Here is a 56,754-nt window from a genome sequence, read left to right on the forward strand (position 1 = left end):
GCGCAAATGAGAGCTGCATCTGAAGAGTATAACTGGGATCTTAACTACGGTGAGATTGCGATGATTTTCCGTGGAGGCTGCATTATCCGTGCACAATTCCTACAAAAAATCAAAGATGCTTATGACCGTGACCCAGAATTGAAAAACCTATTGCTTGATCCTTACTTCAGCGATATCACAGAGCAATACCAATCTGCTCTTCGCGAAGTAATTTCAGGTGCTGTATTAAACGGTATTCCTGTACCAAGCTTTGCTGCTGCACTAGCTTACTTTGACAGCTATCGTACAGAAACACTTCCAGCAAATCTTCTTCAAGCACAACGTGACTATTTCGGTGCACACACATACCAACGCACTGATAAAGAAGGCGTATTCCACACTAACTGGATGAAATAATAAGCTAAACAAAAAAACACCTATATGGTGTTTTTTTGTTTGCTTGCTTTTATACAAAGTCAATATCAATACATACAATTTCCGAACGGCTTCCTAATCGAATCGGAGGTCCCCAAAAGCCAAACCCAGATGATACAATTGCATGAAGCTGCTCCTTTTGTTTATAGCCCCAATCGAGTTCAAATACCCTTCTAGTAATGAAATGATTTGGTGCCATTTGACCTCTATGTGTATGGCCAGATAAGGATAAATCGATGCCCTCCTCCATTGCTTGCACTAACTCTGCAGGCTGGTGATCCATCATAATAACAGGAAAATCGGCAGGTTTTTGTTTCACCAGTTCCTTGATAGGCAAGCGCTTTGTATCTGTCTTATCCTTTCTGCCAATCAGGATAAACCGGTCATCTATTACTTCTGTCTCATCCATTAATATCTTTACACCGACACGATCCATTTCCTCCAAAAATTCCGGTATTTTATTGCCATAATATTCATGGTTTCCTAGCACGCCATAAATTCCTAACGGAGCAGTTAATTCCATCATTTTATCGCCCATTTTTTTACGGAGGAAAGGAATAGGGTCATCGTCAATAATATCTCCTGGAAAAAGAATAATATCTGGTGTCAGCCCATTGATTCGCTCAACAAGACGGTTTAAATGAGCATTGCCTGAAAGTGTGCCGAAATGCATATCTGATGCCATTGCTATTCTCAGCTTGCTTGGTTTTGCTGCTGTTTTAGGTATCATAAGCTCATATTGTTTGATAACAGGGGAGTATGCATTATAACTCCCGGCAATCAGTAAATAGGCAAATATTATAAAGGTGGCAATCCCGATCATAGCAATTGTTTTATCAGCATCTGTATATCTTGAAATAATGTATGCTATCAAGTCAGCTAATGGCAGGATAAGGACAGCATATTGAAGAAAACCGAGCCAGTAGGAACCGACAATTCGGAATAGGGGAATGGACCGAATGAGATGGCCGGCAAAATACGAATAAGCGACAATTAGCAGAATAGCTGTCAAAACAGGAACATATACACTCGGCAGCAATACCTTGAGCCATGTGAAGATATTCCAGCCAATATATAAAATAATTAAATTATATAGAAGAAACATGAGTAAGAACTGCAAGACTATTTTAGTTTTTCCCATAAAGCTTCGAAACTCCCATCATTTTGATAAGTACATAAAAACGTGAAATCGAGGATTTCACGTTTTTGATATTGTTATAATTATAATCAGCAAACATCTACTTCAAACTGGCTAAGTGGCCACCAGAAGAAGCCGTCTTTTTCAAGCAGTTCGTCTGATTCCTTCGGTCCCATGCTGCCAGCAGCATAGTTAGGGAAGTTTTCAGCAGTTGTGCTTGACCATGCTTGTGAGATTTTATCAACATAGCTCCAAGAAAGAGCTACCTCGTCCCAGTGGGTAAAGTTAGTTGCATCGCCATGAATGCTGTCATCAATCAGCTTTTCATATGCTTCAGGTGTATTGATGCTTGCAATGCCTGTGTTTGCATAGCTTAATTTAATTGGTGTAGCTTCCATATTTTGACCAGCTTTTTTAGCATTTAAATGCAAGGTAATGCCTTCTTCTGGCTGAATATGAATAACAAGCAAGTTTGGAGTAAGTGCTTGATCTTTCTTGTCGTAAAGGTTCATTGGAATGTCCTTGAACTGAACAACTATTTTGGTAGATTTTGATTCAAGGCGTTTTCCTGTACGGATATAAAAAGGCACTCCAGCCCAACGGAAGTTATCAATCATGACTTTTCCGGCTACAAATGTTTCTGTTTGTGATGCTGGATTAACCATTTGTTCTTCCCTGTAACCTGGTACTTCTTGGTCTTCGACAAGTCCTTTTCCATACTGGCCTCTGACAAAGTAGTTCTTTACGTCTTCCCCTTCAACAGGGCGCATCGCACGGAATACTTTAACCTTCTCAGAACGGATTTCATCAGGTGTTAGACGAATAGGCGGCTCCATTGCAAGCAACGCAACCATTTGCAGGATATGGTTTTGCACCATATCACGAAGTGCTCCGCTAGTTTCATAGTATCTGCCTCGTTCTTCAACACCCAAAACTTCACTTGAAGTAACTTGAATATTGCTGATATAGCGGTTATTCCATAGGTTTTCGAAAATGGCATTAGAGAAACGGATCGTTTCAATATTTTGTACCATTGCTTTACCTAAATAATGGTCAATTCGGTATACTTCATTTTCAGCAAATGCTGTCCGGATTTGTTCATTCAGCTCTTTTGCTGATTCTAGGTCATGGCCAAATGGCTTTTCGATGATAAGGCGTTTAAAGCCTGAAACATCTGTAAGACCATCCTGTTTAAGATGGATAGCAATCGGGCCAAAGAATTCAGGTGCCATTGCCAGATAGAACACACGGTTTCCGCCTAAACTGTATTTGTTGTCCAGGTCGTCCGCGATGTTTTTCAAAGCAGCATATGAACTGGAATCAGTAACATCATGTGAATGGTAGCAGAAGTGAGAAGCAAATGCTTCTAAATCCTTGCTTCCATCAATCGCTTCAGCGACAGAGTTCTGTACATTTTGTTTGAACTGCTCATCCGTTAACGTTCTTCTTCCTACACCGACTACAGCAAAGCGGGAAAGCTTGCCTTTTTGATACAAACGGTAAAGGGAAGGAAACAGCTTTCTGTTTGCCAAATCTCCAGTTGCCCCAAAAATCATGATTAACGCAGTAGAATGTTGATTTTGATTCACGTACATGGACCTCTTTTCTATATATATGTATGGATCTCAATGCTTTTATCTCCAATGGTGTTGATCTTGCCATGTTTTTTCTATGGTAAGCATCTTACTGGTATAGAATTTTAGCTGACTAAAATCATTTTAGCAAATATTATGTTTGAATATTTGAAAATTTTAATAAGTAGGCAGCCGCCATATCGATACCTAAAAAATATGTTATCTTTTTAGATATTACATGATAATAGGGAAACTTACTAGGAAAAAGTTTTAATATATTTGGATTAGGTCATTTTTTGCATTATACTGCTAGTATCAACGGTTATTTTGTGCAAATTATACAATGTTAGCATACCTAACCTCTTATATAGGTAAACAAGAGAAAAAGAGAAAGAAGTGATTGGTTTTTATGCAATTAACATTTTTAGGCACTGGTGCTGGAATACCAGCAAAAGCGAGGAATGTGACAAGCATCGCGTTAAAGCTGCTTGAGGAAAAAGGGAGCATTTGGTTATTTGATTGTGGCGAAGCGACACAGCATCAAATTTTACATACAAATATTAAGCCGCGAAGAGTGGAAAAGGTGTTTATTACTCACCTCCATGGTGATCATATATACGGTTTGCCAGGCTTTTTGGCTAGCAGATCCTTTCAAGGCGGAGAATCTCCACTGACTGTTTATGGTCCAAAAGGCATTGCAGACTATATTGCTGTCAGCTTGAAGGTCAGTCAAACTTATTTGAAATATGAACTGAATATAGTCGAAGTTAACGAGGGCATTATTTTGGACGAAGATCAGTTTTATGTCGAAGCGAAAATGCTAGAGCATGGTGTGCAAAGCTTTGGTTATCGAATTGTCGAAAAGGATCGGCCAGGCGCTCTCTTGACAGAAAAATTGGCGGAAATGGGAGTTAAGCCAGGACCACTCTTCAGAGAAATTAAAGCAGGCAAGGAAGTAACCCTTGAAAATGGCACCATCATTAACGGGAAGGACTTTGTTGGTCCTAGTATAAAAGGTAGAATAGTTACTATTCTCGGTGACACTAGAAGCTGTAGTGCTGCTGTAGAGCTGGCAAAGGCTGCAGATGTTTTAGTGCATGAAGCTACATTTTCAGAAAAAGAAGCGGCAATAGCGGGCGAGTATTATCATTCAACAGCAGGACAAGCCGCGACAAACGCAAAGGAAGCAGGCGTGAAATTCTTGATTCTTACACATATCAGTGCGAGATACGATACAACAGAAACATTGCTAGAGGAGGCACAAGCAATCTTTCCAGCTTCATCTGTAGCGGAGGACTTTAAAGAGTATGAGATTCCAGCTTATAAAGAATAGCAAGTAAATGAAGAGGTGAAGCGATGAGAGACTTACAAGGCAAGAATATTATCATTACAGGTGCGTCCTCCGGAATCGGAGAAAGGCTGGCTGAGAATGCAGCAAGGCTCGGTGCTAGACCAATCCTTATTGCAAGATCAGAAGACAAGCTGAAGGAAATTGCGGCGAGAATACAGAAAGAGACAGCAGCAGAGCCCCTTTATTTTGTGTTGGATGTCAGTGATTTGACGATGGTTCATGAGGTTTTTACAGAAATATATATAAAGGTAGGATTTGTCGATATTCTCGTTAACAATGCTGGCTTTGGCATTTTTGAGTATTTGCATGAAACAAATATGCAGGATATGGAAAGAATGTTTGCAGTAAATGTGCTCGGTCTTATTTCGTGTACAAAAGAGGTTCTACCGTCTATGCTGCAGGAAAACAAGGGGCATATTATTAATATCGCTTCACAAGCCGGCAAGCTTGCCACAGCAAAATCGTCTGGTTATTCTGCCACAAAGCATGCTGTTTTAGGCTTTACAAATAGTCTCCGGATGGAGGTAGCGAAAACTGCTATAAATGTAAGTGCTGTTAATCCTGGGCCAATTGATACCAATTTCTTTGAAATAGCAGATAAGTCCGGCAACTATGTAAAGAACGTACAGAAATTTATGCTTACAACAGATTACGTAGCAGACCGTATTACCGCAATGCTTTTAAGGCCAAAAAGAGAGCTAAACCTGCCAGGGTGGATGAATGCAGGGAGTATTCTGTACAGTTTATTTCCGCGCATAGCAGATCGGGTAATGGGCGGTATGCTTGATAAAAAATAATCACTCTGGGGGACTCTGTTTATAAATCATAGGATGTATCTTATAATTTCATGCAGGTCTGTTTGAAGTAATATCCATTAGCACAGCCGTTCTTTTTAGTGTTAAATGGTAGTATCCTACTAGATTTTATTATATACTAGTTTCAATCTGTAAGGGAAAAGCTTCTATAATAGAAGCATTATGGGATAGAAAGAGGGAGACAACATGGAAAAAGCGACATTTGCAGGCGGATGCTTTTGGTGTATGGTAACACCTTTTGACGAGCTTCCTGGAATTGGCGGTATTGTGTCAGGCTATACGGGAGGACATATCGAAAATCCTACATATGAGCAAGTAAAAACAGGAACTACTGGACATGCGGAAGTGGTAGAAATCACCTTTGATCCAGAGTTATTTCCATACGAAAGACTGCTAGAACTATATTGGCAGCAAATTGATCCAACAGACAGCGGCGGGCAATTTCATGATAGAGGCTCTCAATATCGTACGGCGATTTATTATCATAATGAAAAGCAAAAGCAGCTGGCAAAGGAGTCAAAAAAGGCAATTGAGGAAAGTGGCCGTTTCAAAAAGCCGATTGTTACCGAAATTGAGCCTGCTGTAACTTTTTATCCTGCTGAGGAATATCACCAGGACTATCATAAGAAAAACAAGCAGCATTATAAAGAGGACAGAGAAAAGTCTGGCAGAGATGAATATATAAACGAACATTGGCAGTAAGAAAAAAGGCTGTGCAAGGAACCTTGCACAGCCTTTTTCGTTCCAATATGATAATTCTGTTTGCAAAAGTTTCAGAGTTTTAAACAATTTCACTCTCTAATAAAGCATCTGCCCATTATTTCATAACGTACTCCTGCAAAAAGTCATCAATTACTTGCTCGTATTCTTGCTTATTTTCATTATAGCTTTGAGCATGGAACCCGTTTAATGCAAGAAATAGCTTCTTCGGTCCCTTTTTCTTTTCGAACAGCTTTTGTGTCATTTCAGGCAATATAAAGGTGTCCTTTTCACTATGGATAAATAGCATCGGCTTCTCAATTTTATCAATTACAGCAATGGGGGAAACTTGGCGGATGGAATATCGCTGTCTTGCCCGCAGGACCAAATCAGCAATTGGCAAGAAAAGATTACCCGGCACCTTCATTTCTGCTTTGACTAAATGGTTCAATTGTTCACCAAAGTCAGAGAAGGGACAATCAGCAATATAGAAATCAGCTCCATCCTCGACCATGCCAGCATACAAAATCATCGTAGCAGCACCCATTGATTCTCCGTGAATTCCTAATAGTATATCTTCGCCTTTATCCGCCTTTAACCAATCAACAACGGCCTTTAAGTCAAATTTCTCGAAATGACCAAAGCTTGTTGTTTTACCGCCAGACTCGCCATGTCTGCGATGATCATAGATAATGACATTAAATCCTCTTTCTAAAAACATGTTCATATATTTGATGGAATTTAGTTTATTTTCAGTTACTCCATGAGCAATAATAATATAGCGCTTATTAGGATATGGCTCTGTAGCAATTGCTTTTAACATATAGCCATATGGAGACGGAATATTTATTTCCCTTTTTTTTAGTGTCTCCAATGTCACAGGATCAAGCCTTCCAGCGGCCTTTTCTCTGTTAAAGATAAATTCGTCCTCTTTTTTCTTCATATACATCAACCTATTTGTGCAGTAAACACCGATGGATGTAAAAAATATCAAGAATGAAAAGAAATAGCGAAAAAATTTTTTCACATTCATTCCCCCGAACAAAATAATTTCATTTCAAAAAACTACTATGAGTTTACCATTATTTTCTAAAGAAACAAAGCAGGCAATAGTAGAAAATACAACCTTTTTAGGCTACCGATACATATATACAAAAATAAGGATACCCGTAATTTGGCAGATTTAATCAGAAGAGCATATACATATGGAGCTGGGGAAAGGTATCTCACTGAAAAATAGCAAGAATAGTAACAGTATACGGCTTGTTTCATTACGTGACACACCGTTTTTCCCGGAAATAGAGCCTGTTAGTGGACAGAAGCGCGGAAATGAACGGGAACCAAAAAATATGGTATGATACAAGCAAGTGCAAACAGAAAGGTTGATCATTAATGGCAGAGCATCATTTTCATTTAAAGGCAAACTGGCCAGGGCTTCGCAATGATATCGGTACAATTGAAAGCGGGAACTTAAAAACGCAAATTTCTATCCCGCAGGAAATGGATGGGCCAGGTGTCGGGACAAATCCGGATGAAATGCTTTTAGGTGCGGCAGCAACTTGTTTCATTATCACGTTGGCTGCTATGATGGAAAGAAGCAATTTGAACAAAAAAAGCTTAAACCTAGAATCGGAAGCGATTGTAGATGTGACAAACGGTGTCTTTACTTATAAAGAGATTATCCATCGTCCAACAATTATATTAAATGATGAAGCGACACAAAAGGACGTGGCGCTTGCAGCAAGGCTTGCTGAGAAAGCGGAGGCATCCTGCATGATTACAAGAGCAATTAAAGGCAATGTTAAAGTTAGTCTGGAAGAGACGATACGAATCGGTGAATAAATAGTAGGGGAGATTTACATGAAAAAGAAACAAAACAGACAGACAAAAAAAGAAACCAGCGATAAGCCAGTAACACTAGGAGATATGCTAAATGAGCAGCTTGCAAAGCAATTAAAGGATAAGAAGCAGGAACTTAAGGCGGAAGAGGAAGAAAGACTAAAAGCAGAAGAAGCAAGAAAAAAAGAAGAACGCCGCCAAAAAGAAAAAAACAAAAGCTTTGAAGAGCTTCTGAACGATACTCCGATGAACTGGAAAGAATTCAAATAAAAGCAGCAGGATGACCCTGCTGCTTTTATTATTATCTATGATCTTTATAAATGGATGCCTTTGAAGCCTCCTGAATGATTTTTAGTTCATCTGGAGTAAGTGCAGCACTGTTAACAGCTTTAGCATTTTCTTGCAGCTGCAAAACACTGCTTGCACCAGCAATAACAGAGGCAACTGCAGGATTAGCAAGATTATATTGTACTGCCGCTTCCAGCAAGGAATGCTTGCCAGCGAATTTTTCCTTTAATGACTCTAATGTTGAGCGAAGTTCTTCTTCCGTGTATTCCATATAGCCCTTTGAAGAAAGCTTTCTCGCAAAATTGTCACTAAGCAACCCTTTTGCGACAGGTCCCCGTGCAACAACACTGATGCCATTTTCATGAAGCAGCGGCAATGCTTCTTCCTCTGGACGCCTGTCCAATACACTGTATTGCATCATAACAGATACAATATTAGAACGCTTTACATATTCCCTGATGACATTTGGACGAATGGAGGAAATGCCGTAATAACGGATATAGCCTTCTTCCTTCAATTCCTCAAACGCTTCAATCGTTTCATCGATAGGGTCATCCAATGTTCCACCATGGAGCTGATATAAATCAATGTAATCAGTGCCAAGACGCTTGAGGCTGTTTTTGGCAGCTTCCTTTATGTAAGATTTGCTGGCATCCCAAGTCCAGCCTTCTTTACCTTCCTGCCATTTATTGCCCGCTTTACTGGCAATGATGATATCCTCACGATTTTGCTTAAAGAATTTGCCGAGTAATTGCTCATTTTGTCCGAGGTCATACAAATCAGCTGTGTCAAAATAATTAATACCAGCTTCCATTGCTGCCTCCAGCACAGGGAAAGCCGTTTTTTCGTCTGTTCCTAAGCTCATGCATCCAAGACCAAGTGCAGAAATATATAAATCAGATTGTCCTAAACGGTTCTTTTTCATCATAAACACCTCTCTCATGTTAAGCTTGCCTCTTTATTTTATCGAAAAGAAGACGCAGAAGACAAAGGATGTGCCCTATTTTTTGTCTTCTTTTTTTCTTTGCGGTGTATCTGCATCTATCCAGTCTTTTACAAACTTATAGTCTTTTTGATAATTTTTAAGCATATGCCGCACCTGCCAAGCCTTGCCTGTCAGGATAATTGCGTTTTGTTGTTTAGAAATCTTCAAGGATTGCCTCCGTTTCCTTCCCTTTTGGAAGGGGAAATAAGTATAATGAAATATATGAAAATGGGTTTAGAAAATAGAACAGGAGTGAAACACAGATGGAAAATTTAGAAGAAAAAACAATCAGCACAAAGGAAATCTTTAAAGGAAGAATTATTTCTCTGCAAGTCGATGAGGTGCTGCTTCCGAATGGGAACACATCGACACGGGAAATCATTAAGCATCCTGGTGCGGTAGCTGTTATTGCCATAACAGAGGATGATAAGCTTGTTGTAGTGGAACAATACAGAAAAGCCTTTGAAAAAGCGATTATTGAGATTCCGGCAGGTAAGCTGGAAAAGGACGAGGATCCTGCCGTTTGTGCAAGCAGGGAGCTTGAGGAAGAAACTGGCTATGGCTGTAAGGACTTGGAGCATATTACCTCCTTTTATACATCGCCAGGCTTTGCAGATGAACTAGTTCATATCTACTTAGCAAAAGGACTATATAAAAAGGAGGATGCAGCAGGACTTGATGAGGATGAGTTTGTGAATCTTATGGAAATCTCATTAGAAGAAGCGCTTGATTTAATGAAGGAGCAAAAAATTCTTGATGCAAAAACAATGTATGCTGTTCAATACTGGCAGCTTCTTGGAAAATAAGGTGATAGGGATGAAACAAATATTTACAGACCTGCATATTCATATTGGCAGAACAGCAAGCGGTAAAGCCGTTAAAATAACCGGATCTCGGAACTTGACCCTTTTGAACATCATTGAGTATGCGAGTTTTCAAAAGGGACTTGATATGATTGGGATTATTGATTGTCATTCACCTGAAGTATTAATGGAAATGGATACATACATAGCAGAAGGCAGAATGACGCAAAAGAATGGCGGCGGTCTGGAAATGGATGGTATCACGATTATTCCTGGCTCTGAGTTAGAGATATATGATGATACATGCAGTGGACCGATCCATGTGCTCTGCTACTTGCCGACATTGAACGCAATGAAGGGATTTTCCTTATGGCTGTCTGGCAAAATGAAGAATATTCAATTAAGTTCACAACGCATATATGTGACAGGAATTGAGCTGCAGCGAAAGGTAAAGGAGCTTGGCGGCCTGTTTATTCCTGCTCATATCTTCACGCCGTTTAAAAGTATGTATGGAAGCGGTGTGAAGCAATCTCTTTCAGAGGTTTTCGATCCGTCACTCATTGATGCAGTCGAGCTAGGTTTAAGCTCAAATACAGAAATGGCCGATAATATAAAGGAGCTTCATGCTTATCCTTATGTAACAAATTCAGATGCCCATTCACTGGCGAAACTCGGCCGTGAATATCAAATTTTAGAGCTGAAGGAAGCATCCTTTCAAGAGCTGGAAAAGGCATTAAAGGGGATGGATGGCAGGAGCATTGTGGCGAATTATGGGATGGACCCGTTGTTAGGCAAATATCATGAAACTGTTTGCTTGAAATGTCATAAGCCACTAGGAGAAGAAGAAGCTGCTTGTAGCAGCTGTGGTCATAAAATCGTGAAAAAAGGAGTTGCTGCAAGGATTCAGGAGCTTTCAACAAACAGTACGAAACCAGAGCGGCCACCCTATATTCACCAAGTACCACTTGAATTCATCCCAGGTTTAGGAAACAAAACACTGGAGAAGCTGCTTACCTATTTCTCAACAGAAATGCAAATCATACATGCTGCACCATATGAAAAGCTGGCCGAAATAGTCCCAGTCAAAATAGCAGACTATATCAAAGCAGCAAGAGAAGGCAACCTGTCCCTCACAGTAGGAGGCGGAGGCCGTTACGGAAGTGTTTATATAAAGGAAGAAAATAAATAAAACAGAAAACAGTTTGTAACTCTAATTCAAAACCAAACTATTTTATCATTATTGATTAATAGTTTGGTTTTTTGTTTTTCTGTTTAGAAAGTATTATCTCTTCCTTTCCGGTTTAGCACAAAAACTGAATTCTATATGCTAAATATAATTGGTAGAAAAATACTAGAGTTACTAGTCATATGCTGTGCACTTGTTTCATAGAATGAAATAACAGATTGGCACAGAGGAGAGATAGCAATGAAAAAAAATAAGTACCAGAACATTCTAGCAAATCATTTTCGAGAACATTCCTCCATCTATTTATTTATTGCAGTGTTGTTTTTAATGGGTGTCATATTCGGTGCAATTGTGGTTAACAGCCTGACATTAAGCCAAAAAGAAGATCTTTTCTATTATTTATCACAATTTTTCAGCCAAATTTCCAACGGCAAGGTTGCAGACAGCAAAGACTTGTTTATTCAGAGCTTTTCTCATAACAGTAAATTCATCGGCTTAATGTGGCTTTTAGGCATTTCGATTATTGGGTTGCCTGTTATTCTCATTTTATTATTTATAAAAGGAATGGTTGTCGGGTTTACAGTCGGATTTTTAGTGAATCAAATGGGCTGGAATGGCTTTTTACTTTCTTTTGTTTCTGTATTGCCGCAAAATATCATTATCATTCCTGTGTTCATCATATCTGCAACATTAGCTGTTTCATTCTCTTTCAAGATGATCAGACAGCAATTTATAAAAAAAATGGGAGAACCAATGCTTCCGTTATTCGGGCGATACATGGTATTGTTGGTTGGGGCAATTGTTTCTTTAGTGATAGCTGCAGGTGTTGAAGCATATATTTCTCCTGGCTTAATGAAATCCATTGTTAATATGGTCGGCTCCTTTATAGGCGGCTTTAGTTTATAAAGTAATAGATTATAATGATTTTAAATAACAAATAATTATTGATTCTTATTTATAATAATTTTTATTAGGATTCTAATCCTTCTTCTGTTATAATGATATGGACAGTGGCTAGGGAGGGACTTTCGGAATGGAAAGTAGAATAGATAGAATAAAAAAGCTGTTGCATTCTTCGAGCTATAAATTGACTCCTCAGAGAGAAGCAACAGTGAGGGTTTTGCTAGAGAATGAAGAAGACCACTTAAGTGCAGAAGATGTTTACCTCCTTGTAAAAGAAAAATCGCCCGAAATTGGATTAGCGACAGTTTACCGGACTTTAGAACTCCTGACTGAGCTGAAAATCGTTGATAAAATAAATTTCGGTGATGGTGTTTCTAGATATGATTTACGACAAGAAGGTGCAGCTCACTTTCATCATCATTTAGTATGCATAGAATGTGGTGCTGTTGACGAGATTCAAGAGGATTTATTAGGAGATGTTGAAAAAGTAGTTGAACGTGACTGGAATTTTAAAATAAAAGATCACCGTTTAACCTTTCATGGAATATGTCATCGCTGCAATGAAAAAAGTGCAGATTAAAAAAAGAATGAGAAACCTTTTTCATATGGAGAAGGTTTTTTGATTTGTTTCATAGAATAGGCTCTATTATAGGTATATTTTCTTCGTAAACTGGCATAGCTTTTAATAAGAAACTAGTTTGGAGGAAAATTTATGCTGCAATGGTCTAAAGTTGTCTTTCGGACAGCAAAGGTATTTTTGCTTTTTGTTGGATGTACGATTCTTTTTTATTATGCACTTATATGGTTTAATGAAGAATATCAGGATTTTCATCGCTATGATGAACCGTCTGGAGCTGCTGTGAAAGTGAGCGGTGATGGGGAGGCTGAAGAGTTTTCCTGGAAAGAACGAATATTTCTTTTTTTCTTAAATGGGGAGTAATGATAAATGGAACAACAGCTAAAGGACTTTATGCATTATTTATTAGTGGAAAAGGGTTTGGCGAAAAATACACTAGTTTCTTATGAAAGGGATTTGAAATCCTATTGCAAGTATATAAGAGACATAGAACAAATTGGCCTGACTGATATTCAACGCGCACATATCGTTCGATTTTTGGGGTTTTTGAAGGATAATGGGAAGTCTTCCAAAACAATCGCCAGACATATAGCTTCCATCCGAGCATTTCATCAGTTTCTTTTCCGTGACAGGGTGACAGAAGAGGATCCGACTGTACATATTGAAACCCCGCAAGGAGAGCGGTCATTGCCTAAAGTGCTATCCATGCAAGAGGTGGAGGCATTGCTTGAATTTCCTAAAAAGCTCGATCATTTCGGAAAAAGGGACAAGGCAATGCTTGAGCTTTTGTATGCGACAGGAATTCGTGTAAGTGAATTGATTCAATTGAACATGGACGATGTTCATTTGATGATGGGATTTGTACGCTGTATCGGCAAAGGGAATAAAGAGAGAATTATTCCGATTGGCGGTGCTGCAACAAAGGCGATAACCGTTTATCTGGAAGAAGGAAGAGCAGATTTTTCGAATAAAAAAGAAAAATCAGATGCGCTCTTTCTTAACCATCATGGCAGAAGACTTTCCCGGCAAGGATTCTGGAAAATCCTTAAACGTCTTGGAAAAGAAGCAGCTATCAAAAAGGAAATCACTCCACATACTTTAAGGCATTCATTTGCTACCCATCTATTGGAGAATGGGGCAGATTTGCGGGCGGTTCAAGAGATGCTAGGACATGCTGATATCTCAACAACACAAATTTATACACATGTTACAAAAACTAGATTAAAAGATGTTTACAGTCAATATCATCCAAGAGCATAGGGTCAGCCCTTTCACCACCGACATTCGTATGGTGAAAGGCTGGCCCTAAAATAATTATAGGAAATAGATGTCAGACTTCTGACAATGTGCTATAATTTTTTTGGTTAAAGATACATACTAAAGGGTAAAATAGGATGATTAATTTATATTAGGAGGTAAAAAAATGTCCAAATATCCATTTAAAAGGGTATTCCTGATTGTGATGGATTCAGTCGGAATTGGTGAAGCACCAGATGCTGAAAAATTTGGCGATTTAGGTGCACATACCCTTGGTCATATAGCAGAAAAAATGAATGGCCTACAAATGCCGAATATGGGAAAATTAGGTTTGAGCAATATCGAGGTAATTAAAGGAATTGAAAAGGCAGACAAGCCTTTGGCACATTATACAAAAATGCAGGAAGCATCAAACGGGAAGGATACAATGACAGGCCACTGGGAAATCATGGGCTTGCGTATTGATACACCGTTCCGTGTTTTTCCAGAAGGATTTCCGGATGAGCTTCTGCAAGAACTAGAAGCAAAAACAGGCCGAAAAATTATCGGCAACAAGCCTGCAAGTGGTACGGAGATTCTAGATGAGCTTGGAGAAGAGCATATGAAATCAGGCGATTTAATCGTCTATACATCTGCTGATTCGGTTCTGCAGATTGCTGCACATGAAGAGGTAGTACCATTAAAAGAGCTTTATGAAATTTGTGAACTCGCAAGAGAATTGACTCTTGATGAGAAATATATGGTCGGCAGAATTATTGCAAGACCGTTTTTGGGTGAGCCAGGTAATTTCAAAAGGACTGCAAACCGTCATGACTATGCACTTAAGCCTTTCGATAGAACAGTGATGAATGAGTTAAAGGACAATGGGCTAGACAGTATTGCTATCGGAAAAATCTCGGATATATATGATGGGGAGGGTGTAACCCAATCACTACGAACAGTATCCAATATGGACGGAATGGATAAGCTTCTAGAAACATTACATATGGACTTTACAGGCGTAAGCTTCTTAAATCTTGTTGATTTTGATGCCCTTTATGGACACAGACGTGACCCAATCGGTTATGGAAAGGCACTAGAGGAATATGATGCAAGGCTGACAGAGGTATTGCCGCTCTTAAATGAAGATGATTTGCTTATTATTACGGCAGACCATGGCAATGACCCCGTTGCTCCTGGCACAGACCACACAAGAGAATATGTGCCTTTGTTAGTATATAATAAAGCAATCAGTGCTGGCCGTGAGCTTCCGTTAAGAGAAACATTTGCGGATATCGGTGCAACAATAGCAGATAATTTCCAAGTTACTTTACCTAAGCACGGCAAAAGTTTCTTGAAGGATTTAATATAAGGAGCAGTGAACATGGATTATACTAAAATTAAACAATCAGCAGACTTTTTAAAAGAAAAATATGCAGCAGTACCGAAGCTTGGGCTTATTCTAGGGTCAGGACTTGGTGTTTTGGCAGAGGAAATTGAAAATGCTGTCAAAATTCCTTATGAGCAAATTCCTGAATTCCCAGTATCTACAGTGGAAGGCCATGCAGGCCAGCTTGTCTTTGGAACAATTGGCGGTGTTGAAGTTGTCGCAATGCAAGGAAGATTCCACTATTATGAAGGCTATACTTTCGAAAAGGTAACATTCCCTATTCGTGTGATGAAAGAACTAGGTGTTGAAAACCTTATCGTAACAAATGCGGCAGGTGGTGTGAATGAAGCATTTGCTCCTGGGGACTTAATGTTGATTTCTGATCATATAAACAATATGGGAACAAATCCGTTAATCGGACCAAATGATTCTGCATTAGGTGTAAGATTCCCAGATATGTCTGAAGCATACTGCAAGAATTTACGTGCAGCTGCAAAAGACATCGCTGCCAATATTGGCTTAAAGGTGCAAGAGGGTGTTTATGTCGGTAATACAGGTCCTTCCTATGAAACACCTGCAGAGGTTAGAATGCTAAGAGTTTTAGGTGGAGATGCTGTTGGTATGTCAACGGTTCCAGAAGTAATTGTAGCAAGACATGCTGGTCTTAAAGTACTTGGAATTTCCTGCATCTCAAACATGGCAGCAGGCATTCTTGATCAGCCTCTTAACCATGAAGAAGTAATTGAAACAACGGAAAAGGTAAAAGCAGACTTCCTGAAATATGTTAAAGAATTAGTCAAAGAAATCGGCAAATAGTAGATAAGGGGATTCTCACTATGAAAATGCGCATGGTTGATTTAATTGAGAAAAAACGTGATGGACGCGAATTGACGGAAGAGGAAATTTCTTTCATTATTAATGGCTATACGGATGGTACAATACCTGACTACCAAATCAGTGCATTCACAATGGCAGTGTTTTTCCAAGGCATGACAGAAAAGGAACGAGCTGATTTAACAATGGCAATGGTTCATTCTGGCGATGTCATCGACCTGTCAGCAATTGAAGGAATCAAAGTTGACAAGCATTCTACAGGCGGCGTTGGCGACACGACTACACTTGTTCTTGGTCCATTAGTGGCAGCTGTCGGCGTTCCAGTCGCAAAAATGAGTGGACGCGGACTTGGTCATACTGGCGGAACAATCGATAAACTAGAAGCTGTTAAAGGCTTCCATGTTGAAATCGATAAAGAGGAATTTATTAAACTAGTAAATAAAAATAAGGTTGCTGTAATTGGTCAAAGCGGCAACTTAACTCCTGCAGACAAGAAATTGTACGCTTTAAGGGATGTTACGGCAACTGTAAACAGTATCCCGCTTATCGCAAGCAGTATTATGAGCAAAAAAATCGCTGCAGGTGCTGATGCGATTTGTCTTGATGTAAAAACGGGTGCAGGAGCATTCATGAAGTCATTGGATGATTCAAGAGAGCTTGCAGAAGCGATGGTAAGAATCGGTAATAATGTCGGCCGTAAAACGATGGCGATTATTTCAGACATGAGCCAGCCACTTGGATATGCAATTGGCAATGCACTAGAAGTAAAGGAAGCGATTGATACATTAAAAGGTCAAGGGCCAAAAGATTTATCAGAGCTGTGTCTTACTCTTGGATCTCAAATGGTATATTTGGCAGAAAAGGCTGATAGTATCGAAGCAGCAAGAGAATTGTTGGAAGAAGCAATCAAGAGTGGCAAGGCTTTGGAAACATTCAAGCTCTTCTTGGAATCTCAAGGCGGCGATGCAAGTGTTGTTGATCATCCTGAACGTCTCCCGCAGGCCCCGTTCAAGCTGGAGCTTCCTGCAAAAGTGTCGGGCTACGTGGCAGAAATCACTGCTGACAGTATTGGTACAGCAGCAATGATTCTCGGTGCCGGTAGAGCGACGAAGGAATCGGAAATTGATTTATCTGTTGGATTGGTACTTAACAAAAAGATCGGTGACAAGGTGGAGGCAGGCGAATCACTTGTAACCATTTACAGTAATACAGAAAATATTGATGATGTGAAGCAGAGATTGTATGAACATATTAAAGTCATAGACAAAAAAGTCGATGCTCCAGAATTGATTTATGAAGTAATTACTGGCTGATTTTGTGAAACAAGAAGGTCGAGGAAAACTCGATCTTCTTGTTTGTAAACTAATTAGACATCCATCTAATCGTTTTGTTATAATAATGCCGGCTTTTCGGTTAAAGAAAATGCGGGTGGATCAAGTACCGCGTTTGTGGCAGAGTATGGGACTGGTAAGCCTGTTATTGGTATTTTGGGAGAATATGATGCATTGCCAGGCCTTTCTCAAAAGGTTTCACCAATTCGTGCTGAAATCGTCGAAAACGGGCCAGGCCATGGCTGTGGTCACAATCTTTTAGGAACAGCAGGTGTCGCAGCAGTGATGGCGTTAAAGGACAAAATGGCTGCTGAAAATCTTGCAGGCACAATCCGCTACTATGGCTGTCCTGCCGAAGAAGTGCTGTCAGGAAAGACCTTCATGGCTAGAAGCGGTTTGTTTAATGACCTGGATTGTGCCTTAACCTGGCATCCTGGTACAGCTAATATGACTTCTAACTTCAGCATGCAGGCGATGGTTTCTATTAAGTTTCACTTTACAGGCATTGCTGCACATGCTGCTGGCGCACCTCATGCGGGAAGAAGCGCATTGGATGCCGTCGAAATAATGAATATCGGTTCTAATTATTTACGTGAACATATATTAGATGGTTCAAGAATTCATTATGTTATCACAAATGGAGGGCTTGCTCCGAATATTGTTCCAGATACAAGCACTGTTTGGTATTATATCCGTGCTGCTACAAAGGAACAGGTCGATGAGCTGCTTGAAAGGGTAAAGAAGTGTGCGGATGGCGCTGCTTTGATGACAGAAACAGCTGTAAGCTCAGAAATACTAGCCTTTGCCTATGAAACATTGCCGAATGACAGATTAAATGAAGTGATGAAAGCGAATATGGAGGAAAACCCGATCTACTTTACAGAAGAAGAAAAGCAGTTTGCTAAGGAGATTATTGCTTCCATTGATCCGAAAATTGTAGAAGGTTCCCAAAAACGAATCGCTGCCTATACAGATGAACTTCTTCCAACTGTAAGTATTAACGATCCGAAAATGAAGGAAGTATCTGTCGGCGGCTCAACAGACGTTGGTGATGTCAGCTGGATTACACCTGTTGGCCAAGTGACAACAACCTGTGCACCAGTCGGTGTGCAAGCACACTCCTGGCAAGCAACTGCTTCCTATGGAAGTTCCATCGGGTTTAAAGGCATGCATTTGGCCGCCAAAACAATGGCATTAACGCTGTATGATTTGTTGCAGGATCAATCGATAATAAAGGAAGCTAAAGAAGAGTTTACTAAATTGGCAGCAGCCAAACCGTATGTCCCTGGAATCCCCGCAAATGTTATGCCTCCGAATCAAGTGAAAGAGCTTGTACATGAATGACATAAAAAGAGGAGGCTGGGACAAAACAAAAGATAAGCTTTCTAAACACGAATAATAGAATTACAACTAAATTTGAAAAATGAAGGTTGTGTCTAAATAGAATGTTGAGTTAAAGTTAGTTCGTTTCATTGCGCGCTCGTCCTCGCGCTTTCCGCGGGGAGGAAGCTAAGCCTTTCCTCTATTTCCCTTAGTAGTCGAGTGGCCTCCGCTCCATTCCACTAAAATTTCTAATTTATTGTATTTAAACTAAAAACAAAAGACCGAACTACTTAATCCATAGTTGATTAAGTAGTTCGGTCTTTACGCTGGTTCACATACTTATGTCCCAGCTTCCTTATGTTTTGTTTATTGCTCTGTTAATATGACTGGTCCATTAGCAGTAATGGCTAAAGTATGTTCATACTGTGCAGATAGGCTGCCGTCTACTGTTCGTGCTGTCCATCCGTCTAAATCGACCTTTGCATGATACATGCCTGTATTAAGCATTGGCTCAATCGTAATAACCATACCCTCTTTTAATCTTCTTCCTAAGTTTGGCGGACCATAATGAGGAATTTGCGGTTCTTCATGCATATTTCTGCCGATTGCATGACCAACAAAATCACGTACGACAGAATAGCCCTTTGATTCCGCATAGCTTTGAACAGCATGGGAAATATCTCCGACTCTGTTGCCGACAACCGCTTGCTCAATCCCTTTATATAATGCCTCTTCCGTTGTTTTCAACAAATTTTGCGCTTCATCTGAAATGGTTCCAACTGCATATGACCACGCAGAATCAGCCAGCCATCCATCTAAATTGACGACCATATCTATTGTTACAATATCCCCGTTTTTCAAAGAGGTTTTGTTTGGAAAGCCATGGCAAATAACATCATTGACTGAAGCACATGTCGCAAAAGGATAGCCATGATAGCCCTTCTGCTCAGGAGTTGCCCCTCTTTTGGTAATATATTCTTCTGCAAATCTATCAATCTCAAGTGTAGTAACGCCAGGTTTTATCAATTTGCGGATTTCCTTATGACAATCAGCAAGGATTTCCCCGGCTTTTTTCATCTTTTCGATTTGCTCCTTCGTTTTTATATGGATCAACGTTTCTCCTCCTTTAATTAAAAAAACAGCCAATATTTATAGCTTATTTCAAAAGCCGAACTAATTATTCAACAGTTTAAAAATAGCTCAAATGCCTTGTTGTGTCAAGGAAGCCTCATCCATGTCAAATAGTCCTTTTTTTTTAGAAAAATTATAGTAAATGTCTGTATAAAAAAACAACGATTGGAAAAAATGGGACAGTATATAGAATGGAGGGTCATGAGATGAAACGCATCGCAACAATCTTTTTAAGCATGTTACTATTTGCTTCTGTGCTTGCACCAAGCACACTTGCTGCAGAAAAAAGCAGTGAACTGGTGGACAATGTTAAATCAGCTATCCTGATTGACAGAGATACGGGTACAGTGCTTTATGAGAAAAACAGCAATGAAGAGCTTCCGCCTGCCAGCATGACAAAAATCATGACAATGTTATTAATTATGGAAGCACTTGATCAAGGCAAACTCAAGATTGACGAGAAGATTAGAACAAGTGAACATGCTGCATCAATGGGCGGATCACAAATCTTCCTTGAGCCCGGTGAAGAAATGACAACAGAGGAAATGCTTAAAGGTATAGCAATTGGTTCTGGCAATGATGCAGCAGTTGCAGTGGCAGAGCGACTTGCTGGGTCAGAGGAAGCTTTTGTAGAAATGATGAACAAAAAAGCAACTAGTTTGGGATTGAAGAATACTGCATTCAAGAATGTTACAGGCCTTCCTGTTGATGACCATTTCAGTACAGCACATGATATGGCCATTATGGCAAAGGAATTATTGAAATATGAAGATATCACGAAATTCACAGGTACATATGAAGCTTACCTTAGGGAAAATTCAGATAAGAAATTTTGGCTTGTGAATACAAACCGTCTTGTTAAATTTTATCCAGGTGTGGACGGCCTGAAAACGGGCTTTACAAAGGAAGCGAAATACTGCTTAACAGCAACTGCTGAAAAGAATGGAATGCGTGTAATTGCTGTTGTTTTTGGTGCGCCAACATCAAAAGAGCGTAATGCACAAGTAACGAAAATGCTTGATTATGCATTTAGTCAGTATGAGACACACCCTGTTTACAAGCGCAATGAAATGATCGGCAAGATTAAGGTTAGTAAAGGGGAACAAAAACAAGCTGCGGCAGTTACAAGTGAACCAATCTCCCTGTTAACGAAAAAAGGAGAAAAGGTGGATGACGTGGAGAAAAAAATAACGATGTCCAAAAATCTTAAGGCTCCAATCTTAAAAGGCCAGGAAATTGGTAAGGTTCAGTTCATCAAGGATGGGAAGGTAATTGTAGAAAGTCCGCTTGTTTCCCAAACAGAAATTAAGGAAGCTGGCTGGTGGACGCTCTTTAAACGAACGGCAGGAATGTTCACGAAAACAGAATAAAAAATGTCACCATTCCTGTTTTTTTAGCGAATCAACACTAGTTTTGTCTTGCTTGAAGGAAATGATGGATTCAAGGTAGAATTGACTCACTAAACCAAATAGAGGAGGCTATGGATAGTGAGTCTTAATATTGAGCTGGAAACAAAAAACAATGTTCTTTGTATTCGTTTAGCAGGAGAATTAGATCATCACTACGCGGAAGAGCTACGCACAAAAGCGACAGAAGCGATAGAGAGCAAAAATATTCGCCATATTGTTTTAAACTTAGAGCATTTATCATTTATGGATAGTTCAGGCTTAGGAGTTATCTTAGGCAGATATAAACAAATAAAGCAGCTAGGCGGAGAAATGGTGATTTGTGCAATCTCCCCGAGTGTACAAAGGTTGTTTGATATGTCTGGCATGTTTAAAATAATGAAGCTGGAAACAAATGAACAATTTGCACTTGAAAGATTGGGGGTTGCATAAATGAGAAATGAAATGCATTTGCAATTCAGCGCACAAAGCCAAAATGAATCCTTCGCAAGGGTAACTGTCGCTGCGTTTATTACACAGCTTGATCCGACAATGGATGAACTGACGGAAATTAAAACGGTCGTTTCTGAAGCAGTCACAAACTGTATTATACATGGATATGAAAATGATCCTGATGGAATAGTTTATATTTCTGTCATTATGGAGGATTCCTTCATTGATTTGACTATCCGTGATGATGGTAGAGGAATTATGGATGTGGAAGAAGCAAGACAGCCGTTATTTACGACAAAGCCTGAATTAGAAAGATCCGGAATGGGATTCACCATCATGGAAAATTTTATGGACGAAATTGACGTGCATTCTAGCCCTGAAAATGGAACTGAGATCCGCCTGCGCAAGCATTTAATAAAGAGCAAAATGCTAAGCAATTAAGGAGAATCGCTTATGGATGTGGAGGTAAAAAAGGAGAAAGAAACGTATTTAAAAGACCATGAAGTGAAGGAGCTTATTAAAAGAAGCCAAGATGGCGATCAGTCAGCTAGAGATACAATAGTCCAGAAAAATATGCGCCTTGTATGGTCCGTCGTGCAAAGATTTTTGAACAGAGGTTATGATCCTGATGACCTGTTTCAAATCGGCAGTATCGGGTTGCTTAAATCGGTCGATAAATTCGATTTAAGCTATGATGTGAAATTCTCGACGTATGCAGTACCGATGATTATCGGCGAAATTCAACGCTTTATTCGTGATGACGGCACAGTCAAGGTGAGCCGCTCCTTAAAGGAATTGAGCAATAAAATCAGGAAAGCAAAAGATGAGCTCTCCAAACAGTATGGACGGACACCGACTGTCGGAGAGATCTCAGAGCATCTTGATATTCCGCCAGAGGATATAGTGTTAGCACAAGAGGCTGCAAGAACACCTTCCTCTATTCATGAAACAGTATATGAAAACGATGGCGATCCTATAACCCTTCTTGACCAGATTGATGATGGCAATGAGGGGAAATGGTTTGATAAAATCGCCTTGCAAGAAGCGATTAGGGAGCTTGATGAACGAGAAAGGCTAATTGTGTACCTCCGATATTATAAAGACCAGACACAATCAGAGGTTGCGACAAGGCTGGGAATTTCACAAGTACAAGTATCGCGGCTTGAGAAAAAGATATTATTACAAATGAAAGAGCAGATGGATATTTAATATCCATCTGCTTTTTTTTATGGAAATATTACCAATTATCTTCCCGCTAATAAATTACCACTTTCATGCAAATACTACCATCATCACAAAAACATTAGATGTTAGGATGTGAACATGAATGGCTGAGACGGTTTATATTCGGATGAGAAATCGTATCGAAAAAAGATTGAATGAGGATGTGCTGCTGCGAGATTTAGCACAAGTGATTGCTGCTGATGCTCTAATGGAACAATTGGAAGCAATGGTCATTTACCGTATTTCAGAGGGTGATCGAAATATCATTGTCATTGACAGTACAAGAATTATAAAAGCAATCCGCAGCATCAACCAAGACTTGGAGATACAGATTATCGGCCCTGCACAAACCATCATTGAAGTCATCCTCAAAAAAAAGGAAGCATCAATACCGCTTTTTTTGCTAGTTTGGCTGCTTCTTTTTATTGGATCTGCTCTGACTATTATGAACTTTCATGAAGATGTTAGTATGCAAGCAGTTCATCAAAAGCTGTATAAAATCATTACAGGAAAAGAGGTGGAAAAGCCTCTTATATTTCAAATTCCCTATAGCTTAGGTTTAGGCCTGGGGATGATTATCTTCTTTAATCATGTATTTAAAAAGCGTTTTAACGAAGAGCCAAGTCCCCTGGAAGTAGAGGTTTTCTCCTATCAGCAAGCTTTGGATCAATATGTAATCATGCATGAGAATAAAGAAAGCATGAAAAAACTAGATGATCATTAAGATACTTGTTGTGCTTTTTATCGGGGCGGCTTGGGGTATTACAGTCGGAGCTGGTTATGTTGCCTTTTTGACCGTATTTGGCATCATACCGAGACTCACCCAACTAACAAAAACAGGCAGTAAGATTCACTCCTATGAGTGGTCCGTTGTCTGTGGTGCAGTTTGCGGTACGTTTTTATTTTTAAGAGAACCTTCCTTTTCCATTTCGTCATTCATCCTCATTGTGATGGGTCTTGCAGGAGGCATTTATATTGGCATGATAGCTGCTGCGCTAACAGAAGTATTGAATGTTTTTCCGCTTTTAGCAAAAAGGGTGGGCATGGATGATCGGCTTCTCGTTTTGATGATGGCGCTGGTATTTGGCAAAATCTTCGGCTCTCTGTTTCATTGGATGTATTTTGCACCGTAGGACAGGCAAGATGCTAAAAAGAAAGGAAAATGCAGATGGGTACAAAAAGAAAAGTCATTTTGATAACAGATGGAGACGAATATGCCAAAAGAGCTGTGGAAATGGTGGCCAAGGAAGTTGGGGGCCGCTGTATATCCACGTCATTTGGCAATCCATCAAGCCATAGCGGTCCTGAAATTTTGAGCTTAATAAAAAAAGCAAAGCAAGATCCTGTATTAGTAATGTTTGATGACAGCGGGTTTGTTGGAGAAGGGGCCGGTGAGACAGCGTTAAAATACATAGCAGCACATAAGGATGTTGAGGTGCTTGGGGTAATTGCTGTTGCTAGCAGGACAAGAAGAGAAGAATGGACAAGAATTGATGTAGCAATTGACCAGGATGGCAACCTAACTCCATACGGGGTTGATAAACTAGGGATTCCGGAATATGAGATAGGAAGAATGAGCGGCGATACAGTTTACAGCCTTGATAGTCTCCATTTGCCATTGATTGTAGGTATTGGTGATATCGGCAAGATGGGAAAACGTGATTCCTATGAAAAAGGTGCACCTATTACACGAAAAGCAGTGGAATATATTTTAGAAAGAAGTGGTTTTAATGAGCAATGAAACAAAGGATAAGGAAAAAAAGAGCAAGGAAACAAAAGAAATGACGACCATATTTAAAAAGCTAACAGATGTTGAGAAGTACATGCAGGATCGGGTTGGTTTAGGCGTAAGCTTTGACCTTGGAGTAAGGAAAATCTCTGTACTCCATCATGAAGTAAATGTTTACTATGTTAACGGGTTAGTTGATAGTGTGATCATTTCTAATCTTTTAGAACAGCTGTTATTTTTAAATGATGAGGAACGGGTTCATCAATCAGAAGATTTCTTCAAAATTATTGAAAACCAGCTTGTTCATCATCAAGTGCAGCCGCTTGAAAAAATGGACGAACTAGTTGATCAGGTGTTATCAGGGCTTATTGTCGCAGTAATGGAAGGCTATAATCAAGGACTTGCCATTGATGTGCGGAGCTATCCTGGCAGAACCCCGCAAGAACCAGATACAGAAAAAGTAATCAGAGGCTCAAGGGATGGCTTTGTTGAAAATATTATTATCAATACAGCCATCACAAGAAGAAGAATCCGTGATGAGCGGCTGAGGTTTGAAATCTTGAAGGTCGGCGAACGCTCAAAAACAGATGTGGCGATAGGCTATATTAGGGACATTGCTGACCCTGACCTTGTAGACATTATTAAAAAGGAATTAGAGAACATTGACGTTGATGGTATATCAATGGCAGATAAGACAATTGAGGAATTTTTGCTAAAGCAAGGTTATAATCCATATCCGCTCGTTCGATACACAGAAAGAGCTGACGTTACTGCCAATCATTTGCTTGAGGGGCATGTAGTTATTTACGTGGATACATCACCGAGTGTTATTATTACACCTGCTACCTTTTTTCATCATTTGCAGCATGCAGAGGAATACAGACAAGCTCCGATGGTTGGGACATTTGTACGGTGGGTCCGTTTTTTGGGTGTTATCGCATCCTTGTTTTTCTTGCCATTATGGTTTCTTGTAACACTTGAGCCGTCACTTCTGCCGGAAAAACTTGCTTTTATCGGACCGACAGAACGTACCCACTTGCCAATCATCGTTCAGTTATTTATTGCTGATTTAGGATTGGAATTCCTGAGGATAGCCGCCATTCATACACCGACACCACTGTCAACAGCAATGGGGTTAATCGCGGCCGTTATGATCGGCCAAATCGCAATTGATGTCGGCTTGTTCGTACCAGAAGTTATCCTTTATGTGTCTGTTGCAGCAATCGGGAATTTTGCGACACCAAGTTATGAATTAGGGATTGCTAACAAGCTTGTGCGATTTATACTTTTAATCTTAGTTGCGATATTCCATACGCCAGGATTTGTTGTCGGCTGTACGCTGTATGTTCTGTTCTTAGCAAGCTTGCGTACATTGAATGTTCCGTATTTATGGCCATTCATCCCGTTTTATCCGAAGGCACTTGCTAATATCCTAATTCGCAGAACGGTTCCAGGAAGTAAATTGAGACCGAGCCATGCTCATGCACAAGATCGGAACAAATAAAATCCCAATAAAAAGAGGATTGAGAATTGGGTATATTTATGATACATTTGTTTAATCAAGTAGGCTGTTAAATAAATTGGACGTTAAAGCAGACAGTTCGAAAGGTGAACTGTCTGCTTGTTTCTTATTTTCATCTTAGCCTTTAGTATCTATCTTAGGGAGAATCGAGGGGGATATATGCATTATTATGGAACTTCTAGTGTGAACGAAGCTGGGCATTTGGAGATTGGCGGCGTTGATACAGTAAAAATAGTCGAAGAATTCGGAACACCAGTATATGTATATGATGTTGCGCTTATTAGAGAAAGAGCGAGAGGGTTTAAGGATACATTTGCAAAACGCGGAATCCCTGCACAAGTTGCTTATGCAAGTAAAGCATTTTCAACCATTGCGATGGTTCAGCTTGCCAATGAAGAGGGGCTGTCTCTTGATGTAGTATCCGGCGGAGAGCTTTATACGGCAATTGCCGCAGGATTCCCTATGGAGAGAATTCACTTCCATGGCAATAATAAAAGCAAAGAAGAGCTATTGATGGCAATAGAGCATAATATTGGCTGTATTGTAGTAGATAATTTTTATGAGCTGACTCTGTTGCAAGAGCTTTGCGAACAGAAAAACAGCAAGATGGCAATTCTACTTCGTGTAACACCTGGAATTGAAGCACATACACATGACTACATCCTGACAGGACAAGAGGATTCTAAATTTGGATTTGGTCTGCAAAATGGACAAGCAGAGGAAGCCTTGCTTAAAGCAATGGATTCTCCAAATCTAGAGCTGTTAGGGCTGCATTGTCATATCGGCTCGCAAATCTTTGAAACAACAGGTTTTGTTCTTGCTGCCAAAAAGATAATTGAAACGCTTCATCAATGGAAACAGGCCCATGGCTATGAAACAAAGGTTCTCAACCTTGGCGGAGGATTCGGTATCAGATACACAAATGAAGATCAGCCTATTCAGCCTTCAGAGTATGTCGAAGAGATTATTACAGAGGTTGAGAAGAATATGAAGCAGTTCGGCATGAATATGCCTGAAATTTGGATTGAACCTGGCCGCTCTCTTGTTGGAGATGCTGGGACAACGCTTTATAAAATCGGATCTAGAAAAGAAGTTCCGGACGTTCGCCAGTATTTAGCGATTGATGGCGGAATGACAGATAATATTAGACCTGCACTTTATGATGCTAAATATGAAGCAGTGTTGGCGAATAAACCTTTGATGGAAGCAGAAGAAACCGTGTCTATTGCAGGTAAATGCTGTGAGTCCGGAGATATGCTTATTTGGAACCTGCCATTGCCAAAAGCAAATGATCAAGATATTTTAGCAGTATTTTGTACAGGGGCATACGGATATTCGATGGCGAATAATTATAATCGCATCCCAAAACCTCCAGTAGTGTTTGTTGAAAATAAAGAAGCAGTCCTTGTTGTGAAAAGAGAGACATATGAGGACATCGTGCGTCTTGATTTGCCGCTTAAGGAAAAAGCAACGTTGAAAAAATAAAATAAAGGAAGTGCTTTTTAGCACTTCCTTTATTTGTGTATTAAGAGAAAAATGATTTAATAGCATCTACAATACTTGCGAAAAATTCCTTCACTTTTGCAAGAAAGCCTTGCCCTTCCTCGCTTTCAATAAAAGCATTGAATTTATCCTTTGCGTCCTGCAGCTGATCGCCAACTTGATTCCAATTGATATCCAAATCTTTTAGTTTATTGAAGAAATCCATTAATGTTTGCTTTTGGGCATCTGTTAAAGTAATGTTTAAGTCGTTTGCAGCATCATCAATAATTTTTTGAAGCTCTGCATCAGTTGACGGCTTGTTTTCGGCTATCTTTTCTTTGATTTTTGCCATTAAAGCGGAAGCTTTATCTGTACCGATTTCTTCCCCAAGATTAGCAGTTTCCACCATTTCCTCGTTGGCAGCCTGCTTTACTTCTTCAGGTATTTTAGTGTCTGTGGACACCTCGTATGCTTTAATAATTCCAGTGAGTGCCGCTGTTCCTGAAACCTGAATTGGTGCTGTCACATAAATGTCTGCATCTTTAACACCTGCTGTAATAAGCGCATTGATGTACATTTCATCTGTAACCCAATTAATGTTTTTCGTTTCTACATTTATTCCGCTTCCAGCATCTGCAATGGTTATTGCAGAGGAAGAAATGGCTTTTGTGCCAATTAATCGTTTCGATATGTAGCTTCCTAAATATTTATGTTCTTCTTCATTTGTGACAGTAATGATTTCCGCGTCATCAGGGGCCTTCATTTCGGTTAACAGCAATTTTTTCTGTTCCTCTGTCAGGTTTGCTCCTAACGTAATAATCATATCGCCAGTAGCTGCATCTGCAAATGCGCGAATAGGGAGCAGAAGCAAAAGTGATAAGACTAGCACAGCCCATTTTTTTCTGTTCATCTGTGTTCCTCCTAATGTAGTTCTATGCATATAGACGTGTCGATCAATAAAAAAGTTTCCTTATCCCCTTATAAACGCCTATTTGGTGAGATTTTCCTTAGCTATTATAATCGAAAAGATGTGAAATAAAAATAGTAGCTGAATGAATTGTTTTAGCATACTATTATAGTGAGAGATGCTATATGGAATATTTCCAATCAATAGGGAAAAGGACACAGAATTTCTAATGTTACTTTATCCTTATAATATTTTCATTGAAGATTATCCATAATTTATGTATGATAGTATCTATAACAGGTTTCGCCAAAGTAAGATAAATTATGCTATAAGGCGATTTTTTCATACTAGTGCCGGTTTCTTCATATTTAGAATAGAATATTGTTTGGAAACAATCCATTATGGGAAAACTTACAGGTAAATATGCTTTAATAATAATGAGGGATACAAATGATTATTCGTTATAAAAAGTCTTTTGAGAAAATTGCAATGGGCCTGCTTTCTTTTATGCCAGCTGAAAAAGATTTAAAGGTGCTCCAGCAAACGATTAAACAATACGAGGCTAATGAAAATTGGCAGCTTTTTTTATGGAAGGAAGAAGAGGACATTATCGGTCTGATCGGTATCATTTTTGAGGATGAGACGAGTATCAGCATTCAGCATATATCCGTTAATCCTTCGCATAGGCATCAAGGTGTTGGAAAAGCAATGGTGCAAGCAATTAAGTCACAATATACCAACAAAAAAATAGAAGCAAACGAATTGACTGTAGGGTTTCTTTCTAAATGTATGAATATGGAGGAAAATCTTAATTCGTAATAAATAAGCCCCTAACCAGAAAAGTGGTTAGGGGTTTTTTGCTGTTACACTAATCAATGCGGTTTTTCCGTTCCTCGATGGCAGCGGTTCTTTCATTTATTACTTCTGTTCTGTCTCGTGTCAAATGACGATGGATTATATCATCTAATGGAATATGAGAGGACTGCCACTCCATTCCAACAGATTGACACCATTTCACACATTCCAGCTCTAAGGACTTAGCATTGATTGGCAGAATGAAAGGGATATAAGCAAGTTGATTCCTAATATCTAGCTGTCTTTGATCCATTCTTTCGAGCAATAATGCCTTATCAAGTCCGAAGTCATGCCAGTTCCAGTCACCGCGGTGAAACATGCTGGTTGCTTTCTCTAATGTTTTGTCGGCACCACGAAAGTTTCCTCGACGATGGTGATAGCAGGATACAGCTAAAAGGATAAAGGCAACCCAAATAGAGTCTTTATTGCCCGGGTCGACCTCCTTCCAATATTCCTCTAGAATCTCGTGGCACTCAAAAAAATCCTGATCTCCATGGAAATGCCCCAAATACTCAATATATTCATGTGGATACACCAACACTTGCTCCTTTCCAAACGAATTAGCTAATAATTATTATACTGTGTCTAAAGGAAGACATAAAAGTCTTCTAATCCCCTTATTTAATCACTTGGTATAATTTATTATTGGATAACTTTGTCGAATCATCTATACTTATACTAGCATAGGAAAGACTTTGATGTTATTTTATTAGGATTTTGGTGAGATATAATGCAATATAATGTAAAAATTGATAGCTTTGAAGGTCCGTTGGACTTGTTACTGCATTTAATAAATAAATTAGAAATTGATATATACGATATAAACGTCGCAGAAATTACAGAGCAATATTTAGAATATATTCATGCAATGTCTGTGCTTCAGCTTGATATTGCCAGTGAATTTTTAGTTATGGCCGCAACGCTTCTAGCCATAAAAAGTAAAATGCTGCTGCCTAAATATGATGAAGAGCTGCTTGACAATGATCTTGTTTACGAGCATGAGGAAGACACAAGAGAGGACTTAATTGAAAGGCTTGTAGAATATCGCAAATATAAGGAAGCAGCTGGTGATTTAAAGGAAATGGAGCTGGAAAGAGGCTTGATTTTCACAAAACCTCCTAGTGATTTGTCCGATTATGCCCAAGCTGCAGAAGAATCAGCAAAAAGTGAGCTGGATGTTTCTTTATATGATATGCTGGCAGCCTTTCAAAAGCTGATGCGCAGAAAAAAACTGCAGGCGCCGCTAGCAACGAAAATAACGAGACAGGAAATTCCGATAGAAAGCAGAATGGAGGAAATCCTTCATTTCATTAAAAGCAAACGAGGCAGAATCCATTTTGAAGAGCTTTTTCCTGTACATGATAAAACCCATATTGTCGTGACTTTTCTTGCGGTGTTGGAATTGATGAAGCGTCAGACGTTATTTGTTGAACAAGAACATAATTTTGCAGATATATTTGTGGTTGGAAAGGAAGAGGAAGGATTTTGATGGTTACAAATTGGAAAGGTATTATTGAGAGTCTGTTATTTGCTGCAGGGGATGAAGGTCTTACAGTCAAGCAGTTGGCACATGTCCTGAATGTAGAGCAATTTGAAGCAGAACAGATAACAAGGGAATTAATGGAGGATTACGGAAAGGATCAAGATAGGGGGATTTCAATTGTAGAAATAGCGGGCACGTTCCAGCTTGCTACAAAAAAGGAACACTCTGTGTATTTGAAAAAGCTTGTTGAATCTCCCCATGCATCCACCTTATCACAGGCTGCTTTAGAAACACTTGCGATTATTGCTTATAAACAGCCGATAACAAGAGCGGAAATAGAAGAAATTCGCGGTGTAAAAACAGAAAGACCATTGCATACCCTTTCCGCTAAAGCGCTGATTAAAGAAGTTGGCAGGGCAGAAGGAGCAGGTAGAGCCATATTGTATGGCACAACGAAGGAGTTTTTAGATCATTTTGGACTCAAGGACCTAGATGAACTTCCAGTACTTGCAGAAAAAGAAGAGGAATTCAAACAAGAAGAAGCTGATTTATTTTTTGAATCATTCCAGCAATTGGAGGATTAGCGGTTAGACTGTACTAGGAGGGCTATGCTTCTAGTACAGTCTTTTTTTTGCATTGCAGATTTGGCTGTTTTTTCATATTTTAAACATGTTCCCTCTCTCTCTTTCATATTGTGTATAAACTGAGTGAAAAGGGGTTTTTTTAACCAATGAGCAGCTACAATGAATATGTAAAAGATGTGTTAGTCTGGAATAAGGAATTGAAGGACTTTTTAGAAACAGAGAATATTCAAAGAAGTGATGAAATTTGGAAAAGCCTTGATAAGTTTACATCCTTAATGGAAACCGTCCAGCGCAAGCCGATAGATACAGAAGAATTGATCAAAATCCAGCATAAAGCGGAAGAGCTGCAGGATGAAATGGAAGGCTACTTTAAACAAAGACAGCAATTAGGGACAATATTTGTCAATGAGCCGACTGTACCTGCAGGCGGTCACAGATTGCCTTCTCTCCCATATGCATATAATGCATTAGAGCCTTACATAAACGAGGAGATTATGAGGCTTCATCATACAAAACATCACCAATCCTATGTGGATGGGTTGAATAAAGCAGAAAATATGCTCGTCCAAGCAAGGAAGGACCGGAAGTTTGAGCTTGTGAAGCATTGGTCCAGAGAGCTTGCTTTCCACGGATCAGGACATTATTTGCATACAATTTTTTGGAATAATATGAGTCCGAATGGGGGCGGTGAACCAAAGGGAATGCTGCTTGAAGCGATTAAAGACTATTTTGGCAGCTATGATGCTTTCAAGCACCATTTTACGGAAGCTGCAAAAGCAGTTGAAGGTGTTGGCTGGGCAATTTTAGTGTGGTCACCGCGAGCGCGCCATTTAGAAATACTTCAATCTGAAAGGCATATGCTGCTGACACAATGGGATACGATTCCCTTGCTTGCTCTTGATGTATGGGAGCATGCGTATTATTTGCAGTATAAAAATAATCGGGCAGATTATATCAGTAATTGGTGGAAAATCGTCAATTGGAAGGATGTAGAGGAAAGATTCCTTAAAGCGAGTGATTTAAAATGGCGACCGTATTAATTTTAGCCATAAACGACGCTGGGACATAAGTATGTGAATCTGTTTAAAAACCGAACTATTTAATCAACCCAACGATTAAATGGTTCGGTTTATTGTGTTTTTTAATTTTAATACAATGATTGAAATCTTAGTGGAATGGAGCGGAGGACACTTGACTCCTGCGGGAAATAGAGGACGCTTTAGACCCCGCAGGCGAGGACGAGCGCGCAATGAACCGAACTAATTTTAAACCCATATTCTATTTAGGCAAGTGCTTCATTTTTATTCTTGTTTAGAAAGATTATCTTTTGTTTTGTCCCAGCCTCGCTTTTTTTAGCAGACTGCATGTCATACTGTTAAAGTTTACTCATTTTGTCATAAGCCCGCTTGTCCTGCATAAGTATGTACAAACCATATAAGGAGACGAGGTAGTGTTATATGAAATCAAAGAATCTAATCCTATCTTGCATCGCTGTATTGCTATTGCTGACGCTTCCACAAAACGCAAGTGCAAAAATCTATGTCAGTGCTAACAGTGCCATCTTGATGGAGCAGGAATCAGGACGAGTTATTTACGAAAAGGATGCGCACACTCAAAGAAGAATTGCCAGCATAACCAAAATCATGACAGCCATTCTTGCTATTGAGTCGGGAAAAATGAATGATATGGTGACAATAAGTGAGAATGCGGTCAGAACGGAAGGCTCCTCCATTTATTTAAAGGCGGGCGATAAAATTCCGCTGGAAGATTTGGTATACGGGTTAATGCTGCGCTCTGGAAATGATGCAGCTACAGCAATTGCCGAATATGTGGGCGGGAGTTTAGATGGATTCGTTTATTTAATGAAGCAAAAAGCAGAAGAAATTGGGATGAAGGATACAAACTTCGAAAATCCGCATGGATTGGATGATCATGAAAACCATTATTCCACAGCATATGACATGGCATTGTTAACAAGGTATGCAATGGAAAATGACATGTACAAAAAAATAGCGGGAACGGAAAAATACCGTTCAGAAGATCCTGATGGGGACTGGGACCGTGTTTGGAAAAATAAAAACAAGCTGCTTACAGGTCTTTATGAGTACACAACCGGAGGGAAAACAGGCTTCACAAAATTAGCGAAAAGAACGCTCGTATCAACAGCTGAAAAGGATGGGGTAGAGCTGATTGCCGTTACCTTAAATGATCCTGATGACTGGGATGACCATATTAATATGTATGAATCAGCGTTTAAGGAATATAAAATGGCATTAGTGTTAGAAAAGGGCAAGGTGAAAACGAAAGACTCCTTTTATAAAAACAAGCTTTATGTTAAAGAGGATATAGCATATCCAATCACCGCTAAAGAGGAAGAGGGGCTCGAGGTTAAATACAAGCTGTCAAAGGTTAAGGGTGATTGGAAAAAGCAGGAGCAAAATGTTCCTGATATTGTTGGAAATGCGGAAATTTATTTAGATGACAAGCTAGTTGATAGTACTGCTATTTATTATGAACATACCAAGGTGAAAAAAAATAAAAGCTTTTTTGATCATTTTAAAAGTATGTTTTTAGCAGTTATGGGAGTAGAGAAGGATGGTTAATATCATCTGGGTGCTGCTTACTGTGATTGGAATTGTGTTTGCAATTTTTAACGGCACAATTGACGAAGTGAATAAAGCGGTGTTTTCTGGTGCGAAAGAAGCGGTCACTATTTGTATTGGATTGATAAGTGTCCTTGTCTTTTGGCTTGGTATGATGAAGATTGCCGAACAGGCTGGTCTGTTAAAAAAGCTTACCAATTTGTTCCGTCCTTTTGTGACAAAGCTATTCCCAGAGGTGCCGAAGGATCATCCTGCAATGGGGTATATCCTGTCCAATATGATCGCTAATATTTTTGGCTTAGGCAATGCAGCTACCCCTTTAGGAATTAAGGCGATGGAGGAACTGAAAAAGTTAAATGGCGGCAAAAATAATGCAAGCAACAGCATGATTACTTTTTTGGCGTTGAATACCTCCAGCATTACCTTAATTCCAACGACTGTTATTGCCATTCGCATTAATTACAATGCAGCTTCTCCAACAGATATTGTTGGGCCAACATTAATTGCAACCATCTTTTCAGCAATAAGCGGTATATTAATCGATCGTTATTTTTATTATCGAAGAATGAAAAGAGGATGAATTCATGATGCAAATTATATCACTTTTATCCGTTTGGATGATTCCTTCTTTAATTTGCTTTATTCTCCTTTATGGGACGTACAAGCGTGTTCCGACATATGAAAGCTTTGTAGAAGGTGGTAAAGAGGGAATTTCAATGGCTTTTTCTATTATTCCCTTTTTAGTCGGGATGCTTGTGGCCATTTCTGTATTTCGGGCGTCAGGAGCATTGGAGTTTTTTATGGGCTTTTTAAAGCCTGCCTTGGATTTTTTTGGAGTTCCATCAGAGGTCGCTCCTCTAGCATTTATTCGTCCTATTTCTGGAAATGCAGCCTTAGGGATGACAAGCGACTTAATTGCCACATATGGTGCTGATTCTTATATTGGCAGATTGGCAGCGACTATACAAGGAAGTACAGATACAACCTTTTATGTACTGACCGTTTACTTTGGTGCTGTTGGCATAAAAAAAATGGGCGATGCACTTAAGGTAGGCTTACTTGCAGACCTTGTTGGATTTGTTGCAGCCGTCGTCGTAGTGACATTAATGTTTGGAAGATAATTCTCCGATTTTCTCGGAGTTTTTTTTTATTTTCGGCAAAATGATGATATTCTTCCTGGTTTTTATAGAACTTTCCTTTGAAAATGGGCAAACTTATGTCATAATTCATAAGATAACAGAAAAATATAACGTTATTGTCCTGTTTGATGAATTTAATGAGGTGAAACATAGATGGAAAGACTGCAAAAGGTAATTGCTCATGCTGGGATAGCATCACGAAGAAAAGCAGAAGAATTAATACAAGATGGAAGAGTTACTGTAAATGGAAAAGTTGTCAAGGAATTAGGCGTGAAGGTTGGTTCAAATGATAAAATCGAAGTGAATGGAGTTCCGATTGAAAGAGAAGAACCTGTTTACTTTATTCTGTACAAGCCGCGCGGCGTCATTTCGAGCGTGAATGATGATAAAGGCAGAAAGGTTGTAACAGACTACTTTTCTGAAATACCGGCTAGGATATATCCAATTGGCCGTCTTGATTATGATACATCCGGGATTATTTTGATGACAAATGACGGCGAATTTGCCAACACGATGATGCATCCTAAAGGCGAAGTGGAAAAGGTATATGTGGCGAAAATCAAAGGCATTCCAATGCGAGAAAAAATTAAGCTATTGGAAAAAGGTGTGATGCTTGAAGACGGTAAAACGGCACCTGCAAAAGCTAAAGTATTATCAGTAGATAAGAAAAAAGGAACATCTATTGTTGAGCTGAAGATTCACGAAGGCAGAAACCGCCAAGTACGTCGGATGTTTGAAGCAATTGGAACACCTGTCTTAAAACTGAAAAGGGAAAGATACTCATTCTTGAATTTGAATGGCTTAACTCCAGGGGATGCACGAGAACTGACGGCACATGAAGTAAAGCTGCTTCGCACAGAAGCAAATAAGAAGAGATAACAAATAAAATTTCATAAAACGTTCACAGAACAATGTGGATGATTACAATATCTGCAACATTAAAATGATATAATGACCATATAGTTTTTGTTCCTAATCCCATTGATACATAACCGTCTTTGGGATTTTGTTTATTTTAAAAAACAGTCTGCGCATAACGGAACATGGACAAATGCATGCTTCCATTAAATAGGATAGAAGTGTTGTTAGGAGGATATTCAAATGGAAAAGGAAATAAAAATTCTTGTTGTAGACGATGAGGAGAGAATTAGAAGGCTTTTGAAAATGTATCTCGAAAGGGAGGATTTTATTGTAGAAGAAGCAGCTGACGGCGAAACTGCATTAAAAAAAGCTCTTTCTGTTGATTATGATATTATTTTACTCGATTTGATGATGCCTGGTAAGGATGGGATGGAGGTTTGCAAGGAGCTGCGGGAGAAAAAAGCGACACCTGTCATTATGCTTACAGCTAAAGGAGAAGAAATTAATAGAGTTCAAGGCTTTGAAGCAGGTACAGATGATTATATCGTTAAACCCTTTAGCCCAAGGGAAGTTATTTTGAGGGTGAAGGCTCTTTTAAGAAGATCGTCTCCAGCAGCTTTTGTCCAAAGTGAACCTGTCGCAAAAGACATGATAGTATTTCCGGCATTAACTATTGACAATGATGCACACCGTGTATTGGCAAATGGCAGGGAGGTCAGCTTGACCCCGAAAGAGTATGAGCTATTGTATTTTCTTGCAAGGTCTCCTGATAAAGTATATGACAGGGAGCTGCTTTTGAAGGAAGTATGGCATTATGACTTTTTCGGTGATTTGCGAACAGTTGACACACATGTTAAGCGTTTAAGAGAAAAGCTTAATAAAGTATCAGAGGATGCTGCCCGGATGATTGTTACAGTTTGGGGTGTAGGTTACAAGTTTGAGGTTAGCAATGGATGATGTTTTGGAGAAGTGTTGTATTTAAGCTTTGGTTTACTTTTTTACTGCTGATTACTGTTGTATTAATCATCCTTACTGTTATGCTCCTAGAATATTTTGAGCAATATCATATGGAATTATCGAAAAAAGAGCTTACTAGCAATGCAGTTAAAGCGTCAAGCATTCTCGAACAGCATCCAGATATCGGGATGGATATCGTCTGGGAGCTTTTGGATGAATCTGCTGCAGCTGCCATTGTGACAGAAGGTAACACCGCCATTTCTCCTGATAGTGAGTATAGCAAGGAGACCCTAGAGTCTGCACTAGCTCGCCAGGATTTAAAGACTGCAATTACGACAAATAAGCAGACTATTAAGACGATTAAACTAAGGGATAGCGGGACGAATGACGAAATCGAGGTTACCATCAGCGCCGTCCCAATCTTAAAGGATCATAAAGCTGTTGGCGCCATTTATGTTTTTCAAAATTTGTCTGTCCTTAATGATACAAAAAACTCGACAACAAAATTTATCGTGTTAGCAGCAGTTGTTGCCATCATTCTTACAACCATTTTTGCGTTCTTTTTACTTACAAGGATTACGGCTCCTCTCCGCAAAATGAGAGAGGCTGCGATGGAGCTTGCAAGGGGGAATTTTGAAACAACTGTTCCGATATGGTCTCAGGATGAAATTGGGGAACTTTCCATTGCCTTTAACCAAATGGCAAAACGGCTTAACTTCAATGTGAATGCATTAAGCCAGGAAAAGGAACAGCTTGGCAATATATTAAGTGGCATGGCAGATGGTGTGCTGACCTTTAATAAAAATGGCAGCTTGCTAATAACAAATCCTCCTGCTGAAAGATTTCTTCAATACTGGCATTATGAACAAGGAAGCAGTGAGCCATTACAAGAGCAAGTTCCAGATGAGGTAAAGGAGCTTTTTCAGATGGCCATCGGCACAGGAGAAGAGCAAATTGCTGAAATGAAGCTGTCTCATAAATCATGGGTTATCATTGTAAGTCCTCTTTATAATCAAGACCAAATAAGAGGGGCGATTGCTGTTATAAGGGATATGACAGAGGAGAGGAAGCTGGACAAGCTGAGAAATGATTTTATCGCAAATGTGTCCCATGAATTGCGAACACCTATCAGCATGCTTCAGGGCTATAGTGAAGCAATTGTAGATAATATTGCTCAGTCGGAGGAAGAAAAACAAGAAATGGCCCAGATTATTTATGATGAATCACTTAGAATGGGCCGCCTTGTCAATGAGCTGCTTGATTTGGCGAGGATGGAGGCAGGGCATCTAGAGCTGATGCTTGAATCTGTTGAAATGACCTCCTTCTTCCATCGAGTTTCCAGGAAATTTAATGCGGTTGCAAAAGAAAAAAATATCGACATGACGATGGATATTCAAGAGGATATGAAGCCATTTACCATGGATGTTGATAAAATGGAGCAGGTTGTCACAAATATTCTTGATAATTGTATCAGGCATACGCAAGAAAACGGTAAAGTTACATTAAAAGCAAAGTCGGACGATGTCGGGATTTATTTGGATATACAAGATAGTGGTGTAGGAATTAAGGAAGAGGATCTGCCTTATATATTCGAACGGTTTTATAAAGCAGATAAGGCAAGGACGAGAGGCAGCTCAGGCACTGGGTTAGGCTTAGCAATTGCCAAAAATATCATTGAGGCACATAATGGCCATATTTCTGTGACGAGCAAATACGGGCAAGGAACGACATTTTTTATCTTTTTGCCACGAAATGTTGAATAAATTTAGAGATGTTGCCGATTCTTCTTGATTCACAAGAAACAATTTAATATAATAGAACATAAGGAAGGATGGATTCCTTCCTTTTTGTTTTGGGGAAATTCCTAAAAACAATGGGGAAATTCCTAAAAACAATGGGGAAATACATAAAAAATAATATAAATATAAAAAAAACCGTAACGATTAGAAAATTAATTACGACTAATTTTATAAACGGGGAGGAGAAACTGATGGACTCCGTTTTTGATGAACTGTATAAAAAATATCATCATGACGTTTTTCAATTTTTATTTTATATGGTCAGCCATAAAGAAACAGCAGAGGATTTGATGCAGGAGGTTTATATACGCGTCTTAAAATCTTACGATCGTTTTGAAGGGAAAAGTGCAGAAAAGACGTGGCTTTTTAGTATTGCGCGAAATGTTGCGATCGACCATTTCCGCAAGCATAAAAACTGGAAAGACAGAATTATGGAGAAGTTTGATTGGTCAAAGCAGCAAATCAAAGCAGATGACTCGTTGCCAGAGGAATTGGCCATACTGTCTGAAGAAGTCCAACACCTATATAAAGTGTTGAAGGTATGTACACTTGACCAAAAAATGGTCATTATCCTTCGTTATATCCAAGAGCGCTCCATCATTGAAACAGCAGAAACTCTCGGCTGGACAGAGAGCAAGGTGAAAACAACCCAGCATCGTGCTCTGAAAGCATTAAAGAAGCATATGGAGGAATGGAGCAGAGAGGAGGAATACAATGAAAAAAAACAATTGGAGCGATGAGCAGCTGAAAAGCCTCTTAGGGCAATTTCCCTCTATTAAGGATGAACGAGATCCAAAAGTCATCTATCAAAGAATAGAGGCAGGCAAAACAAAATACAGGCCCCGCCGTCCTTGGCTAATGCCGGCGATGGCCTCCGTGTTTGCCCTTCTGCTTTGCATCGTTATAGGTGAAAGCTTTTTCCGTCCAAATAACAGCAATTATTCTTTAAGTGATTCTTCTAAAATGGAAAAAAGTGAATATATAGCGATTAGCGAAGACAGAGATTTAGAAAACTCATCGTCTTATCAGATGAAGGGGCAGGCTGATGAAATACAAAAACAGCAGACGAGTAACCCTTTAATAACGGAAGCTGTCTATCAGGAGGATGTCGGGAACAAGGAACTGCTCACATACCCAATTCCGGATAAAAATGTCCAGGTAGCAGTACCTGTCAGCATATTAGTGGATAATCCTGAAAACCTATCGAAATTTGACTTATATAAAAAGTACATGGATGTCATAAATGAAAATGCTTGGGGACTTGAAAATTATTATCCTTTCAACGGAAAGGTCGATTATGACACAGAAAATAAAACGGTCATTATTGACTTCTCGGATGATATTACCTCACTTGGTTCTTTCGGTTCTGATAACTTCCTGAACTCTATTGTGTATCAGCAGCTAGAATCTATCGGTGCAAAAAAAATGGAGTTCAAACAGAATGGACAAAACGGAGTAGTTGTCGGCAACCGTGAATTAACCGAAATGGATTATCAACCACTTGAAAACAGAGGATATTTCCTCTTATCTGATTCAAAAGATAATGATACTGCCCTTTATGTTCCGTGGGAAGCGCCATATCATGATATTGAGACAGCAATTAGTAATATGAGCAAGGATATTCCAGAATATGGGCTGTCTGCGTCTATTCCAGAAAATATCTCCTTTGATAAAATTATTAAGAATACGGAAGAAAATGAATTAGTGCTGCATTTTTCAAATGACAGCACCCTTGCCGAAGATAAACATACAGTAAGAGCAATTGAAACGATTTTGCTTACAGCGAAGGATTTTGAGTTTAAAACGGTTAAATTTGAAAATGCCAAGCTTGAACAAATAGGGAAATTCACAATGGATGAAGATATTAGCGTTCCTGTCGCGGCAAATAAAAAGGAAATAGCTGAATAAATAATTAATTAAAGCTCTAGCAAAATTGCTGGGGCTTTTTTTTGTACAGCTGTTAACCAAGAGAAAAAAAGGTGCATGGTTTTAGGGAACTTAATCCATACTAACATTTGAATTTGCCTAAAGAAAAGTAGGAAAATACTCGTATGTAAATGGTTGCTACTTTCTGAGCAGGATGACTATGTCAGTTCTAAGACTAAACATGTACTCATATGGTGAAAGAGAAACTTTCGAATTTAATAGTAAATTAGGTAAGCAAATCTTCTTAAATCAACTAAAATGCATAGACGAAAAGTTTGGCATTGACCCGGATTACGGGAAAAGGAGGATACGATGGGAGACTTTATCAGACGGCTGCTCATAGCTGCAATAATGCTTCTGTTTGTCAGCTTGTTGTTTTTAGGCGGCAAAGCTTCAGAGGCACAATCACCTTCACTGTCTGAACGAACAAAAGGATGGACTTGGCCAAGTGAAGGGATGATTTCAGATACCTTTAATACGAGAAATGGCGATCATAAGGGAATTGACATTGCAGGAGACTTAGGAGCTTCTGTTTATGCTGTAGACAAAGGATTAGTTGTAAAATCCTATTATTCCCAAAGCTATGGAAATGTGATTTTCATAAAGCACGAAAATGGGTTAGAAACAGTCTACGCTCATTTAAATGAACGACTAGTTGTGGAAAAACAAAAAGTGGAAATGGGAGATATAATCGGGAAAATGGGCAATACAGGAAGGTCTTCTGGAGTCCATTTGCACTTTGAAATTCACGAGAAAGAATGGACGGTAACAAAGGAGAATGCCATTAATCCAATACTCGCATTAGGAGATGCCGAAGTGGGACAGACAGTCGAGGCTGCAGCAAAGCCAGCAAGACAGGAAGCTGCTGAAGCCAAAAGAAAACAAGTGGAAAAGGATATGACGACAAAAGCTGAAAATGAGAAAAAAAGCGAAGCGGAAGAAAAAGAAAAAGCAACAAAAATCGAAAAGGCAAAACCAGAAACATTGGAAATTACTGTAGAAGAACCGGTTGACTATGATCCTGAGTTGGGGCAAGTTCCATATAAAAAAGCAATTTACTACATAAAAGAAAATGAAATAAGCAAAATTCTTGGAGAGCTTCCTGCGCTCCAAGCTCCTAAAAGCATAAGTATTCAGCAGTTCAATGAGGAGCAGCAGGGAAAGGTAAGAAATATTGGTGCACCTTTTACTACCTACTATGAGTAAGTATATACATAAAGTTTTTTGCTTATTTTAGTCCATTATATCTGTATATTACGCTTGTTTTTTTATCTTAGTAAACTTATCGCAATATGTGGTAAGCATTGTTCTTTTCAAAGTAGTATTTCTTATGTATAATGAAGAAGTAAAAAAAATATTGATCTATCTTCGGGGCAGGGTGAAATTCCCGACCGGCGGTGAGGAACATAGTTCTAAGTCCGCGAGCCTATTCGTTAGGCTGATTTGGTGTAAATCCAAAACCGACAGTAAAGTCTGGATGGGAGAAGATGGAGGTTCTGCAATCAATCGTTCGAAAAATAATAGTTAGAACGTTTGTTAAGTGTGCCTTTAAATGCTCCCTCAAGCTTAGATTGCTTGAGGTTTTTATTTGGCATGCATTAACAAAATTGCTGAATCTCTCTTCTTAGGCTGATGGATCCTAAAGGGAGAGAGTAGAAATGAATAGAAAAAAGATGAATGTAAGAAAATTTGTATTAATTGGGATGATGAGCAGCCTTTCCTTTGTGCTTATGCTTGTCCAATTCCCGCTACCGGTATTTCCGACCTTTTTAAAATTGGATTTCAGTGATTTACCGGCATTGATTACGGCGTTGATACTCGGTCCGGTTGCTGGGATATTAGTGGAACTAATTAAAAACATTCTAGACTATTTTGTAATGAGCAGTGAAACAGGGATTCCTGTAGGCCATATAGCGAATTTTATTGCTGGTACTGCCTTTATCCTTCCTGCATACTTTATTTATAATAAATTTAAATCAAAACAGGGTATGGTCGTGGGATTAATCTCAAGTGTACTTGTAATGAGTGTTGCTCTGAGTGTATTCAATTATTTTGTACTGCTTCCGGTTTATATGAAGCTAATGGCAATTGACCCAATGTCCTCTGCCGAAATGCGCGGCTATATAATCTCACTTATTTTGCCGTTTAACCTGGTAAAAGGCATTATTGTATCAGGATTATTTATGATCATATATGCGAAAATGAAAGTGTGGATTACCAAGCAGGCACAATATCGAAGAGTTGCATAAATAAAAAAGCAAAAAGAGAAAAAATCTCTTTTTGCTTTTTTTTATTCGTATTTTAATGCGTCGCCTTCGAACGGTTCGTCAGCTACTTTAATGGAATCTGTAGGGCAGCCTTCAAATGCATCAAGCATATCGTCAAGTAACACTTCAGGAACCTCTACTGTACCTTCGTTATCATCAAGCATCACGAATGCCAAACCTTCATCATCATAATCATAGATATCAGGAGCTGCAGCTCCACATGCACCACAAGCAATGCATGTATCTTTATCAACAATCGTATATTTTGCCATGAGTCGTAAAAACCTCCAGTATTCTTTGTTAAGTAATATGCATATATAAAAAACGCTACATCTTTACTATCCATTCCTTATTGTAAAACTGAATGTATAACTTTTCAATAAAAAAGACCAATATAAAGGAATAAAGTATTGTAATTATGCAAATCCTCCAGTAACCTCCTTCATATTGTCACCAAGTTTACCTCTCTGTGTTGTTTTCATGGTAAAATAAAAGCAAGAAAGTACATAATTCGACATGGACCATCGATTTATTTTTAAAAGGAGTTTACGTATATGACCTTTATCGAGGTAATCGTGTTATATTGTTTACAAAGAATAAAGGGAGAGAGAACCGTCTATTCTGTTCTTCACATCCTAAACGGCAAAAAATCAGCCCAAACAATTCAGGATATACATATATTTAAGCTAAAAGCCATATTTCAAACATTTCCGAGTTTGTCGAGAGCAAATTTCGACAGCATTATCCTCTCTTTGAATAAAAAAGCATGGATACATGCTGGTGAGTCAGCGCAAAGCTTTGTTATCCATCCTAAAAAAGAGGAATCTTTAAAGGAATTACTTATAGAATACCCTATTCCCGCCCATTTAAATGGCTGGAAATATCATCGAATCACTGTTGGATTCTGGGAGCGGCTTTCGCTCTCTATCCAAGTTGCATCACATTTAGCAAAAGGCAATAATCGGTATATGCCAGTTCAACGAAATATGGCTGTTCAAGCTTGGATGAAGCAAACATTGCAGGATTTTTCTACTGAAAGGCAAAAGCTAAATGAACATCTTTTTCAAGAATTGGCAAAATGCTTGGAAGATGAGGACATTTATCCTGAATATCTTATATGCAGGCTGACAGGAGCAGACCATATTGGGCTGACGCCAGAACAAGCCGCAGCAGATTTTGGGATAGATCTAAGCTATTATGATATGTCTTTTTTATCATTGCTGCATTTTATGCTCCAGAAGATTTTAGCTCAAGAAGGCAAGTTTCCAATATTGCGGAAAATGATACTAGATGATGATTCAGACTTTATCCTGACGAATTCAACTAAAGCCACCTATAAATTGATTCTTCAAGGCTATAGTCTTGAAGAAATCAGTAACATTCGCCGTTTGAAAATGAGTACGATTGAAGATCATATCGCAGAACTTGTTTTGAATATTCCTGATTTTTCCATAGAGGAATATGTAAGTAAAAGCAAAGTTGAAGAAATTACAAAAATTGCGAAAGACATTGCATCTAAGTCATTAAAACAAATTAAACAACAGCTTCCAGATGCGACATATTTTGAAATCAGGATTGTCCTTGCCAAATTAGGAGGTGGCATGAAGTGAATTTAGAAAGTAAGCTATATGAATTTTTTTCTTTATCTTCCTTTAGGCCAGGACAAAAGGAAGCAATAACTGCCCTTTTAGAACATAAGCATACATTAGCCATGCTTCCGACAGGTACTGGTAAATCATTGGTTTATCAGTTGCCAGGAAAATTACTGAAGGGAACTGTCATCATTATTTCTCCTTTACTGTCATTAATGCAGGATCAAGTAGAGCAAATGAAGATGAACGGAGAAAAAAGCGTTGTTGCTATTAATTCCTTTTTGACATGGCAAGAGCGAAATGAAGTATTTAAGCAAATACGCCAATATAAATTTGTTTTTATTTCCCCAGAAATGATTAGCTCTGAATTTATATTGAATATATTAAAAAAACTGGAAATAGGCTTATTTGTTATAGATGAAGCACATTGTATTTCGCAGTGGGGATATGATTTTAGGCCTGAATATCAAAACTTAGGTAATGTGCGGAATCAATTGGGTAATCCTTTAACATTGGCTTTAACGGCAACTGCTACTCCTAGTATAAGGGATGATATTAAGGCATCTTTATCATTAGTAGATGTGAAGGAAGTGATCTACAGTGTTGATAGACCCAATATTGCCTTAAAAGTGGAAATGCTTGCAGGAGGAGTAGAGAAAAAGAAAAGGCTGGAGGAATTAACTGTCGATTTGCAAGGTCCGGGCATTATTTATTTTTCAAGTAAAAAGCTGGCAGAGCAAATGGCCGCTGAATTGAAGCGGAAAAGCGGCAAGCGGATTAATGCCTATCATGGCGGTATGTCACAGGAAGACAGAATACTGATTCAGCAGCAGTTTTTAAATGGCCAGCTTGATATTGTTTGTGCAACGAGCGCCTTCGGTATGGGGATAAATAAGGATAATATCCGCTTTGTCATCCATTACCATTTTCCGACACAGGTCGAATCGTTTTTGCAGGAAATCGGAAGGGCTGGAAGGGATCGGAAGGAAAGCATCTCCATTCTTTTATACGTGCCTGGTGATGAAATGCTTGCATACCAGCTTATTGAAACAGAGCTGCCAAATGAGCTGCAGTTAAAGCAATTAAAAAGGTCTCTTCTGCAATACTCCACATACGAAGAATGGTCCAAAAAAGAACGAACCTTGATGTTGGGGCAATTTTCTGAAACACAATGGAGAATACTTGCGGCAAATGTTCAGCTAGAAGGGAAATTGGTCAAGGAGATTGTCGATAAGCTTGAAGATTTTGCCCAATATTGTGTAAGCAGGCTTGCGATAAAAAAACAAAGTATACAACATATGTTATCATGGGTCCATTTAAATTCATGCCGACGTGCCTTTCTAACAGGGTATTTCGAGGAGGCTGAGATTAGAATGAACCCCGTGTGCTGTGACAATTGTGGATTCAGTATAGCTAGCTTCTATTCAAAGGAAAAAACAAACAATGAAAGAAACAATGAGGTGGACAGCTGGAAAAAGCAGCTTGCCTTTATTTTAAATATGAAAAGTGGACCTGCTTATGAATAAGGAAAAATACTTTCATGTATTGAATCAGTTGACAGACAAAGAGCTTGTTAAGCACTTATATATTACCCAAATTATTTTAATTATCCTTTCAGCAGGATTAGGCATATTTGTATTTCGGATGGACGATTTTGGTTCCTTGCTAGCCTTTAAATGGACATATGTATTAGCAGGACTTAGTGTAGGTGCTGCAGTCGTTTTCATGGATATGATATTTATGAAATATATTCCTGGTAAATATCATGATGATGGTGGGTTAAATAAGCGGATATTTCGTCAAAGACACCCTCTGCATATCGCCGTAATTGCGGCGGTTGTTAGTGTAAGTGAGGAAATTTTATTTCGAGGCGTTATCCAAACCAATCTCGGGTTATTAGCAGCAAGTATAATCTTTGCAGTTGTTCACTATCGTTATTTATTTAATTGGTTTCTTTTTATAAACATTATTTTTATAAGTTTAATTATCGGTTGTGTATATTTATGGACAGGAAGTCTTTTAGCAACGATTATTATGCATTTTACGATTGATTTTGCTCTTGGCCTGCTGATCAGATACAAGGTTTTTGAGTAGATTTTTATATAAAAAGAAATTTGTTTAGAAAGAAGGGATGTTCATGACAAGAGAAGATCCTTATAGAGTGCAGGCGGATCGGCAAAAACAGCGGATAACTCGAGTGGAGAAACAAGAGGTAATTCCAACCGAAAAAAAAGAAAAAGAAGAACTGCCGCCTCGCAGGTCGGTGCATCATAAACAGAAAAAAAAGAAAAAGAAAAAGAAAAATCAAAAGTCAACAGCTATCACTGTTCTAGCTTTTTCGTTTATTGCCCTTCCAGTTATTTTACTCGGAATTCATGAAATAATGACTCGTCACACTGGGGATGCAATTGTTCCTGTTAGCGGCTCATCGACACAGTTTGAGCAAATAGGTGTCGAACAAAAGGAAAAAAAATCAGCGACAGTTGAAGATAAAGAAAAAACAGATGACTCTGCTGAAAACAGCTCAAAGCAAGCGGCTGATACAGAGGAACAAAAGTCGACCGACAAAGAGCAAAAAGCAGCGGAGGAGGCAAAGCAAAAGGCTAAAGCGGAAGCAGAGAAGGAAGCAGAGCAAAAGGCTAAAGCAGAAGCCGAAAAGGAAGCAGAGCAAAAGGCTAAAGAAGAAGCTGAAAAGGAAGCAGAGCAAAAAGCTAAAGCAGAAGCCGAGAAGAAGGCAGCAGCAGAAGCCGAGAAAAAGGCACAAGCAGAGGCTGAGAGAAAGGCAGCAGCAGAAGCCGAGAAAAAAGCACAAGCTGAAGCTGAAACAACGTATATTTACCATACAGTTGCTGCGAATGAAACATTATACCGGATTGCGATGAATTATTATAATTCTAAATCAGGGGTTGATATCATTAAACAGGCAAACCAATTAGCAAGTGATAATGTTATGGTAGGACAGGTGCTGAAAATTCCTCAGCAATAATGCTTCTAACTAGTCCTTCCCCTTCATATAGTTTAAGGGAAGGAGGCTTGTAACATGGAATTATCTATTATGAAGCTTGACAGCAATACGGATGAAACAACAAGAGAAATGCTGCAAAAACTTGTGGAGAAAAAAAGGAAATTTGATATGATCAAAACAAGACATTTGTTTGTTATGTGGCTGACAATAATAGTTGGATTTTTTTATGCATACTGGCTTTATAAGCATATTGCTGTCCCGTTTTCCCATTCCTTTGCGATAATGTTTTCGATATTTATTGCGAAAACTTTCAATCTATATGCGCTTTGTCTAATTGTTGGATCCTTTGGCTTTATGAATGTTCTTAAACAAAAAAAGGACAAGGCAGAGAAGGAATATCACGAATTGCGCTGTGAAATTATTGATAAAGCGAAGGACCTGTGGAAGAAGGAAGAGGAATGGAAAAGTCGCCATCATGTTTTTTATATGATGAAAAAAGAATATGATATAAACCTTTTTCATGAAACGAAATAAAAAAGAGACTAAACAAGCATTAGTCTCTTTTTGCGCATTCAAAAAACCTTTTTTCTGTCCCTGTCATCCTTAATAATTTCAACTGCTTCCCTAAAGCGTTGTGAATGAATAATTTCCCGCTCCCGCAAAAAACGGAGGCTGTCATTTAAATCTGGATCATCACTCATATTAATAATCCATTGATAGGTGGCACGAGCCTTTTCTTCTGCTGCAATATCCTCATATAAATCGGCAATTGGATCACCTTTTGCTTGAATATATGTAGCAGTCCAAGGATTGCCTGAAGCATCATGGTAAAATAACGCCTTTTCATGAGTAACATAATGACCGTCAAGTCCTGCTGCTTTTAATTGGTCTATAGTAGCATCTTTTGTGAGCTTATAAATCATTGTCGCAATCATTTCCAAATGGGCAAACTCCTCCGTACCGATATCTGTTAAAAGTCCGATTACTTTATCAGGTATTGTGTACCGCTGATTCAAATAGCGAAGTGCTGCCGCTAGCTCTCCATCTGCTCCGCCGTATTGTTCAATTAAAAATTTTGCAAGCATTGGATTGCAGGTGCTTACCTTAACAGGGTACTGCAATTTCTTTTCATATAGCCACATATCAATGCCTCCTTTATACTGTTAAACTTGCCAAGGCCAAGGTCCATCTTTCCAGTCCCATGGAGAGCCTGAATAGCTGTTCCCAAACTGGAGAAGTGGCCCATATTTACTTTCGTACAGCTCCTTGAATTTTGCTCTTTCTCCCACATAGTGATTGAATTGATTGATAGCATCCTGGTCGTTAGGATGTGTATCAAGATAAAGCGTTAATTCTACCAATACGAAATCTACAGCTTGAAGCTGTTCGAGCAGCTGGTGATATTCTTTCGGCAGCTGTTTCATTAAGTGTCACCTGCCTTTTTTTCATGTGGACCATAATAAGGATCGTAAAACGCCTTCCATAATGTTCCTGCTCTTAATGCCTCCATCGGTGAAAATTGTGGTAAATGTGGTGGTTGAAAGCCCATAAATAAATTGGGCGGTGTAGAATATACTTTAGTTTTTATTGGCGGGCAAGGATCATTTGGGCTTATATAGGGGTGGTATTTTCTGTAAAATTGACTCATGAAAAAAGCCCTCCTTTTTTTATTATCTTTAAAATAATATGAAGAAAATGCTAAATCATGCTTTCGATTTGTTGGTAAAAAAAAGATGCACATTATACAATAACAAAAGGATAAGATGAAAAAGTGTAAAGGGGGGATTGGATGTTGGCAATTATTAATGTTATAGTGGCAGTCATCCTGATAATCCTTGCAGGAATTGCATTAGTAATTAAGATGCATAAGAATGCATTGGAGGATCACATTAAATACGAAATGTTTTACTTTCCTAATTTTCCAAGGTCTTTCAAGGAGATTTCGTTGTTTTTTATTTCGGATATACATAGAAGAGAAGTTTCTTCGTCCATTGTAGAAGAGGCAAAGGGGATTGCAAAGTTTGTTATTATTGGCGGAGATTTGCTTGAAAAAGGGGTGAGCTTTGACACTGTCCGTAAAAATCTTCGTAAGCTGAAGGAAATAGGTCCCCTTTATTTTGTGTGGGGGAATAATGATTACGAAGCAGATGTAGACGAATTAAAGGAGCTGTTTAGAAGTGAAGATGTAACAGTCCTTGATAATAGATCTGTTTCTTTCACCTCTAATAAAGGGGAAAAATGGCATTTAGCAGGGACAGAGGATCGTTCCTTAGAATTAGATGACCTTGACTCAGCCCTTCAAGATATAAAAAAAGCAGAATTTAAGATTTTGATTAGCCATAATCCGAAAGTGATGGAAGACCTGAATGATGACCACAAAGTAACATTAGTGCTTAGCGGTCATACACATGGGGGACAAATACGAATTTTTGGCTTTGGACCATATGAAATTGGTGCTACTAAAGTAATTGGAAATACGACTATCCTTGTGAGCAATGGGTATGGAACTACCTCGATACCATTAAGACTTGGTGCGAAGCCAGAAACCCACATCATTAAAATTCAGCATACAAAAGATAAACGAATCTAAATGATGCAGACAAATCACCGTTTTCCTGCTTTTTTCATACGTTACAGTAAGAGTTTTTTCAGATAGAGCAGGAGGCATTGTCATGCGCTTAGAACGATTGAATCATAACAGAATTAAGATCTACCTGACATTTGATGATCTGTATGAACGTGGACTGACGAAAGATGATATATGGAAAGACTCGATAAAATGGCAATATTTTTTTCATGAAATGCTCGAAGAAGCCAATGATATGTTTGACCTTGAAATACATGGTTCTGTCGCAGTCGAGATTTTTTCCATGAAGGCACAAGGGATGGTTATGATCTTAACAATGAACGAGGAAGAGTCCCAAGACGAAGAGCTACTGGCAGAAGGTTTTTTGGAAATGCAGGTTACTGTTGAAGAGACTGTTGACATATTATATGAGTTTACGGAGCTGGAAAATGCCATTCAAGCAGCAAAGGTTCTGCAAAACGCCTGTTTCTCTGGGGGCACATTGTTTAGTATTGAAAATAAATACTATCTGTATTTTCCTGACATTGCTGCAGCGAAGGAAGCACAAGCAGCAGCAATCCTCGGTGAATTTGGTGAAGCAAGCATTAAAAGCATCTATATTATAGAAGAATATGGACGTACTATATTAAAAAACGATGCGATTGAAATGTTGAACCAATATTTCAAATGAATGATGATATCGTTAGTAGATAAATTTATATATTCTTAAGATTTCTATTTTTACTCTTTCTTGGTCGCTTTTCGCCTTGGAAGAGTTTTTTTATGGAAAAAGAACGAAAATGCTCAAAAAATGTCCTGCAAAAAAATTGAAAACAGTTAACTTCATCGTTGGTAAATTCGAGGAAAAATGATAAGATAATGATAAAGAATTATATCTTAATTCTTTATAGCTGTGTCAAGCAAATCTCTTTAAGAACAGGAAAATAGAATGTGCCATAAAAAGTGTGGAAGATAGGGACAAAGTTGTATCTTTTGAATATATTATAAAGGAGAGCATACTATAAAACATCTTTCCATAGTGGCAAAGGCATTTTGTACAATTGACTCTGTTGTACATGCATAGATTTACCGTGTTTGCGGTTAACCTATACTTTATGCAAAAAGACAGAGACAATCATTTATAAAAAAAATAGCAGCAGTAATTTTCTCTAAAAAATGCTCCAAAAAAGTACATACTATATTAAGCATGTATTTGTATGTAGACGAATAGTAATGCTAGTCTTTAATGAGAAATTTGACCGTAAAAATGATAAATTTAAATTAACTTTGCAGTTTTTTAGGAGGATTCATTAAATGGTAGCCAAAAAGTCTAATGAAAAGAAGATTGTTGAAGAGCAACACGATGTATTAAAATCAACACAAACGATCATTCATAAGGCATTGAATAAGCTAGGTTATTCTGATGAGGTGTATGAACTACTGAAGGAACCGATTCGCATGATGACAGTGAAGATACCTGTAAGGATGGACGATGGCAGTGTAAAGATATTCACTGGCTACCGGGCACAGCATAATGATGCAGTTGGCCCAACAAAGGGAGGAATTAGATTTCACCCGCAAGTTACAGAAACAGAGGTGAAAGCCCTTTCTATCTGGATGAGTTTAAAATGTGGAATTGTTGACCTACCATATGGTGGCGGTAAAGGCGGAATTGTCTGTGATCCACGAGACATGTCCTTCCGTGAACTAGAAAGGCTTAGCAGAGGTTATGTAAGAGCAATTAGTCAAATAGTTGGCCCAACAAAAGACATTCCAGCACCTGATGTATTTACAAATTCACAAATAATGGCTTGGATGATGGACGAGTATAGCAGGATTGATGAATTTAACTCTCCTGGCTTTATTACAGGAAAACCTCTCGTTTTAGGCGGTTCACATGGAAGAGAAACGGCAACCGCTAAAGGGGTAACCATCTGTATACGTGAAGCGGCTAAGAGAAAAGGCATTGATATTGTGGGTGCAAGAGTTGTTGTCCAAGGCTTTGGGAATGCAGGTAGCTTCTTGGCAAAATTCATGCATGATGCTGGGGCAAAAGTAATTGGTATTTCGGATGCATACGGCGCATTACATGATCCGAATGGATTGGATATTGATTATCTTCTTGACAGAAGGGACAGTTTTGGAACAGTAACTAATTTATTTAATAATACCATTACAAACCAAGAGCTGTTGGAGTTGGATTGTGATATTTTAGTTCCTGCTGCAATTGAAAATCAAATTACCGAAAAAAATGCTCATAATATAAAAGCGAGTATTGTTGTTGAGGCAGCAAATGGACCAACAACTTTAGAAGCAACAACAATCTTAACAGATAAAGGTATCCTTCTTGTGCCAGATGTCTTGGCTTCTGCCGGCGGTGTAACTGTATCTTATTTCGAATGGGTGCAAAACAACCAAGGTTTTTACTGGACAGAGGAAGAAGTAGAAGAAAAGCTTGAAAAAGTAATGAGCAAGTCTTTTGAGAATATTTATGATACGGCTCAAATTCGCAGGGTGGATATGAGATTGGCCGCTTATATGGTCGGGGTAAGGAAAATGGCGGAAGCATCAAGATTCCGTGGTTGGATTTAAGTTAGGATAACAAACTATTGTATAATAACCAAAAATCTCCTATGCTATAAATAGGAGATTTTTTTATTAAAAGCATACTACATAAAAGTATGATAAATATGTGTATATAAGCTGTAAAGAATGTAAGGAGAGGTTAACATGAAAGAAGAACAAGCGATTATTATCGGTGCAGGACCTTGTGGATTGGCTGCTGCAATCGCTTTAGAGCAAGTAAACATCAAACCCCTTATCATCGAGAAGGGGAATGTAGTTAATGCAATCCATGGGTATCCAACACACCAGACTTTTTTCAGCACAAGCGAGAAGCTTGAAATCGGCGGAATTGCTTTTCTGACAGAACAGTATAAACCAAATCGTAACCAAGCACTTGTTTACTATAGGGAAGTAGCGAAACGAAAAGATTTGCGGATAAATGCCTATGAAGAAGTAATCAATGTAAAGAAGGAAGCCGATTACTTTACAATAAAAACCTCAAAGGATGAATACCGCGCAAATTATGTAATCGTTGCGACAGGTTATTATGATCATCCTAATTATATGAATGTCCCTGGTGAAGATTTGCCAAAGGTCAGCCATTATTTTAAGGAAGCACACCCATATTTTAATCATGATGTCACTGTTATTGGTGGAAAAAACTCAAGTGTTGATGCTGCGATTGAATTAGTGAAGGCGGGAGCGAGGGTAACGGTTTTGTATCGCGGCACAGAATACTCAAGCAGTATTAAGCCATGGATTCTGCCGGAGTTTGAAGCGCTTGTAAGAAATGATGTCATTAAAATGGAGTTTGCTGCAGAGGTCGTGGAAATTAAAGAAAAAACTTTAGTATATACGAAGCATGGGGACACTGTTGAAATTGCCAATGATTTTGTTTTTGCCATGACTGGGTATCACCCGGATCATCAATTTATTAAGCTCATGGGTGTTGAAATGGAGACAGAAACGGGCAGACCAGTTTTTAATCCAGAAACAATGGAAACGAATGTTGAGGGGATTTTTATTGCTGGAGTAATTGCAGCAGGCAATAATGCAAATGAAATATTCATCGAAAACGGCAAGTTCCACGGAGATCAAATAGCCAAAGCGATAGCGAACAGAGCATAACCGCCTATTGCTAACAAGGGAGAGGAAAAGAGCGAATGTTAGCCATACTATCCGCTGGTATAGCGCCAGGGCTGGCACTTTTAAGTTATTTTTATTTAAAGGATCAATATGAATCAGAACCAATCGGATTAGTTTTAAGGGCATTTATAACAGGGGCGTTGCTGGTTTTTCCGATAATGTTTATCCAATACGTTCTTCGGGTCGAGGAAGCTGTGCCTTCCCATTTGTTAAACTCCTTTATCACAACAAGTTTGTTAGAGGAATTTTTCAAATGGTTTATCTTGTTTTTTACAGCCTATCAGCATATAGAATTTGATGAGCCATATGACGGTATTATTTATGGTGTATCTATCTCGTTAGGCTTTGCGACAGTCGAAAATATTCTTTACCTTGTAGCTAATGGTGTGGAATATGCTTTAGGAAGAGCATTGCTTCCTGTATCAAGTCATGCTCTTTTCGGTGTTATCATGGGGTATTATATTGGAAAAGGGAAATTTACGATGCCAAAAGGCAAGTGGATTTTCTTTTCGTTGGTCATTCCCTTTATTCTCCATGGTATTTATGATTATATCCTAACAATGCAAAAGAACTGGCTTTTGTTCATCACTCCATTCATGCTGTTCCTATGGTGGCTTGGCTTACGAAAAGTTAAAATCGCTAGAGAACTGAGCAGAGAACATGTGAACAAATATATGAATGCAAATTATAAAATTTAAGAACCAGCACAATTGTGTATGGAGAAAATATAGGTAAAAAAGAAAATGAATTCTGTTCATTTTCTTTTTTTTTGCATAAAAAACCAATCGCTACAAAAAATAGAGTCAATGACAAATAGTATTTACATCTGGGGGTAAACACGCATGAATAAAAAGTTCTTAACGAAAATTTCTGCCGTAATTTCCGCCTGTATCATTCTAGCACCATTAGCGGATGTGGAGCATAAAGCGGAAGCATTCACAAATCAAGTGGTTCAGCAAGGTGCTGTTGGAGATGATGTCATCGAATTGCAAGCAAGGCTCCAATATATAGGATTTTATAATGGCAAAATTGATGGAGTCTTCGGCTGGAAAACATATTGGGCATTAAGAAATTTCCAATATGAATTTGGGTTGCCGATTGACGGAATGGCAGGCTGGCAAACGAAACTAAAACTGGCAAAAGCATCAAAGTATAATGAACAATTTGTGAAAGAGCAAATTAACAGCGGGAAGAAGTTCAGCCATTATGGCGGAGTGGACTTGAACAAACAAAAAACACCTTCTGCTAATAAAAATACGAATAATAAGGCTGCCGGCAATGCAAATAAAGGAAATACGGCACCTAGTAAAAATTCTAACGCTAACACAAACAAGGCTCCGAGCAGCAGCAATCAAAAATCCGCAAATCAGTCAAAAACGAACAATGCTGGAGCAAATAAAGCAAACAATAATAATAATACAACAACAAAAAACACAACTAATAATAATGCAAACTCAACTCCAACGAAATCTGCCCAAAATAATGGCGGCGAAGTTGTGAAGAAGCAAACACCGACAGCGGCGAATGTACCTAACGGATTCTCTCAAAATGATATTCAGCTGATGGCAAATGCCGTTTACGGTGAATCAAGAGGTGAACCTTATATTGGTCAAGTAGCAGTAGCTTCCGTTATTTTAAACCGTGTAAGCAGTGCTTCCTTCCCAAATACAGTGTCAGGGGTTATTTTTGAACCGAGGGCATTTACAGCAGTTGCTGATGGACAAATTTGGCTGACACCAAATGAAACGGCAAAAAAAGCAGTGCTTGACGCAATCAATGGATGGGACCCTACAGGAAATGCTATTTACTATTTTAATCCAGATACAGCAACAAGTGGCTGGATTTGGTCAAGGCCGCAAATCAAGCAAATAGGCAAGCACATATTCTGTAAATAAAAGGGGTGAACGTTAAATGCTTAGAGGGATTATGATAGGCGTATTGACAATTGGGGTTGCTGGTGCAGCTTTTTGGGGCTATCAAGAGCATAAAGAAAAAAACGCAGTTTTAATGAATGCGGAAAACAGTTATCAACGAGCTTTTCATGATTTATCATATCAAATAGACCTTTTGCATGACCAAATTGGCACAACACTTGCCATGAATTCACAGGAATCACTTTCACCAGCATTAGCAGAGGTGTGGAGAATCACGTCAAACGCTCATAGTGATGTTGGCCAGCTTCCGCTCACATTATTGCCATTTAACAAAACAGAGGAATTTTTGGCGAATATTGGAGACTTCAGCTACCGTACTGCCGTAAGAAATCTTGATGATGATCCACTGACAGATAAGGAATACAAATCATTGAAAAAGCTATATGGTGATGCAAAAGATATTCAAGATGAATTGCGCAACGTGCAGCATTTAGTACTTGAAAACAATCTGCGCTGGATGGATGTAGAAATGGCCTTGGCCACAAATAAGCAAGGTGATAATACTATTATTGACGGATTAAAAACAGTGGAAGAAAAAGTCGATGGTTATCAGGAAACTAGCTTTGGCGTAACAAATGTTAATATGGAGAAAAAGGACGAAAACTTCAGTAATTTGGAAGGAAAGACGATAACGAAAAAGGAAGCACAGAAAATTGCGGAGAATTATGCAGATTTTAAAGGCGACTTGGAAGTGAACATCACTGAAAATGGAGAAGGTGCAGGGTACGGCTTCTACAGTGTTGCACTAAAAGAAAAAGACTCAGGAGTAGAAGCGAATATGGATATAACGAAAAAGGGTGGTTACCCTATTTGGTCCATCGTTTCTCGAGAAGTGAATAAACAAAAAATTAGCTTAAATGATGCCGGCAACAAAGCCGTTGATTTTTTGAAAAAGCATGATTTTAAAGATTTGGCATTGTTTGAAAGTATGCAATATGATAACATCGGTGTCTTTACCTTCGTAACAGAGGAAAATGGCGTGAAAATTTATCC

At 38.8% G+C, this 56,754-nt stretch carries 63 protein-coding genes, 1 pseudogene and 1 riboswitch (2 of these 65 cut by a window edge); of the genes and pseudogenes, 52 read left to right on the forward strand and 12 right to left on the reverse strand.

Annotated features, from left to right (window positions below):
• Window positions 1-396: the 3' end of an NADP-dependent phosphogluconate dehydrogenase gene (gene gndA, locus EM808_RS07410; protein WP_127737543.1), read on the forward strand. It extends 1,014 nt beyond the left edge of the window; 396 of the gene's 1,410 nt are visible here — the last part of the coding sequence; its start codon lies off the left edge, out of view; its stop codon occupies window positions 394-396.
• Between the two features lie 49 nt (window positions 397-445).
• Here gndA and EM808_RS07415 read toward each other — a convergent pair whose 3' ends face one another.
• Complete coding sequence (locus tag EM808_RS07415; RefSeq protein ID WP_127737544.1) at window positions 446-1,555, reverse strand: metallophosphoesterase; 1,110 nt, start codon at window positions 1,553-1,555, stop codon at window positions 446-448.
• Between the two features lie 86 nt (window positions 1,556-1,641).
• The gene (gene zwf, locus EM808_RS07420) at window positions 1,642-3,147 is read right to left on the reverse strand and encodes a glucose-6-phosphate dehydrogenase (protein WP_127737545.1); all 1,506 of its coding nucleotides are present in this window, start codon (window positions 3,145-3,147) and stop codon (window positions 1,642-1,644) included.
• A gap of 388 nt (window positions 3,148-3,535) precedes the next feature.
• On the opposite strand from zwf, the gene rnz reads away from it, so the two are divergent.
• The 3 genes from rnz (at window position 3,536) to msrA (ending at window position 5,994) form a co-directional block, all read left to right on the forward strand.
• The gene (rnz, locus tag EM808_RS07425; protein WP_127737546.1) at window positions 3,536-4,459 is read left to right on the forward strand and encodes a ribonuclease Z; all 924 of its coding nucleotides are present in this window, start codon (window positions 3,536-3,538) and stop codon (window positions 4,457-4,459) included.
• A gap of 23 nt (window positions 4,460-4,482) precedes the next feature.
• Complete coding sequence (locus tag EM808_RS07430) at window positions 4,483-5,274, forward strand: SDR family NAD(P)-dependent oxidoreductase (RefSeq protein WP_127737547.1); 792 nt, start codon at window positions 4,483-4,485, stop codon at window positions 5,272-5,274.
• Between the two features lie 204 nt (window positions 5,275-5,478).
• The gene (msrA, locus tag EM808_RS07435; protein WP_127737548.1) at window positions 5,479-5,994 is read left to right on the forward strand and encodes a peptide-methionine (S)-S-oxide reductase MsrA; all 516 of its coding nucleotides are present in this window, start codon (window positions 5,479-5,481) and stop codon (window positions 5,992-5,994) included.
• Window positions 5,995-6,109: 115 nt separating this feature from the next.
• Here msrA and EM808_RS07440 read toward each other — a convergent pair whose 3' ends face one another.
• Complete coding sequence (locus EM808_RS07440) at window positions 6,110-7,018, reverse strand: alpha/beta hydrolase (protein ID WP_127737549.1); 909 nt, start codon at window positions 7,016-7,018, stop codon at window positions 6,110-6,112.
• Window positions 7,019-7,196: 178 nt separating this feature from the next.
• Between EM808_RS07440 and EM808_RS28520 the strand changes: the two genes are divergently transcribed.
• From EM808_RS28520 to EM808_RS07450, 3 genes are read left to right on the forward strand one after another with little or no spacing between them, the layout of a single operon-like run.
• Window positions 7,197-7,349: a hypothetical protein gene (locus EM808_RS28520; protein WP_164849590.1), complete on the forward strand. Its 153-nt coding sequence runs from the start codon at window positions 7,197-7,199 to the stop codon at window positions 7,347-7,349.
• 34 nt (window positions 7,350-7,383) lie between these two features.
• Window positions 7,384-7,833, forward strand: a complete 450-nt coding sequence (locus EM808_RS07445) for an OsmC family protein (RefSeq protein ID WP_127737550.1) — start codon at window positions 7,384-7,386, stop codon at window positions 7,831-7,833.
• 18 nt (window positions 7,834-7,851) lie between these two features.
• Complete coding sequence (locus EM808_RS07450; protein ID WP_127737551.1) at window positions 7,852-8,100, forward strand: YqkE family protein; 249 nt, start codon at window positions 7,852-7,854, stop codon at window positions 8,098-8,100.
• Between the two features lie 31 nt (window positions 8,101-8,131).
• On the opposite strand, the gene EM808_RS07455 is transcribed toward EM808_RS07450, so the two are convergent.
• Both EM808_RS07455 and mciZ read right to left on the reverse strand, forming a co-directional pair.
• Entirely contained in the window at window positions 8,132-9,043 is a 912-nt protein-coding gene (locus tag EM808_RS07455) for an aldo/keto reductase (RefSeq protein ID WP_127737916.1), read from the reverse strand.
• A 75-nt stretch (window positions 9,044-9,118) separates the two neighbouring features.
• Window positions 9,119-9,271, reverse strand: a complete 153-nt coding sequence (mciZ, locus tag EM808_RS07460; RefSeq protein ID WP_127737552.1) for a Z-ring formation inhibitor MciZ — start codon at window positions 9,269-9,271, stop codon at window positions 9,119-9,121.
• Window positions 9,272-9,366: 95 nt separating this feature from the next.
• Here mciZ and EM808_RS07465 point away from each other — a divergent pair, with 95 nt between their 5' ends.
• From EM808_RS07465 to EM808_RS07510, 10 genes and pseudogenes are all read left to right on the forward strand, one after another.
• Window positions 9,367-9,909, forward strand: coding sequence for an NUDIX hydrolase (locus EM808_RS07465; protein ID WP_127737553.1), 543 nt, complete (start codon window positions 9,367-9,369; stop codon window positions 9,907-9,909).
• A 10-nt stretch (window positions 9,910-9,919) separates the two neighbouring features.
• A complete protein-coding gene (locus EM808_RS07470) occupies window positions 9,920-11,095 on the forward strand; it encodes an endonuclease Q family protein (RefSeq protein WP_127737917.1) in 1,176 nt (391 codons plus the stop codon).
• A 237-nt stretch (window positions 11,096-11,332) separates the two neighbouring features.
• The gene (gene spoIIM, locus EM808_RS07475) at window positions 11,333-11,998 is read left to right on the forward strand and encodes a stage II sporulation protein M (protein WP_127737554.1); all 666 of its coding nucleotides are present in this window, start codon (window positions 11,333-11,335) and stop codon (window positions 11,996-11,998) included.
• A gap of 127 nt (window positions 11,999-12,125) precedes the next feature.
• Window positions 12,126-12,575, forward strand: coding sequence for a ferric iron uptake transcriptional regulator (gene fur, locus EM808_RS07480; RefSeq protein ID WP_127737555.1), 450 nt, complete (start codon window positions 12,126-12,128; stop codon window positions 12,573-12,575).
• Window positions 12,576-12,707: 132 nt separating this feature from the next.
• Window positions 12,708-12,935, forward strand: coding sequence for a YqzK family protein (locus EM808_RS07485; protein ID WP_127737556.1), 228 nt, complete (start codon window positions 12,708-12,710; stop codon window positions 12,933-12,935).
• A 6-nt stretch (window positions 12,936-12,941) separates the two neighbouring features.
• Window positions 12,942-13,832: a site-specific tyrosine recombinase XerD gene (gene xerD, locus EM808_RS07490; RefSeq protein WP_127737557.1), complete on the forward strand. Its 891-nt coding sequence runs from the start codon at window positions 12,942-12,944 to the stop codon at window positions 13,830-13,832.
• Between the two features lie 163 nt (window positions 13,833-13,995).
• On the forward strand, window positions 13,996-15,180 hold the full coding sequence (gene deoB / locus EM808_RS07495) for a phosphopentomutase (protein ID WP_127737558.1): 1,185 nt from the start codon (window positions 13,996-13,998) through the stop codon (window positions 15,178-15,180).
• 12 nt (window positions 15,181-15,192) lie between these two features.
• The gene (locus tag EM808_RS07500; RefSeq protein WP_127737559.1) at window positions 15,193-16,014 is read left to right on the forward strand and encodes a purine-nucleoside phosphorylase; all 822 of its coding nucleotides are present in this window, start codon (window positions 15,193-15,195) and stop codon (window positions 16,012-16,014) included.
• Between the two features lie 26 nt (window positions 16,015-16,040).
• Window positions 16,041-17,345, forward strand: a complete 1,305-nt coding sequence (locus EM808_RS07505) for a pyrimidine-nucleoside phosphorylase (protein ID WP_127737918.1) — start codon at window positions 16,041-16,043, stop codon at window positions 17,343-17,345.
• A 93-nt stretch (window positions 17,346-17,438) separates the two neighbouring features.
• Window positions 17,439-18,707 (forward strand): annotated as a pseudogene (locus tag EM808_RS07510) (amidohydrolase); the annotation flags it as partial.
• Between the two features lie 345 nt (window positions 18,708-19,052).
• Here EM808_RS07510 and map read toward each other — a convergent pair.
• A complete protein-coding gene (gene map / locus EM808_RS07515) occupies window positions 19,053-19,799 on the reverse strand; it encodes a type I methionyl aminopeptidase (protein ID WP_127737560.1) in 747 nt (248 codons plus the stop codon).
• Window positions 19,800-20,023: 224 nt separating this feature from the next.
• Here map and EM808_RS07520 point away from each other — a divergent pair, with 224 nt between their 5' ends.
• The 9 genes from EM808_RS07520 to lysA all read left to right on the forward strand — a co-directional run bounded on the left by EM808_RS07520 (window position 20,024) and on the right by lysA (window position 27,615).
• Window positions 20,024-21,187 (forward strand): D-alanyl-D-alanine carboxypeptidase family protein, encoded by a 1,164-nt coding sequence (locus EM808_RS07520; protein WP_182103044.1) that lies wholly within the window; start codon window positions 20,024-20,026, stop codon window positions 21,185-21,187.
• Window positions 21,188-21,304: 117 nt separating this feature from the next.
• Window positions 21,305-21,655: an anti-sigma F factor antagonist gene (gene spoIIAA, locus EM808_RS07525; RefSeq protein ID WP_127737562.1), complete on the forward strand. Its 351-nt coding sequence runs from the start codon at window positions 21,305-21,307 to the stop codon at window positions 21,653-21,655.
• Window positions 21,656-22,096: an anti-sigma F factor gene (spoIIAB, locus tag EM808_RS07530; protein WP_127737563.1), complete on the forward strand. Its 441-nt coding sequence runs from the start codon at window positions 21,656-21,658 to the stop codon at window positions 22,094-22,096.
• A 12-nt stretch (window positions 22,097-22,108) separates the two neighbouring features.
• Window positions 22,109-22,864, forward strand: a complete 756-nt coding sequence (gene sigF, locus EM808_RS07535) for an RNA polymerase sporulation sigma factor SigF (protein WP_127737564.1) — start codon at window positions 22,109-22,111, stop codon at window positions 22,862-22,864.
• Between the two features lie 118 nt (window positions 22,865-22,982).
• The gene (locus EM808_RS07540; protein ID WP_127737565.1) at window positions 22,983-23,603 is read left to right on the forward strand and encodes a stage V sporulation protein AA; all 621 of its coding nucleotides are present in this window, start codon (window positions 22,983-22,985) and stop codon (window positions 23,601-23,603) included.
• On the forward strand, window positions 23,593-24,012 hold the full coding sequence (locus tag EM808_RS07545) for a stage V sporulation protein AB (protein WP_127737566.1): 420 nt from the start codon (window positions 23,593-23,595) through the stop codon (window positions 24,010-24,012). Before EM808_RS07540 ends, EM808_RS07545 begins: the two co-directional genes overlap by 11 nt.
• A gap of 35 nt (window positions 24,013-24,047) precedes the next feature.
• Complete coding sequence (spoVAEA, locus tag EM808_RS07550; RefSeq protein ID WP_127737567.1) at window positions 24,048-24,620, forward strand: stage V sporulation protein SpoVABEA; 573 nt, start codon at window positions 24,048-24,050, stop codon at window positions 24,618-24,620.
• On the forward strand, window positions 24,610-26,112 hold the full coding sequence (locus tag EM808_RS07555; protein ID WP_127737568.1) for a spore germination protein: 1,503 nt from the start codon (window positions 24,610-24,612) through the stop codon (window positions 26,110-26,112). The genes spoVAEA and EM808_RS07555 overlap by 11 nt, the downstream gene beginning before the upstream one ends.
• Window positions 26,113-26,289: 177 nt before the next feature.
• Window positions 26,290-27,615 carry a diaminopimelate decarboxylase gene (gene lysA / locus EM808_RS07560; protein ID WP_127737569.1) on the forward strand — a complete coding sequence of 442 codons (1,326 nt, stop codon included), beginning with the start codon at window positions 26,290-26,292 and terminating at the stop codon, window positions 27,613-27,615.
• A 40-nt stretch (window positions 27,616-27,655) separates the two neighbouring features.
• Here the strand turns inward: lysA and EM808_RS07565 are convergent, their stop codons facing one another.
• Window positions 27,656-28,522: a DUF1002 domain-containing protein gene (locus EM808_RS07565; protein ID WP_127737570.1), complete on the reverse strand. Its 867-nt coding sequence runs from the start codon at window positions 28,520-28,522 to the stop codon at window positions 27,656-27,658.
• A 447-nt stretch (window positions 28,523-28,969) separates the two neighbouring features.
• Here EM808_RS07565 and EM808_RS07570 point away from each other — a divergent pair, with 447 nt between their 5' ends.
• Entirely contained in the window at window positions 28,970-29,338 is a 369-nt protein-coding gene (locus EM808_RS07570) for a GNAT family N-acetyltransferase (RefSeq protein ID WP_127737571.1), read from the forward strand.
• A gap of 49 nt (window positions 29,339-29,387) precedes the next feature.
• On the opposite strand, the gene EM808_RS07575 is transcribed toward EM808_RS07570, so the two are convergent.
• Entirely contained in the window at window positions 29,388-29,909 is a 522-nt protein-coding gene (locus EM808_RS07575; RefSeq protein ID WP_127737572.1) for a DUF309 domain-containing protein, read from the reverse strand.
• A gap of 192 nt (window positions 29,910-30,101) precedes the next feature.
• On the opposite strand from EM808_RS07575, the gene EM808_RS07580 reads away from it, so the two are divergent.
• The 13 genes from EM808_RS07580 (at window position 30,102) to EM808_RS07640 (ending at window position 42,975) form a co-directional block, all read left to right on the forward strand.
• A complete protein-coding gene (locus EM808_RS07580) occupies window positions 30,102-30,863 on the forward strand; it encodes a segregation/condensation protein A (RefSeq protein WP_285093673.1) in 762 nt (253 codons plus the stop codon).
• Window positions 30,863-31,441 (forward strand): SMC-Scp complex subunit ScpB, encoded by a 579-nt coding sequence (scpB, locus tag EM808_RS07585; RefSeq protein WP_182103042.1) that lies wholly within the window; start codon window positions 30,863-30,865, stop codon window positions 31,439-31,441. Before EM808_RS07580 ends, scpB begins: the two co-directional genes overlap by 1 nt.
• A gap of 146 nt (window positions 31,442-31,587) precedes the next feature.
• Window positions 31,588-32,481, forward strand: a complete 894-nt coding sequence (locus tag EM808_RS07590) for a superoxide dismutase (protein WP_127737575.1) — start codon at window positions 31,588-31,590, stop codon at window positions 32,479-32,481.
• 417 nt (window positions 32,482-32,898) lie between these two features.
• A complete protein-coding gene (locus EM808_RS07595) occupies window positions 32,899-34,044 on the forward strand; it encodes a D-alanyl-D-alanine carboxypeptidase family protein (protein ID WP_127737576.1) in 1,146 nt (381 codons plus the stop codon).
• Window positions 34,037-34,624 carry a nucleoside recognition domain-containing protein gene (locus tag EM808_RS07600; protein ID WP_127737577.1) on the forward strand — a complete coding sequence of 196 codons (588 nt, stop codon included), beginning with the start codon at window positions 34,037-34,039 and terminating at the stop codon, window positions 34,622-34,624. The genes EM808_RS07595 and EM808_RS07600 overlap by 8 nt, the downstream gene beginning before the upstream one ends.
• A gap of 7 nt (window positions 34,625-34,631) precedes the next feature.
• Window positions 34,632-35,165: a spore maturation protein gene (locus EM808_RS07605; RefSeq protein ID WP_127737919.1), complete on the forward strand. Its 534-nt coding sequence runs from the start codon at window positions 34,632-34,634 to the stop codon at window positions 35,163-35,165.
• A 171-nt stretch (window positions 35,166-35,336) separates the two neighbouring features.
• Complete coding sequence (locus EM808_RS07610; RefSeq protein ID WP_127737578.1) at window positions 35,337-36,062, forward strand: pseudouridine synthase; 726 nt, start codon at window positions 35,337-35,339, stop codon at window positions 36,060-36,062.
• A gap of 222 nt (window positions 36,063-36,284) precedes the next feature.
• Window positions 36,285-37,001 carry a response regulator transcription factor gene (locus EM808_RS07615; protein ID WP_127737579.1) on the forward strand — a complete coding sequence of 239 codons (717 nt, stop codon included), beginning with the start codon at window positions 36,285-36,287 and terminating at the stop codon, window positions 36,999-37,001.
• On the forward strand, window positions 36,998-38,764 hold the full coding sequence (locus EM808_RS07620) for an ATP-binding protein (RefSeq protein WP_127737580.1): 1,767 nt from the start codon (window positions 36,998-37,000) through the stop codon (window positions 38,762-38,764). The genes EM808_RS07615 and EM808_RS07620 overlap by 4 nt, the downstream gene beginning before the upstream one ends.
• A gap of 227 nt (window positions 38,765-38,991) precedes the next feature.
• A complete protein-coding gene (sigX, locus tag EM808_RS07625; RefSeq protein ID WP_127737581.1) occupies window positions 38,992-39,540 on the forward strand; it encodes an RNA polymerase sigma factor SigX in 549 nt (182 codons plus the stop codon).
• Window positions 39,515-40,708, forward strand: a complete 1,194-nt coding sequence (locus EM808_RS07630; RefSeq protein WP_127737582.1) for a hypothetical protein — start codon at window positions 39,515-39,517, stop codon at window positions 40,706-40,708. Before sigX ends, EM808_RS07630 begins: the two co-directional genes overlap by 26 nt.
• 330 nt (window positions 40,709-41,038) lie before the next feature.
• Window positions 41,039-41,932, forward strand: a complete 894-nt coding sequence (locus EM808_RS07635; protein ID WP_127737583.1) for a M23 family metallopeptidase — start codon at window positions 41,039-41,041, stop codon at window positions 41,930-41,932.
• A 154-nt stretch (window positions 41,933-42,086) separates the two neighbouring features.
• Window positions 42,087-42,219: riboswitch (FMN riboswitch) on the forward strand.
• Between the two features lie 165 nt (window positions 42,220-42,384).
• Window positions 42,385-42,975: an ECF transporter S component gene (locus EM808_RS07640; protein WP_127737584.1), complete on the forward strand. Its 591-nt coding sequence runs from the start codon at window positions 42,385-42,387 to the stop codon at window positions 42,973-42,975.
• 41 nt (window positions 42,976-43,016) lie between these two features.
• On the opposite strand, the gene EM808_RS07645 is transcribed toward EM808_RS07640, so the two are convergent.
• Complete coding sequence (locus EM808_RS07645) at window positions 43,017-43,265, reverse strand: ferredoxin (RefSeq protein ID WP_127737585.1); 249 nt, start codon at window positions 43,263-43,265, stop codon at window positions 43,017-43,019.
• 282 nt (window positions 43,266-43,547) lie between these two features.
• On the opposite strand from EM808_RS07645, the gene EM808_RS07650 reads away from it, so the two are divergent.
• From EM808_RS07650 to EM808_RS07670, 5 genes are read left to right on the forward strand one after another with little or no spacing between them, the layout of a single operon-like run.
• The gene (locus EM808_RS07650) at window positions 43,548-44,603 is read left to right on the forward strand and encodes a YpbB family protein (protein ID WP_127737586.1); all 1,056 of its coding nucleotides are present in this window, start codon (window positions 43,548-43,550) and stop codon (window positions 44,601-44,603) included.
• Window positions 44,600-46,111, forward strand: a complete 1,512-nt coding sequence (locus EM808_RS07655) for a RecQ family ATP-dependent DNA helicase (protein ID WP_127737587.1) — start codon at window positions 44,600-44,602, stop codon at window positions 46,109-46,111. Before EM808_RS07650 ends, EM808_RS07655 begins: the two co-directional genes overlap by 4 nt.
• Window positions 46,104-46,679, forward strand: coding sequence for a CPBP family intramembrane glutamic endopeptidase (locus tag EM808_RS07660; RefSeq protein ID WP_127737588.1), 576 nt, complete (start codon window positions 46,104-46,106; stop codon window positions 46,677-46,679). Before EM808_RS07655 ends, EM808_RS07660 begins: the two co-directional genes overlap by 8 nt.
• Window positions 46,680-46,722: 43 nt before the next feature.
• Window positions 46,723-47,571 carry a LysM peptidoglycan-binding domain-containing protein gene (locus EM808_RS07665; RefSeq protein WP_127737589.1) on the forward strand — a complete coding sequence of 283 codons (849 nt, stop codon included), beginning with the start codon at window positions 46,723-46,725 and terminating at the stop codon, window positions 47,569-47,571.
• Window positions 47,572-47,625: 54 nt separating this feature from the next.
• Window positions 47,626-48,084, forward strand: a complete 459-nt coding sequence (locus tag EM808_RS07670) for a YpbF family protein (RefSeq protein ID WP_127737590.1) — start codon at window positions 47,626-47,628, stop codon at window positions 48,082-48,084.
• Between the two features lie 38 nt (window positions 48,085-48,122).
• On the opposite strand, the gene EM808_RS07675 is transcribed toward EM808_RS07670, so the two are convergent.
• The 3 genes from EM808_RS07675 to EM808_RS07685 are packed head-to-tail and all read right to left on the reverse strand — an operon-like array spanning window position 48,123 to window position 49,198.
• On the reverse strand, window positions 48,123-48,692 hold the full coding sequence (locus EM808_RS07675; protein WP_127737591.1) for a manganese catalase family protein: 570 nt from the start codon (window positions 48,690-48,692) through the stop codon (window positions 48,123-48,125).
• Between the two features lie 21 nt (window positions 48,693-48,713).
• Window positions 48,714-48,974 carry a spore coat protein CotJB gene (locus tag EM808_RS07680; RefSeq protein ID WP_127737592.1) on the reverse strand — a complete coding sequence of 87 codons (261 nt, stop codon included), beginning with the start codon at window positions 48,972-48,974 and terminating at the stop codon, window positions 48,714-48,716.
• Window positions 48,974-49,198 (reverse strand): spore coat associated protein CotJA, encoded by a 225-nt coding sequence (locus EM808_RS07685; protein WP_127737593.1) that lies wholly within the window; start codon window positions 49,196-49,198, stop codon window positions 48,974-48,976. The genes EM808_RS07680 and EM808_RS07685 overlap by 1 nt, the downstream gene beginning before the upstream one ends.
• A gap of 141 nt (window positions 49,199-49,339) precedes the next feature.
• Here EM808_RS07685 and EM808_RS07690 point away from each other — a divergent pair, with 141 nt between their 5' ends.
• The 7 genes from EM808_RS07690 to ypeB form a co-directional block, all read left to right on the forward strand.
• On the forward strand, window positions 49,340-50,140 hold the full coding sequence (locus tag EM808_RS07690) for a metallophosphoesterase (protein ID WP_225314674.1): 801 nt from the start codon (window positions 49,340-49,342) through the stop codon (window positions 50,138-50,140).
• Window positions 50,141-50,222: 82 nt separating this feature from the next.
• The gene (locus EM808_RS07695; RefSeq protein WP_127737594.1) at window positions 50,223-50,807 is read left to right on the forward strand and encodes a genetic competence negative regulator; all 585 of its coding nucleotides are present in this window, start codon (window positions 50,223-50,225) and stop codon (window positions 50,805-50,807) included.
• Between the two features lie 623 nt (window positions 50,808-51,430).
• Window positions 51,431-52,708, forward strand: a complete 1,278-nt coding sequence (locus EM808_RS07700; protein ID WP_127737595.1) for a Glu/Leu/Phe/Val family dehydrogenase — start codon at window positions 51,431-51,433, stop codon at window positions 52,706-52,708.
• A 138-nt stretch (window positions 52,709-52,846) separates the two neighbouring features.
• Window positions 52,847-53,809, forward strand: coding sequence for a YpdA family putative bacillithiol disulfide reductase (locus tag EM808_RS07705; RefSeq protein WP_127737596.1), 963 nt, complete (start codon window positions 52,847-52,849; stop codon window positions 53,807-53,809).
• A gap of 35 nt (window positions 53,810-53,844) precedes the next feature.
• Window positions 53,845-54,525, forward strand: a complete 681-nt coding sequence (prsW, locus tag EM808_RS07710; protein WP_127737597.1) for a glutamic-type intramembrane protease PrsW — start codon at window positions 53,845-53,847, stop codon at window positions 54,523-54,525.
• Between the two features lie 144 nt (window positions 54,526-54,669).
• Window positions 54,670-55,722, forward strand: coding sequence for a spore cortex-lytic enzyme (gene sleB, locus EM808_RS07715; protein ID WP_127737598.1), 1,053 nt, complete (start codon window positions 54,670-54,672; stop codon window positions 55,720-55,722).
• Between the two features lie 16 nt (window positions 55,723-55,738).
• Window positions 55,739-56,754 carry the 5' portion of a germination protein YpeB gene (gene ypeB / locus EM808_RS07720; protein ID WP_127737599.1) on the forward strand. The gene runs 331 nt beyond the window's last position, so 1,016 of the gene's 1,347 nt are visible here — the first part of the coding sequence; the start codon lies at window positions 55,739-55,741; the stop codon falls past the right edge of the window.

Source organism: Niallia taxi (assembly GCF_004005475.1).
GTDB classification, from domain to species: domain Bacteria; phylum Bacillota; class Bacilli; order Bacillales; family Cytobacillaceae; genus Niallia; species Niallia taxi.

What these genes read in the sequence shown, in the direction of transcription:
- EM808_RS07415 (WP_127737544.1), bottom strand. Translation starts at nt 1,555, where the DNA reads ATGGGAAAAACTAAAATAGTCTTGCAGTTCTTACTCATGTTTCTTCTA.
- zwf (WP_127737545.1), bottom strand. Translation starts at nt 3,147, where the DNA reads ATGTACGTGAATCAAAATCAACATTCTACTGCGTTAATCATGATTTTT.
- rnz (WP_127737546.1), top strand. Translation starts at nt 3,536, where the DNA reads ATGCAATTAACATTTTTAGGCACTGGTGCTGGAATACCAGCAAAAGCG.
- EM808_RS07430 (WP_127737547.1), top strand. Translation starts at nt 4,483, where the DNA reads ATGAGAGACTTACAAGGCAAGAATATTATCATTACAGGTGCGTCCTCC.
- msrA (WP_127737548.1), top strand. Translation starts at nt 5,479, where the DNA reads ATGGAAAAAGCGACATTTGCAGGCGGATGCTTTTGGTGTATGGTAACA.
- EM808_RS28520 (WP_164849590.1), top strand. Translation starts at nt 7,197, where the DNA reads ATGGAGCTGGGGAAAGGTATCTCACTGAAAAATAGCAAGAATAGTAAC.
- EM808_RS07445 (WP_127737550.1), top strand. Translation starts at nt 7,384, where the DNA reads ATGGCAGAGCATCATTTTCATTTAAAGGCAAACTGGCCAGGGCTTCGC.
- EM808_RS07450 (WP_127737551.1), top strand. Translation starts at nt 7,852, where the DNA reads ATGAAAAAGAAACAAAACAGACAGACAAAAAAAGAAACCAGCGATAAG.
- EM808_RS07455 (WP_127737916.1), bottom strand. Translation starts at nt 9,043, where the DNA reads ATGAAAAAGAACCGTTTAGGACAATCTGATTTATATATTTCTGCACTT.
- EM808_RS07465 (WP_127737553.1), top strand. Translation starts at nt 9,367, where the DNA reads ATGGAAAATTTAGAAGAAAAAACAATCAGCACAAAGGAAATCTTTAAA.
- EM808_RS07470 (WP_127737917.1), top strand. Translation starts at nt 9,920, where the DNA reads ATGAAACAAATATTTACAGACCTGCATATTCATATTGGCAGAACAGCA.
- spoIIM (WP_127737554.1), top strand. Translation starts at nt 11,333, where the DNA reads ATGAAAAAAAATAAGTACCAGAACATTCTAGCAAATCATTTTCGAGAA.
- fur (WP_127737555.1), top strand. Translation starts at nt 12,126, where the DNA reads ATGGAAAGTAGAATAGATAGAATAAAAAAGCTGTTGCATTCTTCGAGC.
- EM808_RS07485 (WP_127737556.1), top strand. Translation starts at nt 12,708, where the DNA reads ATGCTGCAATGGTCTAAAGTTGTCTTTCGGACAGCAAAGGTATTTTTG.
- xerD (WP_127737557.1), top strand. Translation starts at nt 12,942, where the DNA reads ATGGAACAACAGCTAAAGGACTTTATGCATTATTTATTAGTGGAAAAG.
- deoB (WP_127737558.1), top strand. Translation starts at nt 13,996, where the DNA reads ATGTCCAAATATCCATTTAAAAGGGTATTCCTGATTGTGATGGATTCA.
- EM808_RS07500 (WP_127737559.1), top strand. Translation starts at nt 15,193, where the DNA reads ATGGATTATACTAAAATTAAACAATCAGCAGACTTTTTAAAAGAAAAA.
- EM808_RS07505 (WP_127737918.1), top strand. Translation starts at nt 16,041, where the DNA reads ATGCGCATGGTTGATTTAATTGAGAAAAAACGTGATGGACGCGAATTG.
- EM808_RS07520 (WP_182103044.1), top strand. Translation starts at nt 20,024, where the DNA reads ATGAAACGCATCGCAACAATCTTTTTAAGCATGTTACTATTTGCTTCT.
- spoIIAB (WP_127737563.1), top strand. Translation starts at nt 21,656, where the DNA reads ATGAGAAATGAAATGCATTTGCAATTCAGCGCACAAAGCCAAAATGAA.
- sigF (WP_127737564.1), top strand. Translation starts at nt 22,109, where the DNA reads ATGGATGTGGAGGTAAAAAAGGAGAAAGAAACGTATTTAAAAGACCAT.
- EM808_RS07540 (WP_127737565.1), top strand. Translation starts at nt 22,983, where the DNA reads ATGGCTGAGACGGTTTATATTCGGATGAGAAATCGTATCGAAAAAAGA.
- EM808_RS07545 (WP_127737566.1), top strand. Translation starts at nt 23,593, where the DNA reads ATGATCATTAAGATACTTGTTGTGCTTTTTATCGGGGCGGCTTGGGGT.
- spoVAEA (WP_127737567.1), top strand. Translation starts at nt 24,048, where the DNA reads ATGGGTACAAAAAGAAAAGTCATTTTGATAACAGATGGAGACGAATAT.
- EM808_RS07555 (WP_127737568.1), top strand. Translation starts at nt 24,610, where the DNA reads ATGAGCAATGAAACAAAGGATAAGGAAAAAAAGAGCAAGGAAACAAAA.
- lysA (WP_127737569.1), top strand. Translation starts at nt 26,290, where the DNA reads ATGCATTATTATGGAACTTCTAGTGTGAACGAAGCTGGGCATTTGGAG.
- EM808_RS07565 (WP_127737570.1), bottom strand. Translation starts at nt 28,522, where the DNA reads ATGAACAGAAAAAAATGGGCTGTGCTAGTCTTATCACTTTTGCTTCTG.
- EM808_RS07570 (WP_127737571.1), top strand. Translation starts at nt 28,970, where the DNA reads ATGATTATTCGTTATAAAAAGTCTTTTGAGAAAATTGCAATGGGCCTG.
- scpB (WP_182103042.1), top strand. Translation starts at nt 30,863, where the DNA reads ATGGTTACAAATTGGAAAGGTATTATTGAGAGTCTGTTATTTGCTGCA.
- EM808_RS07590 (WP_127737575.1), top strand. Translation starts at nt 31,588, where the DNA reads ATGAGCAGCTACAATGAATATGTAAAAGATGTGTTAGTCTGGAATAAG.
- EM808_RS07595 (WP_127737576.1), top strand. Translation starts at nt 32,899, where the DNA reads ATGAAATCAAAGAATCTAATCCTATCTTGCATCGCTGTATTGCTATTG.
- EM808_RS07600 (WP_127737577.1), top strand. Translation starts at nt 34,037, where the DNA reads ATGGTTAATATCATCTGGGTGCTGCTTACTGTGATTGGAATTGTGTTT.
- EM808_RS07605 (WP_127737919.1), top strand. Translation starts at nt 34,632, where the DNA reads ATGCAAATTATATCACTTTTATCCGTTTGGATGATTCCTTCTTTAATT.
- EM808_RS07610 (WP_127737578.1), top strand. Translation starts at nt 35,337, where the DNA reads ATGGAAAGACTGCAAAAGGTAATTGCTCATGCTGGGATAGCATCACGA.
- EM808_RS07615 (WP_127737579.1), top strand. Translation starts at nt 36,285, where the DNA reads ATGGAAAAGGAAATAAAAATTCTTGTTGTAGACGATGAGGAGAGAATT.
- EM808_RS07620 (WP_127737580.1), top strand. Translation starts at nt 36,998, where the DNA reads ATGATGTTTTGGAGAAGTGTTGTATTTAAGCTTTGGTTTACTTTTTTA.
- sigX (WP_127737581.1), top strand. Translation starts at nt 38,992, where the DNA reads ATGGACTCCGTTTTTGATGAACTGTATAAAAAATATCATCATGACGTT.
- EM808_RS07630 (WP_127737582.1), top strand. Translation starts at nt 39,515, where the DNA reads ATGAAAAAAAACAATTGGAGCGATGAGCAGCTGAAAAGCCTCTTAGGG.
- EM808_RS07635 (WP_127737583.1), top strand. Translation starts at nt 41,039, where the DNA reads ATGGGAGACTTTATCAGACGGCTGCTCATAGCTGCAATAATGCTTCTG.
- EM808_RS07640 (WP_127737584.1), top strand. Translation starts at nt 42,385, where the DNA reads ATGAATAGAAAAAAGATGAATGTAAGAAAATTTGTATTAATTGGGATG.
- EM808_RS07645 (WP_127737585.1), bottom strand. Translation starts at nt 43,265, where the DNA reads ATGGCAAAATATACGATTGTTGATAAAGATACATGCATTGCTTGTGGT.
- EM808_RS07650 (WP_127737586.1), top strand. Translation starts at nt 43,548, where the DNA reads ATGACCTTTATCGAGGTAATCGTGTTATATTGTTTACAAAGAATAAAG.
- EM808_RS07660 (WP_127737588.1), top strand. Translation starts at nt 46,104, where the DNA reads ATGAATAAGGAAAAATACTTTCATGTATTGAATCAGTTGACAGACAAA.
- EM808_RS07665 (WP_127737589.1), top strand. Translation starts at nt 46,723, where the DNA reads ATGACAAGAGAAGATCCTTATAGAGTGCAGGCGGATCGGCAAAAACAG.
- EM808_RS07670 (WP_127737590.1), top strand. Translation starts at nt 47,626, where the DNA reads ATGGAATTATCTATTATGAAGCTTGACAGCAATACGGATGAAACAACA.
- EM808_RS07675 (WP_127737591.1), bottom strand. Translation starts at nt 48,692, where the DNA reads ATGTGGCTATATGAAAAGAAATTGCAGTACCCTGTTAAGGTAAGCACC.
- EM808_RS07680 (WP_127737592.1), bottom strand. Translation starts at nt 48,974, where the DNA reads ATGAAACAGCTGCCGAAAGAATATCACCAGCTGCTCGAACAGCTTCAA.
- EM808_RS07685 (WP_127737593.1), bottom strand. Translation starts at nt 49,198, where the DNA reads ATGAGTCAATTTTACAGAAAATACCACCCCTATATAAGCCCAAATGAT.
- EM808_RS07690 (WP_225314674.1), top strand. Translation starts at nt 49,340, where the DNA reads ATGTTGGCAATTATTAATGTTATAGTGGCAGTCATCCTGATAATCCTT.
- EM808_RS07695 (WP_127737594.1), top strand. Translation starts at nt 50,223, where the DNA reads ATGCGCTTAGAACGATTGAATCATAACAGAATTAAGATCTACCTGACA.
- EM808_RS07700 (WP_127737595.1), top strand. Translation starts at nt 51,431, where the DNA reads ATGGTAGCCAAAAAGTCTAATGAAAAGAAGATTGTTGAAGAGCAACAC.
- EM808_RS07705 (WP_127737596.1), top strand. Translation starts at nt 52,847, where the DNA reads ATGAAAGAAGAACAAGCGATTATTATCGGTGCAGGACCTTGTGGATTG.
- prsW (WP_127737597.1), top strand. Translation starts at nt 53,845, where the DNA reads ATGTTAGCCATACTATCCGCTGGTATAGCGCCAGGGCTGGCACTTTTA.
- sleB (WP_127737598.1), top strand. Translation starts at nt 54,670, where the DNA reads ATGAATAAAAAGTTCTTAACGAAAATTTCTGCCGTAATTTCCGCCTGT.